This is a genomic window from Burkholderia sp. Ac-20349 (assembly GCF_017104865.1).
Lineage (GTDB): Bacteria > Pseudomonadota > Gammaproteobacteria > Burkholderiales > Burkholderiaceae > Burkholderia > Burkholderia aenigmatica.
On record NZ_JAAGPM010000049.1, the window covers coordinates 1 to 54,310 of the forward strand.

47 protein-coding genes and 3 pseudogenes are annotated in these 54,310 nt (G+C 67.0%); 22 read left to right on the plus strand and 28 right to left on the minus strand.

What is annotated here, in order from left to right:
- Positions 1 to 112: 112 nt before the first annotated feature.
- Both G3N61_RS17690 and G3N61_RS17695 read left to right on the plus strand, forming a co-directional pair.
- Positions 113 to 607: pseudogene (locus tag G3N61_RS17690) on the plus strand (sigma-70 domain-containing protein); the annotation flags it as partial.
- A 181-nt stretch (positions 608 to 788) separates the two neighbouring features.
- Positions 789 to 1,691 (plus strand): helix-hairpin-helix domain-containing protein, encoded by a 903-nt coding sequence (locus tag G3N61_RS17695; protein WP_089453204.1) that lies wholly within the window; start codon positions 789 to 791, stop codon positions 1,689 to 1,691.
- Between the two features lies 1 nt (position 1,692).
- Here G3N61_RS17695 and G3N61_RS17700 read toward each other — a convergent pair whose 3' ends face one another.
- Both G3N61_RS17700 and G3N61_RS17705 read right to left on the minus strand, forming a co-directional pair.
- Entirely contained in the window at positions 1,693 to 2,490 is a 798-nt protein-coding gene (locus tag G3N61_RS17700; protein WP_205823203.1) for a hypothetical protein, read from the minus strand.
- A gap of 109 nt (positions 2,491 to 2,599) precedes the next feature.
- Complete coding sequence (locus tag G3N61_RS17705) at positions 2,600 to 3,025, minus strand: helix-turn-helix domain-containing protein (protein ID WP_043183323.1); 426 nt, start codon at positions 3,023 to 3,025, stop codon at positions 2,600 to 2,602.
- Between the two features lie 140 nt (positions 3,026 to 3,165).
- On the opposite strand from G3N61_RS17705, the gene G3N61_RS17710 reads away from it, so the two are divergent.
- Entirely contained in the window at positions 3,166 to 3,663 is a 498-nt protein-coding gene (locus tag G3N61_RS17710) for a DUF2938 domain-containing protein (RefSeq protein ID WP_205823204.1), read from the plus strand.
- Positions 3,664 to 3,910: 247 nt separating this feature from the next.
- Here the strand turns inward: G3N61_RS17710 and G3N61_RS17715 are convergent, their stop codons facing one another.
- Positions 3,911 to 4,351: a MarR family transcriptional regulator gene (locus G3N61_RS17715; protein WP_089453207.1), complete on the minus strand. Its 441-nt coding sequence runs from the start codon at positions 4,349 to 4,351 to the stop codon at positions 3,911 to 3,913.
- Positions 4,352 to 4,486: 135 nt separating this feature from the next.
- On the opposite strand from G3N61_RS17715, the gene G3N61_RS17720 reads away from it, so the two are divergent.
- A complete protein-coding gene (locus G3N61_RS17720) occupies positions 4,487 to 6,016 on the plus strand; it encodes a DHA2 family efflux MFS transporter permease subunit (RefSeq protein ID WP_089453208.1) in 1,530 nt (509 codons plus the stop codon).
- Positions 6,017 to 6,101: 85 nt separating this feature from the next.
- Here G3N61_RS17720 and G3N61_RS17725 read toward each other — a convergent pair whose 3' ends face one another.
- Entirely contained in the window at positions 6,102 to 7,616 is a 1,515-nt protein-coding gene (locus G3N61_RS17725) for an acetyl-CoA hydrolase/transferase family protein (protein WP_205823205.1), read from the minus strand.
- A gap of 653 nt (positions 7,617 to 8,269) precedes the next feature.
- Here G3N61_RS17725 and G3N61_RS17730 point away from each other — a divergent pair.
- The 9 genes from G3N61_RS17730 (at position 8,270) to G3N61_RS17770 (ending at position 17,953) form a co-directional block, all read left to right on the plus strand.
- Entirely contained in the window at positions 8,270 to 8,950 is a 681-nt protein-coding gene (locus G3N61_RS17730) for a CDP-alcohol phosphatidyltransferase family protein (protein ID WP_089453210.1), read from the plus strand.
- On the plus strand, positions 8,947 to 9,750 hold the full coding sequence (locus G3N61_RS17735; protein WP_043183307.1) for a 2OG-Fe(II) oxygenase: 804 nt from the start codon (positions 8,947 to 8,949) through the stop codon (positions 9,748 to 9,750). Before G3N61_RS17730 ends, G3N61_RS17735 begins: the two co-directional genes overlap by 4 nt.
- Positions 9,747 to 10,748 carry an HpnL family protein gene (locus G3N61_RS17740; protein WP_205823206.1) on the plus strand — a complete coding sequence of 334 codons (1,002 nt, stop codon included), beginning with the start codon at positions 9,747 to 9,749 and terminating at the stop codon, positions 10,746 to 10,748. The genes G3N61_RS17735 and G3N61_RS17740 overlap by 4 nt, the downstream gene beginning before the upstream one ends.
- 36 nt (positions 10,749 to 10,784) lie before the next feature.
- Positions 10,785 to 11,552 carry a phosphocholine cytidylyltransferase family protein gene (locus tag G3N61_RS17745; protein WP_205823207.1) on the plus strand — a complete coding sequence of 256 codons (768 nt, stop codon included), beginning with the start codon at positions 10,785 to 10,787 and terminating at the stop codon, positions 11,550 to 11,552.
- On the plus strand, positions 11,549 to 13,237 hold the full coding sequence (gene aepX, locus G3N61_RS17750; RefSeq protein WP_043183303.1) for a phosphoenolpyruvate mutase: 1,689 nt from the start codon (positions 11,549 to 11,551) through the stop codon (positions 13,235 to 13,237). The genes G3N61_RS17745 and aepX overlap by 4 nt, the downstream gene beginning before the upstream one ends.
- Positions 13,234 to 14,415, plus strand: coding sequence for a phosphonopyruvate decarboxylase (gene aepY / locus G3N61_RS17755; RefSeq protein WP_089453212.1), 1,182 nt, complete (start codon positions 13,234 to 13,236; stop codon positions 14,413 to 14,415). The genes aepX and aepY overlap by 4 nt, the downstream gene beginning before the upstream one ends.
- Entirely contained in the window at positions 14,415 to 15,479 is a 1,065-nt protein-coding gene (locus G3N61_RS17760) for a 2-aminoethylphosphonate aminotransferase (protein ID WP_089453213.1), read from the plus strand. Before aepY ends, G3N61_RS17760 begins: the two co-directional genes overlap by 1 nt.
- A gap of 372 nt (positions 15,480 to 15,851) precedes the next feature.
- Positions 15,852 to 16,967 (plus strand): RelA/SpoT domain-containing protein, encoded by a 1,116-nt coding sequence (locus G3N61_RS17765; RefSeq protein ID WP_179258820.1) that lies wholly within the window; start codon positions 15,852 to 15,854, stop codon positions 16,965 to 16,967.
- A 167-nt stretch (positions 16,968 to 17,134) separates the two neighbouring features.
- Positions 17,135 to 17,953, plus strand: a complete 819-nt coding sequence (locus tag G3N61_RS17770) for a multidrug ABC transporter ATPase (protein WP_089453235.1) — start codon at positions 17,135 to 17,137, stop codon at positions 17,951 to 17,953.
- A gap of 28 nt (positions 17,954 to 17,981) precedes the next feature.
- Here G3N61_RS17770 and G3N61_RS17775 read toward each other — a convergent pair whose 3' ends face one another.
- A complete protein-coding gene (locus G3N61_RS17775; protein ID WP_089453215.1) occupies positions 17,982 to 19,133 on the minus strand; it encodes an acyltransferase in 1,152 nt (383 codons plus the stop codon).
- A 322-nt stretch (positions 19,134 to 19,455) separates the two neighbouring features.
- Here G3N61_RS17775 and pip point away from each other — a divergent pair, with 322 nt between their 5' ends.
- On the plus strand, positions 19,456 to 20,394 hold the full coding sequence (gene pip, locus G3N61_RS17780) for a prolyl aminopeptidase (protein WP_205823208.1): 939 nt from the start codon (positions 19,456 to 19,458) through the stop codon (positions 20,392 to 20,394).
- 139 nt (positions 20,395 to 20,533) lie between these two features.
- Positions 20,534 to 21,466: an alpha/beta hydrolase gene (locus G3N61_RS17785; protein WP_205823209.1), complete on the plus strand. Its 933-nt coding sequence runs from the start codon at positions 20,534 to 20,536 to the stop codon at positions 21,464 to 21,466.
- Between the two features lie 131 nt (positions 21,467 to 21,597).
- Here G3N61_RS17785 and G3N61_RS17790 read toward each other — a convergent pair whose 3' ends face one another.
- From G3N61_RS17790 to G3N61_RS17800, 3 genes and pseudogenes are all read right to left on the minus strand, one after another.
- Positions 21,598 to 21,870 carry a hypothetical protein gene (locus G3N61_RS17790; RefSeq protein WP_205823210.1) on the minus strand — a complete coding sequence of 91 codons (273 nt, stop codon included), beginning with the start codon at positions 21,868 to 21,870 and terminating at the stop codon, positions 21,598 to 21,600.
- Between the two features lie 185 nt (positions 21,871 to 22,055).
- Positions 22,056 to 23,105 carry a transglutaminase family protein gene (locus G3N61_RS17795; protein WP_205823211.1) on the minus strand — a complete coding sequence of 350 codons (1,050 nt, stop codon included), beginning with the start codon at positions 23,103 to 23,105 and terminating at the stop codon, positions 22,056 to 22,058.
- Positions 23,099 to 24,196: pseudogene (locus G3N61_RS17800) on the minus strand (alpha-E domain-containing protein); the annotation flags it as partial. The gene G3N61_RS17795 and the pseudogene G3N61_RS17800, both read right to left, overlap by 7 nt.
- Here G3N61_RS17800 and G3N61_RS17805 point away from each other — a divergent pair.
- From G3N61_RS17805 to G3N61_RS17825, 5 genes and pseudogenes are all read left to right on the plus strand, one after another.
- Positions 24,176 to 24,502 (plus strand): annotated as a pseudogene (locus G3N61_RS17805) (EAL domain-containing protein); the annotation flags it as partial. The pseudogenes G3N61_RS17800 and G3N61_RS17805 overlap by 21 nt on opposite strands.
- Positions 24,503 to 24,658: 156 nt before the next feature.
- On the plus strand, positions 24,659 to 25,042 hold the full coding sequence (locus G3N61_RS17810; RefSeq protein ID WP_089451364.1) for a hypothetical protein: 384 nt from the start codon (positions 24,659 to 24,661) through the stop codon (positions 25,040 to 25,042).
- Positions 25,039 to 25,443, plus strand: a complete 405-nt coding sequence (locus G3N61_RS17815; RefSeq protein ID WP_089451363.1) for a hypothetical protein — start codon at positions 25,039 to 25,041, stop codon at positions 25,441 to 25,443. Before G3N61_RS17810 ends, G3N61_RS17815 begins: the two co-directional genes overlap by 4 nt.
- Before the next feature lie 106 nt (positions 25,444 to 25,549).
- Positions 25,550 to 26,275: a copper homeostasis protein CutC gene (locus G3N61_RS17820; RefSeq protein ID WP_205823212.1), complete on the plus strand. Its 726-nt coding sequence runs from the start codon at positions 25,550 to 25,552 to the stop codon at positions 26,273 to 26,275.
- A gap of 79 nt (positions 26,276 to 26,354) precedes the next feature.
- Positions 26,355 to 27,443, plus strand: coding sequence for a suppressor of fused domain protein (locus G3N61_RS17825; protein ID WP_089451361.1), 1,089 nt, complete (start codon positions 26,355 to 26,357; stop codon positions 27,441 to 27,443).
- A gap of 52 nt (positions 27,444 to 27,495) precedes the next feature.
- Here the strand turns inward: G3N61_RS17825 and bioB are convergent, their stop codons facing one another.
- The 9 genes from bioB to aceK all read right to left on the minus strand — a co-directional run bounded on the left by bioB (position 27,496) and on the right by aceK (position 37,635).
- On the minus strand, positions 27,496 to 28,515 hold the full coding sequence (bioB, locus tag G3N61_RS17830; protein ID WP_043187080.1) for a biotin synthase BioB: 1,020 nt from the start codon (positions 28,513 to 28,515) through the stop codon (positions 27,496 to 27,498).
- Positions 28,516 to 28,570: 55 nt separating this feature from the next.
- Positions 28,571 to 29,290: a dethiobiotin synthase gene (bioD, locus tag G3N61_RS17835; RefSeq protein ID WP_205823213.1), complete on the minus strand. Its 720-nt coding sequence runs from the start codon at positions 29,288 to 29,290 to the stop codon at positions 28,571 to 28,573.
- Entirely contained in the window at positions 29,287 to 30,495 is a 1,209-nt protein-coding gene (gene bioF / locus G3N61_RS17840) for an 8-amino-7-oxononanoate synthase (RefSeq protein WP_205823214.1), read from the minus strand. Before bioF ends, bioD begins: the two co-directional genes overlap by 4 nt.
- The gene (gene bioA, locus G3N61_RS17845) at positions 30,492 to 31,838 is read right to left on the minus strand and encodes an adenosylmethionine--8-amino-7-oxononanoate transaminase (protein WP_043187085.1); all 1,347 of its coding nucleotides are present in this window, start codon (positions 31,836 to 31,838) and stop codon (positions 30,492 to 30,494) included. The genes bioF and bioA overlap by 4 nt, the downstream gene beginning before the upstream one ends.
- Before the next feature lie 513 nt (positions 31,839 to 32,351).
- Positions 32,352 to 33,626 carry a CocE/NonD family hydrolase gene (locus tag G3N61_RS17850; RefSeq protein WP_205823215.1) on the minus strand — a complete coding sequence of 425 codons (1,275 nt, stop codon included), beginning with the start codon at positions 33,624 to 33,626 and terminating at the stop codon, positions 32,352 to 32,354.
- 106 nt (positions 33,627 to 33,732) lie between these two features.
- On the minus strand, positions 33,733 to 34,170 hold the full coding sequence (locus tag G3N61_RS17855; RefSeq protein ID WP_089451357.1) for a YchJ family protein: 438 nt from the start codon (positions 34,168 to 34,170) through the stop codon (positions 33,733 to 33,735).
- Positions 34,171 to 34,207: 37 nt separating this feature from the next.
- Entirely contained in the window at positions 34,208 to 34,885 is a 678-nt protein-coding gene (locus G3N61_RS17860) for an SDR family oxidoreductase (RefSeq protein WP_043187090.1), read from the minus strand.
- Between the two features lie 109 nt (positions 34,886 to 34,994).
- Positions 34,995 to 35,762, minus strand: a complete 768-nt coding sequence (gene can, locus G3N61_RS17865; RefSeq protein WP_089451356.1) for a carbonate dehydratase — start codon at positions 35,760 to 35,762, stop codon at positions 34,995 to 34,997.
- Positions 35,763 to 35,817: 55 nt separating this feature from the next.
- The gene (aceK, locus tag G3N61_RS17870; RefSeq protein ID WP_089451355.1) at positions 35,818 to 37,635 is read right to left on the minus strand and encodes a bifunctional isocitrate dehydrogenase kinase/phosphatase; all 1,818 of its coding nucleotides are present in this window, start codon (positions 37,633 to 37,635) and stop codon (positions 35,818 to 35,820) included.
- A 304-nt stretch (positions 37,636 to 37,939) separates the two neighbouring features.
- On the opposite strand from aceK, the gene G3N61_RS17875 reads away from it, so the two are divergent.
- Positions 37,940 to 39,019: an MBL fold metallo-hydrolase gene (locus tag G3N61_RS17875; RefSeq protein ID WP_043187096.1), complete on the plus strand. Its 1,080-nt coding sequence runs from the start codon at positions 37,940 to 37,942 to the stop codon at positions 39,017 to 39,019.
- A gap of 16 nt (positions 39,020 to 39,035) precedes the next feature.
- On the opposite strand, the gene G3N61_RS17880 is transcribed toward G3N61_RS17875, so the two are convergent.
- The 6 genes from G3N61_RS17880 to argS all read right to left on the minus strand — a co-directional run bounded on the left by G3N61_RS17880 (position 39,036) and on the right by argS (position 47,263).
- The gene (locus G3N61_RS17880; protein WP_205823216.1) at positions 39,036 to 40,682 is read right to left on the minus strand and encodes an ABC-F family ATP-binding cassette domain-containing protein; all 1,647 of its coding nucleotides are present in this window, start codon (positions 40,680 to 40,682) and stop codon (positions 39,036 to 39,038) included.
- A gap of 199 nt (positions 40,683 to 40,881) precedes the next feature.
- Positions 40,882 to 42,477, minus strand: a complete 1,596-nt coding sequence (locus G3N61_RS17885) for an ABC transporter substrate-binding protein (protein WP_043187100.1) — start codon at positions 42,475 to 42,477, stop codon at positions 40,882 to 40,884.
- 512 nt (positions 42,478 to 42,989) lie between these two features.
- On the minus strand, positions 42,990 to 43,763 hold the full coding sequence (locus G3N61_RS17890) for an SDR family oxidoreductase (protein ID WP_043187101.1): 774 nt from the start codon (positions 43,761 to 43,763) through the stop codon (positions 42,990 to 42,992).
- Between the two features lie 19 nt (positions 43,764 to 43,782).
- A complete protein-coding gene (locus G3N61_RS17895; protein ID WP_011353364.1) occupies positions 43,783 to 44,421 on the minus strand; it encodes a thiol:disulfide interchange protein DsbA/DsbL in 639 nt (212 codons plus the stop codon).
- A gap of 69 nt (positions 44,422 to 44,490) precedes the next feature.
- Positions 44,491 to 45,426 (minus strand): SPOR domain-containing protein, encoded by a 936-nt coding sequence (locus G3N61_RS17900; protein WP_043187103.1) that lies wholly within the window; start codon positions 45,424 to 45,426, stop codon positions 44,491 to 44,493.
- A gap of 106 nt (positions 45,427 to 45,532) precedes the next feature.
- Positions 45,533 to 47,263 carry an arginine--tRNA ligase gene (gene argS / locus G3N61_RS17905; RefSeq protein WP_205823217.1) on the minus strand — a complete coding sequence of 577 codons (1,731 nt, stop codon included), beginning with the start codon at positions 47,261 to 47,263 and terminating at the stop codon, positions 45,533 to 45,535.
- Positions 47,264 to 47,463: 200 nt separating this feature from the next.
- On the opposite strand from argS, the gene G3N61_RS17910 reads away from it, so the two are divergent.
- Positions 47,464 to 47,787: a DUF1840 domain-containing protein gene (locus G3N61_RS17910; protein WP_043187107.1), complete on the plus strand. Its 324-nt coding sequence runs from the start codon at positions 47,464 to 47,466 to the stop codon at positions 47,785 to 47,787.
- A gap of 305 nt (positions 47,788 to 48,092) precedes the next feature.
- Here the strand turns inward: G3N61_RS17910 and G3N61_RS17915 are convergent, their stop codons facing one another.
- The 5 genes from G3N61_RS17915 to G3N61_RS17935 all read right to left on the minus strand — a co-directional run.
- Entirely contained in the window at positions 48,093 to 48,680 is a 588-nt protein-coding gene (locus tag G3N61_RS17915) for a hypothetical protein (RefSeq protein ID WP_043187109.1), read from the minus strand.
- Positions 48,681 to 48,868: 188 nt separating this feature from the next.
- Positions 48,869 to 51,586 carry a methionine synthase gene (gene metH / locus G3N61_RS17920; RefSeq protein ID WP_043187110.1) on the minus strand — a complete coding sequence of 906 codons (2,718 nt, stop codon included), beginning with the start codon at positions 51,584 to 51,586 and terminating at the stop codon, positions 48,869 to 48,871.
- 41 nt (positions 51,587 to 51,627) lie between these two features.
- Positions 51,628 to 52,695 (minus strand): homocysteine S-methyltransferase family protein, encoded by a 1,068-nt coding sequence (locus G3N61_RS17925; RefSeq protein WP_043187112.1) that lies wholly within the window; start codon positions 52,693 to 52,695, stop codon positions 51,628 to 51,630.
- A gap of 201 nt (positions 52,696 to 52,896) precedes the next feature.
- Positions 52,897 to 53,154, minus strand: a complete 258-nt coding sequence (locus G3N61_RS17930) for a DUF3567 domain-containing protein (protein ID WP_006477667.1) — start codon at positions 53,152 to 53,154, stop codon at positions 52,897 to 52,899.
- Positions 53,155 to 53,408: 254 nt separating this feature from the next.
- Positions 53,409 to 54,310 (minus strand): DUF3108 domain-containing protein (locus G3N61_RS17935; RefSeq protein WP_205823218.1); only part of this gene is annotated, 902 nt, incomplete at its 5' end.

Sequence of the window (54,310 nt, forward strand, 5' to 3'; positions counted from 1 at the left end):
TCGCGCTGGATTTCGGCCATGACGCGAGCGCGCTGGCGCGGCTGCATCTCGTCGACACGCAGGACGTCGCCGTGAAGGGCGCGGATGCGCTCGTGATCGTGACCGAATGGAAAGAATTCCGGAGCCCGTGCATGTCGGCGACCAGTACCAGCGTGTGCAGCGGCATGCGCTGCGGTTTCGACAGCGCACGGGCCGTCGCGCGACGCCGGCCGAACTCGCGGCCGAAACCGGCCTCGACGAGGACAAGCTGCGCGCGGTGCTCGCGCTGCCAGCCGAGCCCGTATCGCTCGACGCGCCGCTGCCCGACGCGGACACCGGCCTGGTGGAGCTGATCGAGGACCAGGCGTCGGCCAGCCCGTTCGAGCAACTGGCCGACACGCGCATGCGCGAGTGCGTGAGGTCGCTGCTCCGGTCGGTCACGCCGGCCGAGGCCGACGTGCTGCGCCGGCGGTTCGGCCTCGGCGGCGCCGAGCCCGATACCTACGACGCGATCGCGCAGGACGCGGGCATGTCGCGCGAACGCGTGCGGCAGATCGAGAAACGGGCGCTCGCCGCGTTGCGCACGGCCGCCGAGGCCGAGAACGCGCAGTCGTTCCTCGACGCGTGACCGCGTCACGCGACGCACGGTCGTGCCACGATCCGGCACGACCGTGCGCTTCGCACCTGTGCTACGTTTGCCATTGACGTGCGTCAAGTTTTCTTCATCGCGTATCGCGACAATGGTAAAAAGCCGACCGGCGCATCGCTAGCCGTGTCCATTCCGTTTGTGCTTCCCCGGGTCCCTCGCCATGCAGACGACCGCCAGCCAAACGTACGAGGAAAACCGCCATATCGCGACCTGCCTGCGCGAGGCGGCGCAGCGGCTGGCTGACCAGGGCGCGAATCCGTATCGGGTCGCAGCGTACCGCGCGTCGGCCGAGACGGTCGATGCGCTCGACCTCGATATCCGCGCAGTGTTCGAGTCCGGCGGCGTCGATGCGCTCGGCACGCTGCCCGAGATCGGCACGGGCGTCGCGCAGGCGATTGCCGAGCTGCTGGTGACGGGGCGCTGGCGCCAGCTCGACCGGCTGTGCGGCGACGCCGAACGCACGTCCGCATTCGAGGCGGTGCCAGGCATCGGCCACGCGCTCGCGCTGCGCATTCACGACCTGCTGCATATCGATACGCTCGAGGAGCTCGAACGCGCGGCCCGCAACGGCCAGCTCGAAACGATCACGGGCGTCGGCCCGCGACGCGCGGCCGGCATCCGCACCGCGCTCGACGACGTGCTGAGCCGCCGTCGGCGCTGGCAGGGCCGCGTGCAGGACGCCGGGCCCGGCACGGAGCCGCCTGTCGAACTGCTGCTCTACATCGACCGTCTGTATCGCAACAAGGCCGCCGCCGGCGCGTTGCCGACGCCTGGCGTTGTGCAACGCGCAACCGTGCATCGGCGCCTGAACGCGGACGGCTACGTGCCGTTGCCCGTGATGCACATGACCAAGGGCGGCTGGCATTTCACCGCGCTGTGCCTCCATGCCGCGATGCGCACGCCGGAGGCCTCCCGCCCGACCGACTGGGTCTCGCTCTATTTCTACGACGCCCTGCAATGCGAGCACCAGCGCACCGTCTTCACCGAAACGTACGGCTCGCTCGTCGGCAAGCGCATCGTGCGCGGGCGCGAGCAGGAGTGCCGCGTGTATTACGCGGGATGACTCAGTCGTCGCCAACCTCGTCGACGTCGAACGCGACGTCGAGCACCGACGCGATTTCACGACATGCATGGGTGAGCGTGCGTGAACGGTGGCCGGCACGGTCCACCCCGATATCGAACCCGGTCCGATACGCGTTGTAATCGGTAGTGCGCTCCCGCTTCGGCACGTCGAACCAGAACGTCACCATGTAGTCGCCGTTCCAGCGAACCGGCATCACATGCGTGAACCGCAATCTCGTGATTGCGCCGTGGCGGAACCGGAAGCTGTCGTCGCCGACGCGGAACCCCGACCACGCGCCGTCGTTCGACACGAACACGATCAGCGTTTCGTCCGGCGGCGCGGCGGGCAGGCCGTCTGCCGGGGCGAGGTCGGCCGTCGACACCATCGCCGCGCCCGAACCGTCGCGCCCCGTCTCGACATCCACGTACGCTTCGATCGCCCGCTTCGCCTTGTCGTAGAAACGGCGCGTAACCTCGGGCCGTGCGGCGTCGGCAATCAGGACCAGTTGCTTGAATCGGGCATGCTCGCCATATCGAAGCGGCACATCGGGCGTGTCGTCGGGCTCATCGGCCGGTTCGTCATCCAGACTATCGGCCGGTACGGGCGTCGCGCTCGTCTCAGGCTGCCCAACGGACCCACGCCGCCGGTTCAACAGGGCAGTCCCCCACGTCAGCAGCGCGGTCTGCATCGCCAGCACGGCGGCCAGTGTCGCGCACCCGGCGAGAAACCCGTAATGCGGCCCGACCTTCGATGCCGCATACGCGGCCGGAAGCACGTAAAGCACAAGTAAAAACCACACGCGGCAACCCCGTTGTTCCTGTTTGCAATGTCCGTCGGCCATGAATGGCGACGTGCCGCCGATTCGCCGCTGCCCCCGCCAATGCATGCGCATCGCGCGGGCCGGGCGCCTACGCGCCTTCCGTCTTCGTGCGGCGCGCCGGATGGCGATGCGCGGCGATCCGCAGCAGCTTCTGGAACGACGGACATTCGAGATGGTTCGATGCCGGGCACACGGCCGCATGCCGCAACGCGTCGCGCACGGCGCCGAGACGGCGGATCGTGCGGTCGAGTTCGTCGGCCTTGCCGTCGAGCTTCGCGCGATCGATCGCAGGCAGGCCGTCCGTGCCGACCATCGCGAGGATGTCGTCGAGCGAAAACCCGGCCTCGCGGCCCAGTGCGATCAGCGCCAGGCGCTCCAGCACCGACTCGTCGTATTGCCGCCGCAGCCCGTGGCGGCCGGTCGGGACGATCAGCCCCTTTTCCTCGTAGTAACGCAGCGTCGACGCGGGCAATCCCGAGCGTCGCGCCACATCTGCAATGTCCAGCCGGCTCATGCTTGACCTCAAGTGAACTTGAAGTTGCAAGATAGTCGCTCGACTCCATAAAGACAAGCCCGGACTGCCATGAAACCGCTGAAACCACGCTGTATTCCGCTGCACCGCGCAGCCTTTTCCGTTCTCCGCGGAGGGTCGCGATGAGCGCGCCCGACGTCCTGCTCAACCTGTTGCTGATCGGCGCGGGCGCGACGCTCGTGATGGATCTGTGGACGCTGTTCCGGCGGCGTGCCTTCGGCATTCCGTCGCTCGACTATGCGCTGGTCGGCCGCTGGATCGGTCACATGATGCAAGGCCGGTTCCGGCACGTGTCGATCGGCGCCGCGGCGCCCGTGCCGGGCGAACGCGCGCTCGGCTGGATCGCGCATTACGCGATCGGCATCGCGTTCGCGGCGCTGCCCGTCGCGATCGCGGGCACCGAATGGATCGGCACGCCGACCCCGCTCCCCGCGCTCGTCGCCGGCCTCGCCAGCGTGGTCGCGCCGTTCGTCGTGATGCAGCCCGCGTTCGGCTTCGGCATCGCGGCGTCGCGCACGCCGAACCCGGGCGTCGCGCGCCGGCGTAGTCTCATCACGCATCTGTCGTACGGTGTGGGGCTTTATCTGGCGGCGGTTACGCTTGCGGCGCTGGCCCGTTGAGCACACGGCCTCGCCAAAGCGATAACGGGTAGCGTCAGCGACGCCCACGCGAGCCCTCCGTCGAGCGTGACCGGCGCATCGCCCTGCGCGCGCCGGACGAAGGCCGCGCCGCGTATCGGCACCGGCGCCATGGCGATGAAGATGCCCACGCCGGAATACGGGCCGACCCGGCGTGCTCGCGCGTCGCCTTCCGGTGTTCCTGCTGTTTTCAAGCCGTTCATCCGGCCTGCCCGGATGGCGGCCCCCATCACTCCCCGCCGCAGTCGATCAGGTTGTGGCGCATGCGCCCGAGCAACCGCACCAGCGTATCGCGCTCGTCGGGCGTGAAGCCGCGCAGCCCGTCGTCGGCGACGGTGTCCCCCACTTCGAGCATCTGCGGAAAGATCTCGCGCGACTTGTCGGTCAGCCGGATCACGAATGCGCGGCGATCGTCGTCGTTCGCGACGCGCTCGATCCAGCCATAGCTTTCCATCCGGTCGAGCAGCCGCGTCAGCGTGATCGGCGCGATCTCGAGCCATTCGGCCAGCCGCGCCTGATTCATCTCGCCCTTCCACGTCAGGTACGCGAGCACGCGGCTCTGCGCGCGCGTCAGCCCGATGCGCTTCGCGCGCCGGTCGAAGAGACGCCCGTTCAGGCGCGCCACATCGGCGATCAGGTAACCGATCCGGTTCTCGTAAGTCTTGTCCATGCGGCGATTATAGGGTCGAGCCGGCAACTGCCTCCCGCTCGAGACGCAGCCATAAGCGGAGATATAATACGCATGCTTATAATTTGCGTCATACCGGATCGCCGCCCACGGCGACCGCCCCACGGAGACACCCGCTTGAACCCCGCCGCCGACGCCCCCGCCTCGCCCGCCCTGAACCGGCCGATGCTGACCCTGTCGATCATGCTCGCCACGCTGATCCAGACCCTCGACAGCACCATCGCGAACGTCGCGCTGCCGCACATGCAGGGCACGCTGTCCGCGTCGCAGGACGAGATCACGTGGGTGCTGACCTCCTATATCGTCGCCGCGGCGATCGCGACGCCGCTCACCGGCTGGCTGTCCGACCGGCTCAGCGTGAAGCGGCTGCTGATCGTGTCGATCGCCGGGTTCACCGTCGCGTCGGCACTGTGCGGGCTGGCCGAGACGCTCGTGCAGATCGTCGGCGCGCGTCTGCTGCAGGGCGTGTTCGGCGCCGCGCTGGTGCCGCTGTCGCAGTCGATCCTGCTCGACATCAACCCGCGCGAGAAACAAGGCCAGGCGATGGCGATCTGGGGGATGGGCGTGATGGTCGGCCCGATCCTCGGCCCGACGCTCGGCGGCTGGCTCACCGACAGCTACAACTGGCGCTGGGTGTTCTTCATCAACGTGCCGATCGGCGCGTTCGCGCTCGCCGGCGTGATGACCTTCCTGCCCGCGCGCGCGCCGCGCCCGCACGTGAAGTTCGACGCATTCGGCTTCGCGACGCTGGCGCTCGCGATCGGCGCATTCCAGGCGATGCTCGACCGCGGCGAACAGCTCGACTGGTTCGGCTCGTACGAGATCCGCATCGAGGCGCTCGTCGCGGCGCTCAGCTTCGCGTTCTTCCTCACGCATACCGCGACCGTCGGCAAGGCGTCGTTCTTCAAGTCGGAACTGCTGCGCGACCCCAACTTCGCGACGGGCACGCTGTTCATCTTCGTGGTCGGCGCGGTGCTGTACGCGACACGCGCGCTGCTGCCGCCGATGCTGCAGAACCTGATGGGCTACCCGGTCGCGACGACGGGCCTCGTCACCGCGCCAAGCGGCGCCGGCACGATGATCGCGATGCTGTTCGTCGGAAGACTGCTGAAATACGTGGATGCGCGGATGCTGCTGCTCGCGGGGCTGTCGATTTCCGCGCTCGCGCTATGGCAGATGATGCAGTACACGATCGTGCTGTCCGAAGCGGACATCGTGTGGCCCGGCGTGGTGCAGGGCTTCGGGCTGGGGCTCGTGTTCGTGCCGCTGAGCGCGCTGTCGTTCTCGACGCTGCCGCCCGACCTGCGCGCGGACGGCACGGCCACCTACAGCCTGATGCGCAACATCGGCAGCAGTATCGGCATCTCGATCGTCCAGACGCTGATGACGCGCAACACGCAAGTCGCGCATGCCGACCTCGCGACCCACATCACGCCGTTCAACCCGGCCGTGCAGGCGATGGCCGGCAGCCGCCTCGACATTGCGCTGCTCGACCGCACGATCAACCAGCAGGCGTCGATGATCGCGTACCTGAACGACTTCAAGCTGATGTTCGTCGCGACGCTGCTGATGATCCCGCTGTTGCTGCTGATCCGCCCGCCGCAGAAGGCGGCGAGCGTCGACGTCGCGCATGCGGCGATGGACTGACGATCCGGCCGATCGACGGACGGATACGCGCATCGCATCGCGCGCCGCCTGCCCCGCGATTCTCACGCGCGGCAGGCGTGCCGCGTCAAGCCTTCATCGTGCCCGTGCGGACGTAGCGCTCGTGCCACGACAGCGCCTCGGCGAGCAGGTGCGGCGTGTGCTTGCCGAAGCTTTCGCGCGACGCGCGCTCGAAGTAATCCTCGAGCATCGGCCGATAGTCGGGATGCGCGCAGGTCGCGATGACCTTGCGGGCACGCTGCTTCGGCGACAGGCCGCGCAGGTCCGCGAGGCCCTGCTCGGTGACGACCACCGCGACGTCGTGCTCGGTATGGTCGACATGGCTCGCCATCGGCACGATCCGCGAGATCGCGCCGCCCTTCGCGGTACTCGCCGACATGAAGCACGACAGGTAGCCGTTGCGCGCGAAGTCGCCCGAGCCGCCGATGCCGTTCTGGATCTTGGTGCCCATCACGTGGGTCGAGTTCACGTTGCCGTAGATGTCGGCCTCGATCATCCCGTTCATCGCGATGCAGCCGAGACGGCGCACGAGCTCCGGATGGTTGCTGATCTCCTGCGGGCGCAGCACGATCTTCTCGCGGAACGTCGCGATTTCATCGGCGAAGCGCTGCACGGCGGCCGGGCTCAGCGACAGCGCGGTGGCCGACGCGAAGCCCAGCGTGCCGTCCTGGAGCAGGTCGAGCATGCCGTCCTGGATCACTTCGGTGTACGCGGTCAGGTTCGAGAAGCCGGCCGAGCTGAGCTCCGCGAGCACCGCGTTCGTGATGTTGCCGACGCCCGACTGCAGCGGCAGCAGGTTTTCCGGCAGGCGGCCGCGCTTCACTTCATGGCGCAGGAAGTCGATCAGTTGCAGCGCGATCTGCTTCGACGTCGCGTCCGGTGCGGAGAACGCATTGCTGCGGTCCGGCGCATCGGTCTCGACGATCGCGACGATCTTCTCGGCCGGGCAACGCAGGTACGGCTCGCCGATCCGGTCGTCGCTCTTCGTCAGCGGAATCGGCTTGCGGTGCGGCGGCAGCGCGGTGCCGTAATAGACGTCGTGCATCCCGTCGAGGCCGAGCGGCTGGCGCGAGTTGACCTCGAGGATCACGTGCTTCGCGCGTTCGAGCCAGGTCTTGTTGTTGCCGATCGACGCGGACGGAATCAGCAGCCCGTCCTCGCGGATGCCCGCGACTTCGACGATCGCGACATCGAGATCGCCGTACAGGCCGAACCATGCGTACTGCGCGACGTGGCTCAGGTGGACGTCCTGGTAATCGACTTCACCGCCGTTGATCTTGTCGCGCAGCGTCGGGTCGGACTGGTACGGCAAGCGCATCGAGATGCCGTTGGTGCGGGCGAGCGCGCCGTCGAGTTCCGGCGCGGTCGATGCGCCCGTCAGCACGTTGATCCGGAAGTCCTCGCCGCGCGAGTGCGCCGCGTCGATATGGGCGGCAAGCGCGGCCGGCACGGCCTTCGGATAGCCCGAGCCCGTGAAGCCGCTCATGGCGACGGTCATGCCGGGACGGATCAGCGCGGCGGCTTCGTCGGCGGTGCGGACGAGCGAACGCAGGGCGGGAGCGAGGATGCGTGAAGATGACATGGCTGGTTTCTGACGCTTTGGTCTGTCGTTGACGTCGCGGGGGGTGTCTCCTGAGCGACATGAAGCCCTTGGGGCCGCGAGGGGCGGCCGGCACCACAGGCACGGTCGGAGTATCGCAGAGGCGATCGCCGCGAAATGTCCGCTGTATGAAAAAGATCCTTGTCGAATTTGCCGGGTATCGAACGACCGTTCTGTGACAGGCGCTCCGTTTGAAGCGGATGCGCGCGAAAGGTGCGCGAAAGTATCGGGCAGGAAAAACCGTCGCCGATCGCCAACTCTCGCGCGTCAATCGGCGGATTTTGACGGCCATTTACCGCCTTTCCATCGACAATGAACGACACCCGTCCGGCGCGGCCAATTGTCACCCGATGCGGCTCATTCCGACCTGACGCATATCAAGCTCGCACGCGCCGCGCGACGCGCGCGGCGAAGCGCGAAAAGTACCGCCGCATCGGCCTGAGAGGCCCGTCCGTCCTTGACAGCCGCCCGATGCGAACCACACTGGAATCTGGATCGCGCCGCCCCGTTTGGCCGCCCTTTCGGGCACGCGCTTTTCGGCCGCCCAATCGCCGCAAGACGCGGTAACACTCCCTCATGTCAGGACATTGATCGAATAAAAAGCACCAAATTACAATTCCGTATATATTTCGCCGATGGACCAAAGAAAAACCGCCACACGTTCCGAACCGCCCCTGCCACGCACCTGGGATGCGCGGCTGGCGCGCTCGCTTGTCCGACCGCTCGTCGACACGCCTGTCACCCCGAATCACCTCACCACCGTTCGTCTGCTGATCGGCCTCGCCGGCGCCTGGTGCCTCGCGCACGGCGGCTTCGGCTGGAGCAATGCCGGCGCGTTCCTGATCGTACTGTCGAACTTCGTCGACCACACCGATGGCGAGCTCGCGCGCATCAGCGGCAAAACGAGCAAGATCGGTCATTTTTACGACCTCGCGGCAGACGCGCTCGTCACGGTCGCGCTGTTCGTCAGCATGGGCCTCGGCATCGTCGCCCAGGGCGGCCAGATGGCCGCATCGCCGGTGCTGCTCGGCGCGGTGGCCGGCGCCGCCGTTGCGCTGATCTTCTTCCTGCGCATGCGCATCGAATCGTTCGCCGGCAAGGCCGGCACCAAGCAGGCATTCGCCGGCGGCTTCGAAACCGAAGACGTGCTGTACCTGCTGCCGCTCGTGACGCTGTTCGACGGCGTCGAGCCGTTCCTGCTCGCGGCGTCGATCGGCGCCCCGCTGTTCGCCGCGTGGGTCGTGATCGACTGGTGGCGCATCGTCCGGCGCGGCAATGTTCCGCAGAATTCCACTGAAATCCAGGCTTCCAAATGACTAGCACGCGCGACGACTCCGTGCTGAGCCCGGCACGCCCCGCGCCCGTGCGCGCCGCGTCCGACCCCGATCGCACCGTGGCCGACTGCGTCGGCCATCTCGACCTCGAGCAAGTGCGCAACGACTACACGCGCCAGGGCTCGTTCCTGTACCTCGACGCATTCCTGCCGGCCGACGCGCACGCGAAGCTGGCCGACGCCGCCCGCGCGATGCAGGCCGGCCTGAACCGCAATTACCTGCCCGGTCACAAGCAAGGCGGCAGCGTGAGCCGTCATACGATCGACGAGCAGGCGCCGTACATCGCCGAACTGTATCGTTCGAAGGCACTCATCTCCTTCCTCGAGAAGGTCACGGGCGACAAGCTGATGCTGTCGCCGGACGACGATCCGCACGCGTACGCGCTGTATTACTACACGAAGCCCGGCGACCACATCGGCTGGCACTACGACACGTCGTACTACGACGGCCGCCGCTACACGCTGCTGATCGGCGTGATCGACGAATCGTCGTGCCGGCTCGACTACGAGCTGCACACGCGCAATCCGGACGTCGCCGACGAGCCGGGCTCCGTGCAGATCGCCGACGGCGGCATCGTGCTGTTCGACGGCGACAAGCTGCGCCACCGCATCACGCCGCTCGGCCAGAACGAGATGCGCGTGTCGCTCACCTTCGAATACGTGACGAACCCCGGCATGCGGCCGTGGAAGCGCTTCATCTCGAACATGAAGGACGCGATCGCGTATTTCGGTTTCCGCCAGGTGTTCAAGCAACTGGCAACGCGACGCACGACCGGGTCATGACACGCGCCGGCCTCATCCTGCTGTCCCTCGGGACCGCACTCTTCGTCGCACTCCTGGCATGGCAAGGCGTCGGCGCGGTCGCGTCGACGTTCCTCGCCGCCGGCTGGGGGCTCGCGCTCGTCGCGGCGTTCCACGTCGTGCCGCTCGTGATCGACGCGACGGCGATCTCCGTGATGTTCCGCCCCGGCCAGCCGGGCGCCGAACTCGGCAACGCGCTGCGTGCGCGCTGGGTCGGCGAATCGGTGAACAGCCTGCTGCCTGCCGGGCAGATCGGCGGCCCCGTGCTGATGGTGCGCCACCTCGCGCAGCGCGGCACGCGGATGGCCGACGCGGCGGCGGCCGTCACCGTCAGCACGACGATGCAGGCGCTCGCGCAGATGGCGTTCGCGCTGATCGGCATCGCCGCGTTCAGCCTGTATGCGACGCACGAATCGGTCGCGCACCTGCGCACGCCCGCGCTGATCGCCACCGGCGTGCTCGGCGCCCTCGCCGCGCTGTTCTACGTGGCGCAGCGGCGCGGGCTGTTCGGCCGCGGCCTGCGCCTCGCGTCGAAGCTGCTCGGCCCGCGCGACTGGTCGTCGCTGGCCACCCGCGCCGACGCGATCGACGACGCGGTCGGCGCGCTGTATCGCGATCGCGCGAAGGTCGCGAAGACGTTCGCATTGAGTCTCGTCGGCTGGATCGTCGGCACCGCGGAAGTGTGGCTCGCGCTGCATTTCCTCGGGCATCCGGTGAGCTGGCTCGACGCGCTGCTGCTCGAGAGCGTCGGCCAGGCCATTCGTGGCGCGGCCTTCGCGATCCCGGGCTCGCTCGGCGCGCAGGAAGGCGGCTACCTGCTGCTCGCGCCGCTGGTCGGACTGCCGCCCGACGCGGCGCTCGCGCTGTCGCTCGCGAAGCGCGCGCGCGAACTCGCGCTCGGCCTGCCCGGCCTGCTCTATCTGCATTTCAGTGAAAGAAACTGGCAGCGGCGCCGTGCGCCGCAGCCGCTCGCCGACTGATCGTTCAGATCCGCCGGCTTTTTGGTTGGAGAACCCATGCGAGCCATCATTCTTGCGGCAGGCCTCGGCTTGCGCCTGCAACAACCGCCCGAGGCGCAGTTCCCGAAGTGCCTGCTGCGCTTCGACGACGTTTCGCTGCTCGAGCGGCATCTGCGCGTGCTCGACGCCGCGGGCGTCGACGAGATCGTGCTCGGGCTGGGCTTCCAGTACGAGAAGGTCGAGCAGGAATTGAAGCGCCTCGGCCGCCAGGCCGAGATCGTGATCAACGACCGCTACGACCTCGGCAGCGTGCTGACCGTGCATACCGTCGCCGATGCGATGACGCGCGGCGGCGACGTGCTGCTGATGGACGCCGACGTGCTGTATGACGAGAACATCCTGCATGCGCTGGTGGCCGATCCCGACAAGGCGGTCGACCGCCTGCTGATCGATCGCGACTTCGAGGCCGGCGACGAACCCGTCAAGCTGTGCCTGAAGAACGGCGTGCCGGTCGAGTTGCGCAAGCAGCTCGCGGTCGACCTCGAGTACGACACGATCGGCGAATCGGTCGGCTTCTTCCGCTTCACCGAAGGCACCGCGCGCCGCCTCGCGACGATCGTCGCGGGCTACGTCGACAGCGGCCGCGCGAACATGCCGCACGAGGAAGCCGTGCGCGACCTGCTGCTCGAAGGCGGTCATTCGTTCGACGTCGCCGACGTCACCGGCTCGCCGTGGATCGAGATCGACTTCCCGAACGACGTCGCACGCGCCACGCAAGACATTCTCCCCCTGATTCAACGTACTACCGCAGGAGCTGCACGATGAATGCACGCGAACCCAACTTCTCCGAATCGCGCAGCGCACGCCTGCGCCGCATGCTCGTCAGCAACGAACTCGAATTCCTGATGGAAGCGCACAACGGCCTGTCCGCGCGGATCGTCCGCGAAGCCGGCTTCAAGGGGATCTGGGCATCGGGCCTCGCGATCTCCGCGCAGTTCGGCGTGCGCGACAACAACGAGGCGAGCTGGACCCAGGTCGTCGACGTGCTCGAATTCATGGCCGACGCGAGCGACCTGCCGATCCTGCTCGACGGCGACACCGGCTACGGCAACTTCAACAACGTGCGCCGCCTCGTCAAGAAGCTCGAGCAGCGCGGCATCGCGGGCGTCTGTATCGAGGACAAGCAGTTCCCGAAGACCAACAGCTTCATCGGCGGCGAGCGCCAGCCGCTCGCGGAAATCGACGAGTTCTGCGGCAAGATCAAGGCCGGCAAGGATTCGCAGAGCGATCCCGACTTCTCGATCGTCGCGCGTGTCGAAGCGCTGATCGCGGGCTGGGGGATGGACGAGGCGCTGCGCCGCGCGAACGCGTATGCGGAAGCCGGCGCGGACGCGATCCTGATCCACAGCAAGCTGTCGCGCCCGGACGAGATCCTGCAATTTGCGCGCGAATGGAGCGGCAAGGCGCCGCTCGTGATCGTGCCGACCAAGTACTACAGCACGCCGACCGACGTGTTCCGCCAGGCCGGCATCAGCACCGTGATCTGGGCGAACCACCTGATCCGTGCGTCGGCATCCGCGATGCAGGCGACCGCACGCGAGATCCACGAGAGCGAAACGCTGATCAACGTCGAAGACCGCGTTGCATCGGTCAACGAGATCTTCCGCCTGCAGGACGCCGACGAATACTCGGCGGCCGAGCGCATCTACCTGTCGTCGTCGTCGCGTGCGTCGAACGCGGCGATCGTACTCGCCGCGAGCCGCGGCAAGGGCCTCGAGGCCGTGACCGAAGACAAGCCGAAGGTCATGCTGCCGGTCGCCGGCAAGCCGCTGCTGCGCTGGCTCGTCGACGGCTTCAAGACGCACGGCGTGAACGACATCACCGTGGTCGGCGGCTATCGCGCCGACGCGATCGACACGTCGGGCATCAAGCTCGTCGTCAACGAGCGCCATGCGCAGACGGGCGAACTCGCGTCGCTCGCTTGCGCGGCCGAACGCCTGACCGGCGACACCGTGATCTCGTACGGCGACCTGCTGTTCCGCAGCTACATCGTGCGCGACCTCGCGGAAAGCGAAGCCGAGTTCAGCGTGGTGGTCGATTCGTCGCTGACCGAGCCGACCAACCAGAGCGTGCGTGACTTCGCGCTCTGCTCGGCGGCCGACGACCGCGGCCTGTTCGGCCAGAAGACCTACCTGCAACGCGTGTCGAGCGACGTCGCCGCAGGCACGCCGCATGGCCGCTGGATCGGCCTGCTGAACGTGCGCGGCGCCGGTGTCGACCGCCTGAAGGCGATGCTCGCGACGCTCCAGGCGCGCGACGATTTCGACACGCTCGACATCCCGGCGCTGCTCAACGAACTGATCGCCGCCGGCGAGAAGATCGAGGTGCAGTACGTGCACGGCCACTGGCGCGGTGTGAACGATCTCGAAGACTTCCGCCGCGCGGGCGACTTCGCGCACGGCCAGACGCCGCTGTCGCAACCGGGCGCCCGTAACGGGGGCGCGCAATGATCGAAGCGGCCCAGTTCGTCGAGGCCGCGCGCGAGCGCGGTTTCGACTGGTACGCGGGCGTGCCCTGCTCGTACCTGACGCCGTTCATCAATTACGTGCTGCAGGACCCGACGCTGCATTACGTGTCGGCCGCGAACGAAGGCGACGCGGTCGCGCTGATCGCGGGCGCGACGCTCGGCGGCAAGCGCGGCATTGCGATGATGCAGAACTCGGGGCTCGGCAACGCGGTGAGCCCGCTCACGTCGCTCACGTGGACGTTCCGCCTGCCGCAACTGCTGATCGTCACGTGGCGCGGCCAGCCGGGCGTGGCCGACGAGCCGCAGCACGCGCTGATGGGCCCGATCACGCCCGCGATGCTCGACACGATGGAGATCCCGTGGGAGACGTTCCCGACCGCCCCGGAACAGGTCGGCCCGGCACTCGACCGCGCGATCGCGCACATGGACGCGACGGGCCGCCCGTACGCGCTCGTGATGCAGAAAGGCAGCGTCGCGCCGTATGAACTGAAGGCCAACCCGGCGGCGACGCCGCGCGCGCATGTCGCCGCGCAAGCGTCGTCGCGCGCCGCGTCGGCCGACACCTGGCCGACCCGCCAGGACGCGCTGCAGCGCGTGATCGCGCACACGCCGGTCGATTCGACCGTCGTGCTCGCGTCGACCGGCTTCTGCGGCCGCGAACTCTACGCCATCGACGATCGCCCGAACCAGCTGTACATGGTCGGCTCGATGGGCTGCGTGACGCCGCTCGCGCTCGGCCTCGCGCTCGCGCGCCCCGACCTGCGCGTGGTCGCGGTCGACGGCGACGGCGCCGCGCTGATGCGTATGGGCGTGTTCGCGACGCTCGGCACCTACGGCCCGGCCAACCTCACGCACGTGCTGCTCGACAACGGCGCGCACGAATCGACGGGCGGCCAGGCGACGGTGTCGCAACATGTTTCGTTCGCGGGCGTTGCTGCCGCGTGCGGGTATGCGTCGGCGGTCGAAGGCGACACGCTCGACGTGCTCGATACGGCGCTTGCTTCGTCGGCCGAGGGTGCGCAATTCGTGCGTGTCGCGATCCGCACCGGCGTGCCCGACGGCCTGCCCCGCCCGACCGTCACGCCGGTCGAGGTCAAGAATCGTCTGATGCGGCACATCGGCGCCGCGCAGACCGAAGCCCACGTTGAAGGAGCCCATTGATGCTGCTGCTGAACCCCGGCCCGGTCACGCTCACCGAACGCGTGCGCCGCAGCCTGCTGCAACCCGACCTGTGCCATCGCGAAAGCGAATTCTTCGATCTGCAGGATGAAGCGCGTCAGCGTCTCGTCGCCGCATATGAACTCGATCCGGCTGAGTGGACGGCCGTGCTGATGACCGGTTCGGGTACGGCCGCTGTCGAAAGCATGATCGCGGCGCTCGTGCCGAAGGACGGCAAGCTGCTCGTGATCGAGAATGGTGTGTATGGCGAGCGGATCACGCAGATCGCGACGCAGTACGGGATCGCGCATGACGTGCTGAAGCATGAGTGGATGCAGGCACCGGATCTCGCACAGATCGGTGCGCGACTCGATGCAGGCGGTTACTCGCACGTCGCCGTGATTCATCATGAAACGACGACGGGTCGCCTGAACGATCTCGGGGCGATTGCCGAGGTGTGCCGTTCGCGCGGCGTGAAAATGCTCGTTGATGGTGTGAGCAGCTTTGGCGCGGAAGCGATCGACTTCGCCGGCGGCGACATCGACGCGGTCGCCGCGACCGCGAACAAGTGCCTGCACGGCGTGCCGGGCGCAGCGTTCGTGATCGTGCGCCGCAGCGCGCTCGCGAAGGCGGCGAGCCGTACCTACTACCTCGATCTCGGCCGTCTCGCGAAGCTGCAGGATCAACGGAATACGCCGTTTACGCCTTCCGTGCACGCGTATTACGCGCTCGTCGAGGCGCTGCGCGAGTTTGATGAGGCTGGCGGCTGGCGTGCGCGGCATGCGCATTACAAGGCGCTGGCTGATCAGGCGCAAGCCGGGCTTGCCGCGCGCGGGATGCCGCTGGTGCTGGCGGAAGGTGAATCGTCGGTTGTGCTTCGTGCTTATCGGTTGCCGCAGGGTGTAACGTACGAAACGCTGCACGACGGGTTGAAGGCGCGCGGCTTCGTGATCTACGCGGGGCAAGGCGGGTTGTCGAAGGAGCTGTTCCGGATTTCGACGATGGGGGCGATTCAGGCGGCTGATGTTGAGCGGTTGCTGGAAGGGTTTACGGCGCTGACGCAGTAAGCGCCTGACTCCTTCGTCTATGAAAGGCCCGCAAGGGCCTTTTTTTCTTCACAATGCTCTACAAAATACGAAACACATTATCGGCATTCGGCCAACCTCAATCGTCCGACACCGCTGTCTAATTCACATCTGAATGTCGCTTCTGCGTTTATGAAGCAGGCTTTCACACGCGAGCGTAGCGACGATCACGTTGACCGAGGTTTTTTAATGTACAAATTCAAAGTGATCGCTCAAAATCCATGATATCCACACAATGGACTTTCCACCCTTGAATTAAACTCATATTTTCTACTGTCGCCGACAGTCACCGACAAGATCAACTATTCGAAAGCAATCCGGGGATATATGGCAAACGGATCACCGACTCAGGTATTGACCGAAGACTCGCACGAAGCCTTCCTGACCCGCAACCGACTTAGCAAAGAATTGTGGGACCGGTCTGGCTGCATATGGGCCGAGCTGCGCGATATCGCACATGACCACGAGAACAACCTCGATGCACTGGCGACTAGTGCTGAGTTCTTCGCGAAAACAATTCAACGGTTCGAGCGCGTCCATTCAGTGCGGTGGCGCGTGAAAGATACGGAGCATCTGCTTGAAAAGATCGTGCGCAAGCGCGCCGATGAAAAATCTGCCGAGAAGTACGCAGAAGTTGGCGTCAACAACTACTTCGAGCTAGTCACAGACTTGGTCGGAATCAGGGCTCTCCATCTATTCAAGGACGACTGTCTCACCATTCACGAGTCGCTCATGAAGACTTGGACGCCTATCGAGGAGCCAATCGCTTACACGCGAGAAGGCGATCATGAGGCGTTCAAGGAGCGCTTAGCCACAGTTGGCCTCCTGAGCAAGGATCACCCAGCAGGTTATCGGTCATTGCACTATGTCGTTGAAAGCCGCCCAACCCAGCGAATCATTCGCGCTGAAATCCAAGTGCGGACATTGTTCGAGGAAGGTTGGAGCGAAATTGATCACACCGTTCGATATCCGAACTTCTCGAACGACGAGCTTATTGGCTACCTATTGAAGATTTTCAATCGGATGGCCGGAAGTGCCGACGAAATGGGGGGCTTCGTCCGTGACCTAAATTTGGTATTGCAAGAACGTGAGCGCGAGCTTGTGGAGGCAATGACGGCCAAGGAAAACGCTCTCGCACGGGTCGAAGGAACCCTCGTCGAGCTTGAGAAACTGAAGGATACAAATGCTGAGTCCGCCTCCCTTATCAAAAAGTTGCGTGCCGAAGTGCGGAAACTCGAAGGAACTACGGCAACGACCGCCTTGTCCAGCTGGCAGGTAGCCGGCTCCACGCGGAGCTTGTCAGAACTGGTTCGCGGGCACTCAGACTCGATGCTCCAAGAGACGTTGGAACGTATAGGAAAAGTTAGCGAAACCTATGAGCGCACGCGAGCTGCACTGAACGAACGCAACAACCGCACCATCGAAGCGGCAATGGCAATCTCAAGAGATACGAATAAAAATAAAAAATAGCCTGATGCACGTGCTCCGCCAGGCAGAAACGCCGTAGATCCGACACCAGGCTGCAGCAAATTTCCAAGCTATGCAATTAGTCCAACTCAATCGCGATGCCCGATGCCTGCGTTGAGTAGGAGAACGGCATCCACAAAAATCCGTGACGAACCTAGTTCATCGTGACTATAAAAATCCACCGCTTCGTCCCGCTGCTGGCGCTCGCCGCCGCCTCCGCCGTTCAGGCTGCCGACAACCAGGCTTGCGATGACGCAACCGTCGTTGCGGTCGCCCGCTGGGCCGGCGTCGCGAGCGCACGCCTCGCCGCGCGCGACACGAACCGGCTCGTTGTGGCATCGGCGTGCAAGGTCATGCCGAATGCGCCGGAAACGACGATCGCGGCCGTCGCTCTCGATTCGCTGCCGAAGAGCAAGAACCCGGACGAAAGCAACAAGCTGCAAGTCGTCGCGCTCGTCGAAGGCGGCAAGGTCGTGGCAGCCGAAAAGTCGGTGGTCCAGGAAGATGCGGCGACCGAAATCGGTGAGAACAGCTATCGCATCGATACGGCGCGGTACCAGTTGTCGCCTGACCTGCGCGCATTCGGCGTTGTGTTCACCAGCAGCGCGCGAGGGGCGAGTTGTCCCGATGCCGACGCAGACGAGGAACTGACGCTATGGGTACGTGAAGGCAACCGCATCCGTTCGGTTTTCGGTACCAACCTCCGCGGGTGGGTCAGTGTCGAAGGCGAATCCTGTGGCCCGGGCGTCGGCGATGCGAGCAGCGAAGAGGCCCGAATGACAATCGCCGTCGATAAAACGTCGAGCCATGACTTTGCCGATCTGTCGATCACCGCCCACATTACGAAGTCGCAGCGCAAGGACGGCGAATACTCGGATACAGGCAAGCGCACCGCGCGCACGATCGTCCACTACGACGGAAAGACGTACGGAATCGATATGTTCCGAAACTTCTGGTATTCGCCTGCCGCAATGAGGCGCTTCAAGTAAGGCCGAGGCGGGGCACAGCCCCGCCCGCCTACTCCACCACCTTCGCTCCGATCGCCTCGCCAGACGTCGGCATCCGCAACGCGTCGTCCCGAACGCGTCGCGCCTCGCGCGCCGAATAGCGATCCTTCAACCGCAGGAACGGTTTCTCGACAAGGAAGTAACTGGCCGTCGCCGCCATCAGCGCCCACACGATCCCGAGCGGGAACGCATGCGGCACGGCCAGATCCGGATTCGCGAACGGCTGCTGCCACAGATAAAGACTGAACGAGATCGTGCCGACGAACACGACCGGCCGCGTACGCAACCACCGCGCACACCAGAACTCGTTACGGAAATTCAGCACGACGATCACGATCGCGATCAACGCGGCTTCAAGCGTCACGCCATACGTCGCATTCCAGAACCCGCCGAGCCGATGTTCGGCGAGCGGCATGCCGATCAGCACGACAACGATGATCGCCGTCACGATGCGCGCCTCACCACGCCACGTGCGAATCCACGCTTCGAGCCGTTCGCGGTTGAGCGACGCATAGCAGCCGATCAGGATCGGATCGACGCCCGTGTGAAGCATCATCCCGAGTTGCCCGCGCAGCGCGGGCGCAACGAAGTACGTGACCGCGCGCACGAGCGGCACGATCAGGATCAACGCGGCCAGCCAGCGCGTGCCGCGGCGGCGCATGCCATACACGAACAGCAGCGGCCAGAACCAGTAGAACTGTTCCTCGAGCGCGAGCGACCAGAAATGGCCGAGATACCACGCACCGTCCGGATGCAGCGTGTTGTCGCCGGTCAGCCCGAACCACGCCGAGTAGTTCCACAGGTGCAGCGCCGCACACAGCCACTGCCGGCGGTCGACGTCGAACCAGCCCGCGAAGGCCATGATCGCGACCGCCGCGAGATACACGTAGCAGGCCGGCCAGATCCGCAACGCGCGGCGCACGTAGAACGACGTCAGCGCGATGCCGCCCGTGCGTGCGAACTCGGCGCGCAATACGTTGGTGATCAGGAAACCGCTGAGGACGAAGAAGATCAGCACGCCGAGCCGGCCGTCGGCGATCAGCCGCAACGGCGCGTACCAGCCCGTGTAGCCGCCGGGCAGCACGTGCTCGGCGTGTCCGACTACAACCATCGCGACCGCGACGGCGCGCAACCCGGTCAACTGCGTGACGCGATGGTTCATCGGCTGGTTTCCGTTGGCACGGTGGATGGGCAGCAGACCGGCGCCCCTGCTTCGGCACGCCGATATGCCGCCGGGATTTTGTATGAAAAATATCGGAATGAAATTGCTTCAAAAATCCCGAGGCCGGCAACGGCGGCCACGCACGCTAGAGCGAGCCGACGCCGGGGACGGCGAATGGGCATAATGACAAGCCTTGTCCGGCGGCGGCCGGTCCGATGCCAACACAACGATTTTTGCGGCGGCGCAATATCCGTAGTCCCCCGCCCGCTCACCGGCCCGCGCCTCGTCCGCCCCCCTGTCGACCCTTACCCGGAGCCTGCCTGTGTACCCACCGATCGAACCCTACGCCCACGGCCACCTCGACACCGGCGACGGCCATCGCATCTACTGGGAGCGCTGCGGCAACCCGGCCGGCAAGCCCGCCGTGTTCCTGCACGGCGGCCCCGGCGCCGGCTGCAGCCCCGACCATCGCCGCCTGTTCGATCCCGAGCGCTACGACATCCTGCTGTTCGACCAGCGCGGCTGCGGGCGCTCGACGCCGCATGCCAGCCTCGAGAACAACACGACGTGGCATCTGGTCGCCGATATCGAACGCCTGCGCGAGATGGTCGGCGCGGAAAAGTGGCTCGTGTTCGGCGGCTCGTGGGGCAGCGCGCTGTCGATCGCGTACGCGGAAACGCACCCCGAGCGCGTGACCGCGCTGGTCGTGCGCGGCATCTTCACGATGCGTCGCGCGGAATTGCTGTGGTACTACCAGGAAGGCGCATCGTGGCTGTTCCCCGACCTGTGGGAAGCCTTCCTTGCACCGATTCCGGAAGCCGAGCGCGGCGACCTGATGGCCGCCTACCATCGCCGGCTGACCGGTGACGACGAAGCGGCGAAGCTCGAAGCCGCGCGCGCGTGGAGCATCTGGGAAGGCCGCACGATCACGCTGCTGCCCGACCCCGCACTGGCCGCGCATTTCGCGGACGGTCACTACGCACTCGCGTTCGCGCGAATCGAGAACCACTACTTCGTGAACAAGGGCTTTGTCGAAGAAGGCCAGCTGCTGCGCGACGCGCATCGTCTCGCCGGCATTCCGGGGGTGATCGTGCAGGGTCGCTATGACGTCGCGACACCCGCGCGGACCGCATGGGAGCTGTCGAAGACATGGCCGGACGCGACGTTCGAGATCGTGCCCGGCGCCGGGCATGCGTACAACGAGCCGGGGATCCTGGAAGCGCTGATCGCCGCGACAGACCGGTTCGCGAACCAGGATTAGGACACGCCCTCAGGCAACGCCGCCGGCGAGCAGATCGACCTGACTCGAACCCTCCAACCCTTGCGCCGGCCGGACCTGCCGTGCCCGGGAAGTTGGAGGCCGTGCGGTCATCGCGCGGCGCGGCGCGTTGTCGGATGGCATGCTCACCGAGCAATCTTTCCTTACCGAAGGCCGATTCATGGCAATGAGCTTGACGGAACCCCGTCGCGAGAATCTCGAACACCCTGCTGTCGAATCGCTTGCCGTGCGGGTGAACGGCTTGCGCATTCATACGAAAGTGGCCGGAGCCGGCCGTGCCGTCGTGCTGCTGCACGGCTGGCCGCAAACGTCGTACGCATGGCGCAAGCTCGTGCCGTTGCTTGCGCCTCACTACAAGGTCATTGCCCCGGATCTACGCGGATTCGGCCACTCCAGCAAGCCCGCGGCAGGCTATGACAAGAAAACCGTCGCAGGCGACATCGCCGCATTGCTGCATGCGCTGCAGATCGACCAGGCGTGCATCGTCGGACACGATATGGGCGGCCAGGTAGGCTACGCGTTCGCCGCACTGTATCCGCAACTCACGGAGCGGTTCGTGTTCATCGAGAGCGGCCTGCCAGGCTTCGGCCAGGAAAAGGCGATGAACGTGGCCACCGGCGGCAGCTGGCACTTCGGCTTCAATATGGCGGGCGACATTTCCGAAGAGCTGGTCCGCGGCCGTGAGGCGCTGTTTGTCCGTCACTTTGTCCGGCGCGACACGGTCGGCACCGTCGATCCCGAGTCCATCACGGAAGCCGACATCGACGTCTACGCGACGGCGCTCACGCAGCCCGGCGCCCTGCGTGCGAGCTTCAGCTACTACCGCACGCTCCTCGTGGATCTCGACGACAACAAGACGCTCGGAGAAAAGAAACTCGAGATGCCGGTCCTCGCCATCGGATGCGAATTCGGGTACGGCGAAGGGTCGAAGGCCACCATGGAAAAGGTTGCGTCCAATGTGCGCGGCGTCGTGCTGCGCGACTCCGGCCACTATCCGGCCGAAGAGCAGCCGGAACAGCTTGCGTCCGCCCTGCTCGATTTTCTCGGGCAATGATCGACCGGGTGCGAATCACGCGGGACCTCGTGCCCGCCCTCGTCCGATGATGCCCGTCCATCGCCGGATGTCGTCAGGCTGTGCCGTCAATCCACGCCACGAGTGCGCGGATTGATCTGACTCAGGCGCGTTCAAAGTGCGGTTTCGACGATCGTCCTGCCGCTGATTGCCCGCTCGACGAGCTGTTCGTCGCCGACCTTGCGGATCGCATCGTCGAGCAGTCCTTCCGGCGCCTCGGTCGCCACCTTCAGCAAGCCCGACAGGCCGCGCGCATCGAGTACCACCAGCGTCTCCATCGAATCCGCACGGCTCACGAGCACGCGACGCCACGCCGGCCCCGCGCCGAAGCTCGCGCAGAGCGCAATCGTGTCGCTGCCGAGCGTGTAGTCGAAGTTTTTGATCATGATCCGCCGCCGTTGCAAGGGAATGGCGATGCGCGACGGTGCGGTGCCGTGACGTCGACGCACCCGCGCGTGCCGCCGGGGTCCCGGATCGAGTCCGATCCGTTCGCCGGCATGACCATGCTAGGCGTGCAGTATTAACGAAGACTTAAACGGCATTCGCGCAGGCACGCGGCATGCCGCATACGTCAGGGCGCGTCGAGCGGCTCCACCGTCACGCCGACCTTCAGCTCCTGATCCGCGCCGCCACCGCGGATCACGCCGCGCAGCGGTGTCACGTCCGCATAGTCGCGGCCGATCGACAGCATCACGTAGTCGTCGCCCGGCGCGCGATCGTTGGTCGGGTCGAGCTGCAGCCAGCCGTTGTCCTCGGGCCACGCCGGGTCGTACACCTCGACCCACGCATGCGACGCGTCGGCGCCGATCAGCCGCGGCTGCCCGGGTGGCGGCTGCGTGAGCAGATAGCCGCTCACGTAACGCGCGGCGAGCCCGAGCGAGCGCAGTGCGCCGATCATCACGTGCGCGAAATCCTGGCACACGCCCTTGCGCAAGCGCAGCGCATCGAGCGCCGACGTGGTGATGTCGGTGCTGTTCGGCGTATACGCAAAATCGGCATGCACGCGCCGCATCAGCTCCCACGCGGCCTGCACGAGCGGCCGTTGCGGCGTGAAGCTCGCGGCCGCATACGCGGCGAGCTCGGGATCGCACGCGACATGTGGCGACGTGAACACGAATTCGCTCGCCGCGTCGTAAGGCTGCCCCGCGCGGAACCGCAAGCGGTCGCGCACGGCTTCCCACGCAGTCGCCTGTTTCGCGTCGGGTTTCGCGATGGCGGGCGGCGGCTCGCCGCGCGCACCGAGCGACCACACGGGCGGCGTCACGCGTACCGTGCTGCGGCTGCGCACGAGCAGCGCGTCGTGCGGCTGGTTCAACGCAAACGATGCACGCGCGTTGCCGAATGCATCGATCTCGGTCCCGACCGACTCCGGCGCGGGATCGATGTCGAGCGCGAACGACAGCACCTGCTGGCGCGGCGAGACGAGCGGTTGCAGGCGCGCCTGGTGCTGCGCCGATTCGACGCGCGCCGCGTAACGGTATTCCGTATCGTGCGTGACGCGCAGCAACCGGCCGCGCGTCACGTCGGCCATCGCGGATGGCGTCGCGGATGCCGGTGCCGATGCGTTCCGCGCATTCCCGGAACCGGGTGGCGCTTTCGCCGCGCCTTTCGTCGTCACCATAACGTCCTGCCCGCCTCGCGCACGTGGCTGAAATAGCGCTCGCCGATCCGGTTCGACAGTTCCCAGACCGCCTTCGCCGTCGTATCGAGTGCATCGAGCAGCTTGTCGTGCCGGCCGCCGTCGCCGGTCTCGCACAGCTCGTGCAGCGACCACGCGGGGACGTCGGGAATCGTCTCGGCCAGCTCGGACAGCGCATAGCCTTCGCTGCGCTCGACCTTCGTCAACCGGCCACGCAGCGCCTGCACGACCCAGCCGAGAGAACGCGGGTTGTCGGTATCGAGCACGACGAGCGACAGCAGCGGCGCGACGTCGAAGCCGCGCTGGAACCGCGAACGGAACGTGATCGTGCTGTCGAACAGCTCCAGCACGAGCTCGAAGCCATCCTGCCGGTGCACGGCGCCTTCGTCGAACGCAAACTTCAGCACGCTGCACAGGAAATCCAGCCGGTCGATCTGCCGGCCGATCGACAGCAGCCGCCAGCCGTCGTCGCGTGTCATGTTGTCGGTCTGCGCGCCGGTGATCGCGCCGAGCAGCAGGCCAAGGCGCGCCAGCAGTTGCAGCGCCTCGTTGCCGATCTGCTCCTCTGCTTCCGGCTGGCCCGCGCTGTCCGCGAACAGTTGCGTTGCGTCGTCGATCAACCGCCACTGGTCGCTCGACAGCCGTTCGCGAATCGCGGCGGCCGCGCCACGCATCCCGAACAGGCACGACGCGATGCCCGACGTGCGATCCGCGCCGCGCGTCAGCGACGTCGCGAGCGCGTGCTGGAACGCACGCGGCGCATCGACGGCGTTCGGCGCATCGGCCGCGATCAGGCCCGTGTCGCGGCACAGCGTGTCGAGCAGTTCCAGGTGCGCGGGGCTGTCGACGTCGTCCTCGCCGCGCAGCCGTTCGAGCGCCGCCCGCGCGAGCCTCATCAGGTTGGTCGCACGCTCGGTGTAACGGCCGAGCCAGAACAGGTTCTCGGCCGCCCGGCTCGCGATCGCGCGCGGCCGCTCGACGAGATCGTCGGGGCCGAGGTGCGTCTGCAGCAGCGTCGTCGAATCGACGATGCCTTCGGTCATCACCCATGTATCGACGGTGCTGCCGCCGCGCGCTGCTTCCTGCTCGACGCGCACGGCCGCCAGTCGGGCCGCAACGTCGTGCTGCGCGCCGACCGCGCGCTCGCGGAGGCGCGCTTCTCGCCGCTCGCGGATGCGCAGGGCGCGAACTGGCTGCGCCGGCCGTATTTCCGCTCGGCGATCGCCGAGCCGGGGCGCGTGCAGGTCACGCGGCCGTACCTGTCGATCAACGAGGCGCAGCCGTGCGTGACGCTGTCGGTGGCCGTGCGCGTCGGCGATACGCAGCGCGTGCTGTGCGGCGATATCGACTGGGGCGACGACGCAGCGGACGCGGGCTAGCCGCGCACGCACCGCAGGCGGCGGGCGGGGCGAGCGGCGCGGGGCGGTCGTTGCGTTCGCCGCGTGCTTCCCCGACAATGGCCCGACCGCGGCCATCGTGACCGCGAGCGCGCCGTCCCGGGGGCCACCATGGCGGCGAATAACAAGGAAAACACAATGAAAAGACCGATTTCGCTGACCATTCTCGCGTGGATCATCATCGTGACCAACGCGATCACGTGCATCTATACGCCCTTCACCATCGGCATGCCGACCACCCAGGCGCTGCTGTCGCACTACCTGCTGCCCGTCTGGGCGACGCTCGGCATCAGCGTGATCCTCGAAGTCGTGAACATCGTGGTCGGCATCGCGATCCTCAAGGGGCGCGAATGGTCGCGCAAGACCTACATCGCGACGTCCGTGTTCAGCTTCGTGTTCTCGTTCGTCAACATGCCGGCGTCGATGTACGCGGTGCTGATTCCGGGCGTCCTGCTGTTCGCGCTGTTCGTCTACCTGATGTTCCGGCGCCCCGCGACCGCGTATTTCCAGGCGAACGCATGAGCGTCGTGCGCAACGCGCTGGCGATCGTGCTGTTCACGATCGCGGGCATGTGCGTGATCACGGCGCAGACGATGGCGTTCCTGAAGCTCGGCCATACGGGGGCGATGCTCGTGTTCGTCACCGTGCTGTGCGGGTTGTCGGCGGTGCTCCTGGCCGTGGGCGCGTTTGCCGGCGCGTTCCGGCCACGCGCGCGCGGCGCGGGCATCGCGCTGCTCATCGCGACCGCGACCACCGCGTTCGGGATGATCGGCTGGGTGACGCTCCTGATGGCGCCGGGGATCGTCGACGTGATGCAGCAGCAGGGCGTGGACGTGAACGCGCGGATGTTCCGGTTCGCGCCCGGCGCCGTGGTGACCGGCCTGTCCGCGCTCGTCGGCGTGTGGCTCGCGCGGCGCGGCTGACGGCGCGACTCATGGCGCGACTCATGGCGCGGCGGCCGGCACGCTGGCGCCCGTCACGCGGCTCGGCTAGGATGCGCGAATTGTCCTGACGATTCGCGGGCCGCCCATGAACCGAAACGCCGCCTCTTCCGTCCTCCTCGAAGTGATCGCCACGACCGTCGGCGACGCGAAGGCCGCCGCCCGCGCGGGCGCCGACCGCCTCGAACTCGTGACCGCGATCACCGAAGGCGGGCTGACGCCGAGCGTCGGCCTGATCGAAGCCGTCGTGGCCGCCGTGCCGATTCCCGTCAACGTGATCGTGCGACCGCACAGCCGGTCGTTCGTGTACGACGCCGACGACCTGCGCGTGATCGAGCGCGACGTACGTGCGGCCGTCGCGGCCGGTGCGAATGGCGTCGTGTTCGGCGCGCTCGACGCGCGCGGCGACGTCGATCTCGGCGCGCTGGCCCGCATCGCGGCCGCGGCGGACGGCCGCGCGCTGACCTTCCACCGTGCGTTCGACGTGTCGCGCGACCTCAACGCCGCATTCGACGCGCTGCTGCGCGTGCCGGCCGTCACATCGGTGCTGACGTCCGGCGGCCATCCGTCGGTGCTCGACGCGTCCGCGACGATCACGCGGCTGGTGCGGCAGGCCGCCGGCTCGACCTGTACGGTGCTGGCCGGCTCGGGGCTCACGGTCGACGCGGTCGGCGATTTCGTCCGCGCCACCGGCGTGCGCGCGGTGCACTTCGGTTCGGGCGTGCGGCCGCGCGGCGAGGTGCTGGCACCGGTCGATCAGGCACTCGTCGAGCGCGTGCGCGCGGCGATCGACGGCGCGGCGGCGCACGTGTAACGCACACGTCGTACGGTGGCCACAGCCGGCGTGCGCGCCGGTATGGCACTCCAGAACGTCATTCGGAACGGAGGAGCACATGACGGACGCATCACACGACACGCAGGACGGCGGCGCCGACGACAGCGCGCCGGGCTGGGACGCGATCGACGGCGCGCTCGCGCGCCTCTATCCGGGCCAGGAACCGAAGCACTACGGCACGCTGATCAAGTGGCGGCTCGGCGGCCCCGATCCGCTCGACGGCATCAGCGTGTGGAAGCGCGCGGAACCCGTACCGCACTGGCACTTCGTCACGTACGGGCTGACCGAGCTGTACGCGAAGGAGTCGGATGATCCGGCCGTCAGCGGCTTCGGCTTCGAATTGACGATGCGCGTCGCCTGCGCGCCGGACGACGACGAGCCGCCGCGCTGGGCGTTCAGCTTCCTGCAGAATCTCGCGCGCTACGTGTTCGAGAGCGGCAATGCGTTCGGCGACGGCCACTGGATGTCGGCCAACGGCCCGATCGCGCTCGAGTCCGACACGCAACTCTGCTCGATGGGCTTCGCGTTCGATCCCGAACTGCCGGCGATCGACACGCCGCACGGCCACCTGGCGTTCCTGCAGGTGGTCGGGCTGACGCTCGACGAGGAGCGCGCCGCGAAACGCTGGCGCACCCGCTCGCTGCTCGACGTGCTGCTGCCGTACCTGCCGCTGTGGGTGACCGATCTCGGCCGCGCGTCGCTGCTCGAGCGTGCGGACGTGCGTGCGCAGGTTGACGAGGGCACCCGGCGCGACGGCTCGTCGAGCGGCTCGCTGTTTACCGATGTGCTCGCGTGGGAGACCCGCAAGCGGCTGTTGCGCGCGCCGCTCGTCGAGATCACGGTGGGTGCGCGGCAGGTCGACGAACTCGTCGCGCTGCTGCCGCTGCGACTGCCGTTCGACCGGCCGTTGCGGCTGGTCGGCCGCGACACCGCGGTGCGTTTCGAGCGCGGCGACGCGAACACCATCGCCGACGAAGACGGCAGGCTGACGCTGCGGCTCACCGATGCGACGGTGCAGGCGCTGGCGCGCACGTTGCAGCCGCGTGCCGGCGAGTATGCGGTCGACGGGCTCGACGGCGTGCGCTGGCGGGTCGAGAAGACCGTGATCCGCGATGCGCAGGGCAACGCGGTGCAGACGATCGGGTGAAAAAAAGCCGGGGCATGCCCCGGCTTTTTCGTCGTTACGCGGTGCGTGCCGCTTACGCGTTCGCCGACATCGCGTCCGCGTCGCTCGCACGGATCCCGAGGCGCTCGAACAGCGCACGGTCCTTCTGCGACTGCGGGTTGCTCGTCGTCAGCAGCTGGTCGCCGTAGAACATCGAGTTCGCGCCGGCGAGGAAACACATCGCCTGCAACCCGTCGTCGAGCTGCTCACGGCCGGCCGACAGGCGCACGACGGCCTTCGGCATCGTGATGCGGGCAACCGCGATCGTGCGCACGAATTCGAACGGGTCGAGCGCCGCGGTGCCTTCGAGCGGCGTGCCTTCGATCGCGACGAGGTTGTTGATCGGCACCGAATCCGGATACGGGTTCAGGTTCGCGAGCTGCGAGATCAGGCCCGCGCGTTCGCGGCGCGATTCGCCCATCCCGATGATGCCGCCGCAGCACACGTTGATGCCCGCGTCACGCACGCGGTCGAGCGTGTCGAGGCGATCCTGGTAGGTGCGCGTCGAGATCACCTGGCCGTAGAACTCCGGCGACGTGTCGAGGTTGTGGTTGTAGTAGTCGAGGCCCGCGTTCGCGAGTTCCTGCGCCTGTTCGTCTTCCAGCATGCCGAGCGTCATGCAGGTCTCGAGGCCGAGTTCCTTCACGCCGCGCACCATCTCGGTCAGCGCCGGCATGTGGCGCTCCTTCGGGTTGCGCCACGCGGCGCCCATGCAGAAGCGGCTTGCGCCGTTCGCCTTCGCGGCGCGCGCGGCGTCGAGCACCGCGTCGACATCCATCAGCTTTTCGGCTTTCAGGCCCGTGTCGTGGTGCGACGATTGCGAGCAGTAGCCGCAATCTTCCTCGCAACCGCCCGTCTTGATCGACAGCAGCGTCGACAGCTGCACCGCGTTCGCGTCGAAGTGTTCGCGGTGCACCTGCTGCGCGCGGAAGATCAGGTCGTTGAACGGCAGCTCGAACAGCGCGACGACGTCGGCGACGCGCCAGCGCTGCGAGGCCGGAGCGGCCACGGGAATCGCGTCGGGTTGCACGGTGGCGGTCTGGGCTTGGGTCATATCGTTTTCCTGTCCTGGACGGGGATGAGGGATCGGGGGATCTGTTTCTGTTGGGTCAATGCTGCGCGGCGCGCAGCGTATCGACGAGCGCGGCGATGTCGAGCATCGCCGCGGCGGCTTCGGGGGCGGCCGGGCTCATGTGCGGAATGCGGCCGAGCAGCGGTGCGCCGTGTTCGCGGGCGAGCCAGTCGCGCATCGTCGCGACGTTCTCGTCGGGGAACGACATGGCCGGATCGACGTGGTTCGCGACCCAGCCGGCGAGCTTGAGGCCACGCGCGGCGATCGCGTCGGCGGTGAGCAGCGCATGGCTGATGCAGCCGAGCCGCACGCCGACCACGAGCACGACCGGCACGCCGAGCGCGACCGCGAGATCGGCCATGTCCTGCGTGTCGTTCATCGGCACGCGAAAGCCGCCGGCGCCTTCGACGACGACGATCTCCGCGCGCGTCAGCGCTTCGCGATGGCATGCGACGATCGTGTCGATGTCGAGCGTCACGCCTTCCTGCGCGGCGACGATATGCGGCGCGGCCGGTGCTTTCAACAGGAACGGCGTGCGCAGCTCGGGCGGCAGCACGACGTTCGCGGCCGCGTCGAGCTGGTCGGCGTCTTCGTTGCGCCACACGCCGTCGCGTTCATACGCGCCGGCCGCGACGGGCTTCAGCGCGGCGGCGCGCAGGCCGTGACGTGCGAAGCCGTGCAGCAGCGCGGCCGACACGAAGGTCTTGCCGATTTCGGTGTCGGTGCCGGTGACGAACAGCGAGAGCGGGGCGGTCATGCCGCGGCCTCCTGCACGGCCTGCGCGTCGCTGGCTTCGATCAGCGCGGCTTCGAGCCGCGCGAGATCGTCGAACGAATGCGCGGCCGACAGCGACACGCGCAGCCGCGATGTGCCGACGGGTACCGTCGGCGGCCGGATCGCGGGCACCCACAGGCCGTGCGCATCGAGCGCGCGCATCGCCGCGAGCGTCGCGTCGTTGCTGCCGATCACGAGCGGCTGCACGGCCGTGTGCGAATCGACCGGCTCCCAGCGCGTCTTGTGCAGCAGCGCGCGCGTGCGTTCGATCAGCGCGGCGAGATGCGCGCGTCGCGCGTCGCCTTCGTCGCCCGCGATCACCTTCAGGCTGGCCGATACCGCGTGCGCGACGGCCGGCGGCGCGGCCGTCGTGAAGATGTAGCTGCGTGCGCGCTGGATCATCCATTCGATCACGGTCTCGTGCGCGATCACGAATGCGCCCGCGACGCCGGCCGCCTTGCCGAGCGTGCCGACGTACACGAGATGCGGCGAACGCAGCGCGGCGGCTGCGAGCGTACCGCGGCCCTGCGGACCGAGCACGCCGAAGCCGTGCGCATCGTCGACGACGAGCCACGCGCCGTGGCGTTCGGCCAGCGCGACGAGTTCGGCGAGCGGCGCGAGGTCGCCATCCATGCTGAACACGGTGTCGCTGACGATCAGCTTCGTTTCGGCATCCGATGCGTCGAGCAACGCGGCGAGCGCGGCGGTGTCCGCATGCGGATAGACCTGGACATTCGCGCGCGACAGTCGCATGCCGTCGATCAGCGACGCATGGTTCAGCGCGTCGGAGAAGATCGTCGCGCCCTTGCCGGTCAGTGCCGTCATCGCGGCGAGGTTCGCCATGTAGCCGGTGCTGAAGTACAGCGCGCGCGGTGCGTCGGAGAAGCCGCCCGAGAAGGCCGCGAGTTCGTCCTCGAGCGTCGCGTGCGCACGCGAATGGCCGCCGAGCAGGTGCGAGCCGCCGCTGCCGGAGCCGTAGCGCTGCGCGCCTTCGGCGAACGCGGCGACGAGCGCCGGATGCGCGGCGAGGCCGAGATAGTCGTTGCTCGCGAAGCCGACGATCTCGCGGCCGTCGACGGTCATGCGCGCATCGCACGCGGTGTCGGCGGTGCGGCGCACGCGGCGCAGCCCTTGCGCGTCGAGATCGGCGAGGCCGCGTTGCAGGGTGTCGAGCAGGGGGTTCGTCATCGTGCGATCTCCGCGAGCGTCGCATCGAGCGTGTCGCGCGTGCTTTGCGCGAGCCATGCGATGTCGTCGTCGCTCATCACGTACGGCGGCATCAGGTACACGGTCGTGCCGATCGGGCGCAGCAGCAGCTCGCGTTCCAGCGCGCGTTCGAAGAAGCGACGCGAGAAGCCGCGCGCCGCGTCGCCGTCGAGTGCGACGTCGAACGCGAACAGCGTGCCGCGCTCGCGCAGGTGGCGTACCTGCGGGTGTGCATCGAGCGGCGCGAGCGCCGTGCGCAGCGTCGCCGATTTGCGGGCGTTGCTCGCGAGCACGTCGTCGCGCGCGAACAGGTCGAGCGTCGCGACCGCCGCGCGGCATGCGAGCGGGTTGCCGGTGTACGAATGCGAGTGCAGGAAGCCGCGCGTCGTGTCGTCGTCGTAGAACGCGGCGAACACGTCGTCGCGCGTGAGCACGAGCGACAGCGGCAGGTAGCCGCCGCTGATGCCTTTCGACAGGCACAGGAAATCGGGCCAGACACCGGCCTGTTCGCACGCGAAGAAGGTGCCGGTGCGGCCGCAGCCGACCGCGATCTCGTCGGCGATCAGGTGCACGCCGAATTCGTCGCACAGCGCGCGCAGCCCGCGCACGTACGACGGATCGTGCATCGCCATGCCGGCCGCGCACTGCACGAGCGGCTCGACGATCAGCGCGGCGATCCGGTCGCCGCGTTCGACGAACAGGCGCCGCACGTCCGCGAGCGCGCGGCCCGCGACGTCGGCGGCCGTTTCGCCCGCCAGCGCGCCGCGCGCGTCGGGGGAGGCGACGACATGCGCGTGGCGGATCAGCGGGTCGTACGCGTCCTTGAACAGCGCGACGTCGGTCACGCCGAGCGCGCCGATCGTCTCGCCGTGATAGCTGTTCGCGACACAGACGAATTCCTGCTTGTTCGCGCGGCCGCGGTTGCGCCACGCGTGGAAGCTCATCTTCAGCGCGATCTCGACCGCCGACGCACCGTCCGATGCGAAGAACGCATGGCCGAGCGTGCGCGCGGTGAGCGCGTGCAGCCGCTCCGCGAGCTCGATCGCGGGCTCGTGCGTGCAGCCGGCGAGCATCGCGTGCTCGAGCGTGTCGAGCTGGTCTTTCAGCGCCGCGTTGATGTCCGGGTTCGCATGGCCGAACAGGTTGACCCACCACGAGCTGATCGCGTCGAAGTAGCGGCGGCCGTCACGGTCGTACAGCCACAGGCCCGCGCCGCGCGCGACGGGGATGAGCGGCAGGCGCTCGTGGTGCTTCATCTGGGTGCAGGGATGCCAGACCGCGCGCAGGCTGCGCGCGACCCAGTCGTCGGTGGCTGGCGTACTCAAGGCGGCTCCGGGGGATAAAACGGCAGCGCGGCATCGACGGGATGCCGCGCGGCGGGACACGAAACGCGCTGAGATTAGCGTGTTCCGCGACCCGTTGCACTACCGGTTACAAACGCTGCAGAGCCTTGTCGGACGGGAGTTCGGCGCAGATCGGGGCGGCTCGGGACGGTACGGTTCAGATGTCCCGAAATGACCGCAGATGACGACGTTCGAGTGAGACCCCCCAACTGAAAAAAATCGTGCGTCGGGCAGGGCAGCGGGGTGAAAAATCGGGGCGCGAAGGAGGAAAGGGCGATGCGGGACGATGTGGCCCCCATGCGATCGGAAAGAAAGACTGCATGCGGGTGACGAAGGGCACCCGGAGCGAGGCGCAGCCAGACGGCGTGTTCACGCCGGCATGCGGTGCGTGCCGCGTGCGCGACGTCGGCCGCGAACGCTACGTGCAGCGCGTCTGCGAAGAAGCGAAAAAAGGGGGAGGAGAAAACGAAAAACGGCGGCGCAGGCCGCCGCCCGTCAACGCGAAGCCAGTGCCGGCGTACCGGTGTCGCTTGCGTTGCTGTCGTCGTTGTCGGCCGTCTGCGTCGCGTTGTTCCACACGACCCGGTCGTTGACCGCATACAGCCGGCACGAACCCGCGCCCTGCTTCGAGCAGTTGTCGAGCGCGAGCGCCATCGGATCGTCGCCGCCTTCGGCCCACGACCATGCGCCTTCCGACGACACCGCGAACGCGCGGCTCGGATGCTGGTTCAGGAAGCGGCGATAGCCTTCACGGCCGGCTTCGTCGACATACGGCACCGCGTTGACCGAGTCGATCGACGCATAGCCGCTCGCCTTCGGCTCGTGCGGGTTCGCGACCGCGTAGCGCACCGAGGTCGGCAGGTTCAGCTGCGCGAGGAACGCATTGACGGCCGGCCACCACACGGGCACGCCGTCGCGGTCGACGATCAGCCGGTGCGCGTCGTCCTTGTAGCGGCCGAAATCGATGAACCGGGCCTGCGTGCCGTGCGAGACGTACGCGTCGTGCATCTGCGCGACGAGCCCGGGCGTCCACACCGAGTCGTTGTCGCCGTACAGCCACAGCGACCGCACGGCCGTGTGCGCGCCGTACTGGTCGAACGCGTCGACGAGGTTCTTCTGCCAGCCGTCGCAGAGGTCCTGGCGCAGCCCGCCGGAGAAGTTGATGATGCCGCGCACGCCCGGTGCGGCTTCGGTGCCGTACGCGACCGATACGAGGCCGCCGTGCGACGTGCCGGCGACGACGATGCGCGACGCATCGACATACGACTGGCGCGACATGTAGCGCACCGTCGCGTCGACGTCAGCCGCCTGCGCGAGGCCGTTCTTGCCGACGTTGCAGCCTTCCTGCTGGTACGTGCCGCCCGAACCTGCGAAGCCCTGGCGGTTCGGCGCGATCACCGCATAGCCGCGGCGCACGAATTCGCGCGCGAACGCGAGCGGCCGGCTGCGCGGCTGCTGATGAAGATCGCCGGTGTTCTTGCCGTGGTTGAAGACGACGAGCGGGAACGGGCCGGGGCCGTTCGGCTTGAAGAGCGTTGCCTCGAGCGTGACGTTGCCCGATGCGTCGGCCGGAATGCGGAGGATCTGTTCGTTCAGGTCGGCGGCGACCTGCGGCAGGTTCGAATTGCCGTAGTCGAAGCGTTCGGCGTGGGCGAGCGACCCGCTGGCGCCGGCACCCGACCCCGTATTGGCGCTCGGCAGCGTACCGGCCTGAGCGGCCGACAGCGCACAGGCCGCCATCCATCCCACCAATACCTTGCTGAACGCCATTCGTAAGCCCTGCCATGCAACTTGACCAATTCGAGGTCATCGTAGCCGGACAAAATGGGGTTGTGCAATGCGGGAATTACCCGGCGTCTGACACAGCAACTATTTGTCAACGTTCACTTACTTCGCCGTCGACGTAGCGCCAGAAACCATGCTCGTCGCGCTCGAAACGGCTCGTCTCGTGGAGCCGGTAAGCGCGTCCGCCGACCTTGTAGCGGGCCACGAATTCGACCTCCGCGTGCCGTTCGTCGAGCGGCGCATGGCGTTTGACCGCGAGGCCGAGCCAGCGCGGCGCGTCGGGTGCTTCGGGGTCGGTGTCGAGATCGGGCGGACAGGTGCGCGCGGCCCAGGTCGCGCGCAGGTAGTCGGTCGCGCCGAGCACGTACGCGCTGTACCGCGAACGCATCAACTCGAGCGCGGTCGGCGCGGCTTCGCCGCCGTCGATGAAGCGGCCGCAGCAGGCCGCATAGCGGGGCGCCGGGGCTTTGCCGGCGGGAGCGGGGGACGCGCCGCCGCACGGGCACGCATCAGGTCGGTTCAGAGTCATGCGAAACGGGAATTAACGACGCACGGTTGTCGGCTGCCTACCAGCTCAGCTCGATACCGTCGTACTGGAAGAAACGGCCGTTTGCCTGCGACACGTCCGCGCCGGATTCGGCGATCACGCGGCGCATGCCGGTCACGCTGGCTTCCGGATCGATCGCGGCCTGCGCGCCGCCCATGTCGGTGCGCACCCAGCCGGGATGGAGCGAGATACATGCGGCGTGGCGCGTCTGCAGCGACGCGATGCGCAGCGCGTCGTTCAGCGCGGCCTTGCTCGCGCGGTACAGCCAGCCGGTCGTGCCGGTCGCCTCGGCGATGCTGCCCATCCGGCTCGACACGACGGCCAGCACGCCGCGCGCGTCCTCGACGAGCGGCAGCACGATCGGCAGCAACTGCATCGGCCCGCGCACGTTCGTATGCATCACCGCGTCGAAATCCTCGGCGGTGATCGTCTCGACGCCCTCGGTGCGCGGCCCGTAGACACCCGACACCAGCACGGCCGCATCGAGCCGCTCGCCGTCGAGCTTCCAGCCGAGCGCCGCGATCTGCTCGGGCTGCGTGATGTCGAGCGCATGCGCGTGCGCGCCAAGCGCGCGCAGCGCGTCGAGCGATGCGTCGTCGCGCGCGGTGGCGATCACGTTCCAGCCGTCGCGCCGATATTGCCGGACGAATTCGCGGCCAAGGCCGCGCGATGCGCCGACGATCAATGCGGTTTTCATGCCCGTCGCTCCTGTGCTTGGCGCCGCCGGGGCGGCCGCGCCGGTATCCGATCCGTTCGATGGGCCGCGCGGCTGCGCCGGCGCGGTTGCCGCCGCGGAGGCCGCGGCGTTACTTCGCGTCCCCGCACGGCTTCAGCGTGTCGGCGACGGCTTGCGCGACGTCGTCGAGCTGCGCGGCGTCCGCGGCGACCATGTCGTTGTAGGGTGCATGTTCGCCGCGTGCGGTGAGCGCGGCCACGCAGCGCTTGTAGGTCTCGTGGAGCGCATCGAAGTTCGACACGGCCATCCCGAGGTTGCGCATCCTGCCGTCGTGCACGCCGTACACGAGCCCGTGCACGGTGAGCGCCTGGCCGCGCGCCCAGGCGTCGTTGACGATCGTCGTGCGGCACACGTTGACGACCTGCTCGATCGCGTTCAGCTCGATCAGGCGGCGGTAGCGTGCTTCGCCCACCGGCCATTCATCGAGCAGCTCGGCATGGCGTTCGCGCACGTCCTGCACGTGATGCAGCCAGTTGTCGGCGAGGCCGACGCGCCGGTTGTGCAGCGCCGCGTTCACGCCCGAGCAGCCGTAGTGGCCGACGACCATGATGTGCTTCACGCGCAGGATGTCGACCGCGAACTGGATCACCGACAGGCAGTTCAGGTCGCTGTGCACGACGACGTTCGCGATATTGCGGTGGACGAACACTTCGCCCGGCGGCAGGCCGATGATCTGGTTCGCGGGCACGCGCGAATCCGAGCAGCCGATCCACAGATATTCCGGCGCCTGCTGGTCGGCGAGACGCGTGAAGAACTCCGGATCGTCCGCGAGCTTGCGTTTGACCCAGGCGTCGTTGTTGTCGAACAGGTGTGAAAGCGGATTGTCTTGGGTGTTCATCGGTGTGGATTCCGTTGGCGGAAATCGGGTCGCGATCGGTTCGGTGTAGTCGACGTCAGGCGGCGCGCTGCGCGTCGCCTGCGCCGTCGTTCTGGTCCGCTGCGCCGAAGCGCGCGGGGTAGCGCATGCAAAAGCGCAGCGCGGTGTCGTACGGATAAAAGTCGGGCAATTCGCCCTGGATCAGCTTGTCCTTGCTGGCCTGCCACAGCGCGGGATCGAAAAAGTCCGCGTGATGCTTCATGAAGACGTCGCGCACGCGCGGGTCGCCGAGCAGGAACGGCCCGTAGGTCTCCGGAAAGATGTCGTGCGGGCCGACGGTATACCACGGTTCGCCGGACAGTTCGTCTTCCTCGTTGCGCGGCGCCGGCACGCGGCGCACGTTGCAGTCGGTCAGGTATTCGATCTCGTCGTAGTCGTAGAACACGACGCGGCCGTGGCGCGTGACGCCGAAGTTCTTGTACAGCATGTCGCCGGGGAAGATGTTCGCCTTCATCAGCTCCTTCACCGCGTTGCCGTACTCCTTCACGCCATGCTCGATGTCGGTATCGGTGCCGTTCTGCAGGTACAGGTTGAGCGGTGTCATCCGGCGCTCGATGTACAGGTGCTCGATCACGAGATTGCCGTCCTCGTATTCGAGCAGCGACGGCACTTCCTTTTCCAGCTCGCGCACGAGCGCGTGGTCGAGCCGCGCGAGCGGCAGCGCGACGCTCGAATACTCGAGCGTGTCGGCCATCCGCCCGAGGCGGTCGTGGCGCTTCACGAGCTGGTACTTCTCCATGATCTGCGCGCGCGTCGTTTCCTTCGGCGGCGGGAAGTGATCCTTGATGATCTTGAACACGTACGGGAACGACGGCAGCGTGAACACGAGCATCACGAGGCCCTTGATCCCGGGCGCGATGATGAAGCGGTCGCTCGAATGCGACAGATGGTGCAGCAGGTCGCGGTAGAACAGGTTCTTGCCCTGCTTCTGCAGGCCGACCGACGTGTAGATCTCGGCCTTCGGCTTGCCGGGCATGATCGTGCACAGGAAGTCGACGTACGCGGACGGCACGCCCATGTCGACCAGGAAATACGAGTGCGAGAAGCCGAAGATGATCATCAGCTGGTCGCGGCGCAACAGCACGGTGTCGAGCGAGAGCACGCCCGGGCGCACGTGGCGGATCGGCACCGCGAACGGCAGCACGCGGTCGGCGTTGATGATGCGGCCGACGATGTACGCGCTCTTGTTGCGGAAGAACAGCGACGACAGCACGTGGATCTGGAAATTCGGCGCTTCGTCGAAGTGGCCGAATTCGTCGTGGATCGCCTGCATCACGCACGCGATGTCGCGCGTGAGATCGTCGAACGGCGGCTCGAGCTGGAAGTTCGTGACGATGCGCTCGAGCGTGGCCGCGAGCCCGTCGGTGCCCGGATAGTACGCGCGGTAGGTCGGTTTCGCGGCCGGCTCGTCGTTCTCGAGATACTCGGTCGAGATCGCCGGGCGCACGAAGATGAAATCGTTGCTGAAGTACGAGCGGTGCAGGATCTTGCAGCACACCGAATTGAAGAAGGTCTCCGCGCACTCGGGCTGGCGGTGCGACGTGAGCAGGCCGATGTAGTGCAGCTTGATCTGCTGCCACACTTCGTCGTCGATGTTCTCCGCGTCGTATTCGTCTTCCAGCACCTCGACGCATTCCTTCACGCGATCGTCGTACGACGTGATCCGCTCGCGTGCGAGCCGCTGCAGCCCGTGCCAGTCGCCGTGCTCATACAGCGTCTTCGCTTCGTCGGCCGCCTCGCGGAAGATCCGGTAGTGACGGTCGAAGTTTTCGAGCATCGTCTGCGCGACGTCGAAACCGATCTGCGAAGACAGCAGTTTGGGGAAGTGATTCATCGCGTGCAGGCTCGTTCGGGAGGGGCTGTAAGCACTCGCCATTTTAGCGCCCAAGCGGGCGCTTCAAGGGCTTTGCGGCGATCCGCAGCCGGCGGGCAGGCGGCGGGTTATCCGCCGTTGGATGCCGTTCGGTGCATCTTCGCGTAAAGATACGGGTACGGAACCGATTCTGGCACGAACTTTTTTTGACGGGCCAGCCGCCGCCGGGCACGCGTTTCGCGCGACGGCGATAGAATCGACGCACCGCCCGCCGCGGCCTGCCGCCGGCGCGCATCCGCACCGATAACGACGAGACGCCCCACCGATGAACGCACTGGAACACCAACTCGACTATCCCTTCGCCGACACGCTGCCCGCCGCGGGCGACACGTTCGAGGTCGCGCCCGGCGTGCGCTGGCTGCGCATGCCGCTGCCGTTCTCGCTCGATCACATCAACCTCTGGTTGCTGCGCGACGAGATCGACGGGCAGGCCGGCTGGACGATCGTCGACAGCGGGATCGCGTCGGATGCGATCCGTACGCACTGGGAGCAGATCTTCGACACGCATCTCGATGGCCTGCCCGTGCTGCGCGTGCTCGTCACGCACTGCCACCCCGATCACTTCGGCCTCGCTAACTGGCTGTGCGAGGGCGGCGACAAGGGCCGCTGGAACGTGCGGCTGTGGATGACGCTCGGCGAGTACATGTTCGGCTGCCTGATGGCGGCCGGCAACGGCTCGAACGCGGGCGGCGCGGCGGCGGCCGATCATTTCGCCCGCCACGGGCTGACCGATCCGGCTGCGCTCGACAAGCTGCGCAACCGCCGCAACTACTACTCGGATCTCGTGCCGGCCGTGCCGCCGCGCTACCGGCGCCTGCGTGAAGGCGATGCGGTGACGATCGGCGCGCGCACGTGGCGCGTCGTGACCGGCTTCGGTCATTCGCCTGAACATTGCGCGCTGCACAGCGAAGCGGACGGCGTGCTGATCTCCGGCGACATGGTGCTGCCGCGCATCTCGACGAACGTGTCCGTGTTCGACCTCGAGCCGGAAGCGAACCCGCTCGCGCTGTACCTGCAGTCGCTCGGCCGCTACGAGACGATGGCGCCCGATACGCTGGTGCTGCCGTCGCACGGCAAGCCGTTCCGCGGCGTGCGCACGCGCATCACGCAACTGCGCGAGCACCACGACGCGCGCCTGGCCGAAGTGCGCGTCGCGTGCGCGGAAAAGCCAATGAGCGCGGCCGACATCGTGCCGATCATGTTCCGCCGCCGCGAACTCGACATCCACCAGATGACGTTCGCGCTCGGCGAGGCGCTCGCGCACCTGAACCTGCTGTGGCTCGCCGGCGAGCTCGTGCGCGAGCAGGGCGACGACGGCGTGCTGCGGTTCCGCACCGCCGGCTGATACCGCGTCGTTCTCCTCATGCGACGGGTTCGTAGCGCCACCCGTCGCGATGCCATTGCATCGTGTGCGTCGGGTCGAGCGCCGCGAGAAACGCGGTGTCGTGCGACGCGACCACGATCGCACCGGGGAAGCCGGCCAGTGCGGCTTCGATCGCACGCACCGATTCGAGATCCAGATGGTTGGTCGGCTCGTCGAGCAGCAGCAGTTGCGCGGGCGTGCCGCGCCACAACGCGCACGCGAGCGCGGCCTTCAGTCGCTCGCCGCCGCTCAGTTGCCGCGCCGGCTGCGTGGCGCGTGCCGCGTCGAGCTGCAGCAGCGCGAGCCGGCTGCGCAGGTCGCCTTCGGCGAGCGGCGTATCGAGCAGCCCCAGTTGCTCGACGATCGAACGCTCGGGATCGAGCAGCGCGAGCCGCTGGTCGAGATACGCGGCGCTCACGTGTGTCGTGCATGCGCCTGAACGCGGCGCAAGCTCGCCCGCGAGCATTCGCAGCAACGTCGATTTGCCGCAGCCGTTCGGGCCGGTCAATGCGACGCGTACCGGGCCGCTGGCCGACCACGTGATCGCGTCGGCATCGTTGGCGATGCGCCACGGCAGTTGCGCACCTTCGAGCGTGAACAGCTGGCGGCGTGCGCTGACCTCGGTGCCCGGCAGCGACACGAGCACGGGCGCATCGGCTTCGACGCGCGCGGCCGCTTCCTGCACGCGTTCGTCGAGCGTCGCCTTGAATTCATTCTGGTGGCGCCGCACCGTGCCCATGATGCTGCGTGCCGCACCCTTGCGGCTCTGTTTTGCCATCGATGACAGGTTGGCCGTCTTCGCGTCGCGCAGCGACGCAGCCGCGTGACGCTGGATCGTGTCGTGTTCCTGTTCGAGCCTGCGCCTGACGCGCCCGCGTTCGGCACGCGCGTTGTCGAGCGCAGACTGCGCGGCATCCTGTTCCGCGTCGCGCTGCGCGCGGTAGAGCGCGTAGTTGCCGCCGAACGAGCGCACGCCTTGCGGCGTCAGCTCGACGATGCGCTGCACGTCGGCGAGCAGCGCACGATCATGGCTCACGATGACGAGGCCGCCGCGCCAGCCGTCGAGCGCCGCGCGCAGCCACGCGCGGCCCGGTGTGTCGAGATGGTTGGTCGGTTCGTCGAGCACGAGCAGGCCCGCGCCGGACAGCAGCGCGCCGATCAGCGCGACGCGCGCAAGCTGCCCGCCGCTCAGTGCGTGCGCGGGCGTATCGGGTTGTACGTCGTGCAGGCCGGCCGCGTCGAGCGCGGTGCGCAGCCGCTCCGCGAGATCCCAGCGATCACCGATCAGGTCGAAGTCGTGCGGTTCCGCGCGGCCGTCGGCGAGACGCGCGAGTGCGCCGAGCGGCGCGTCGAGCGCGGCGATCTGCGCGACGGTTCGCGGGCCGGCCGACGCAGCGTCGTCGTCATGCTGCTGCGCGACGTAGACGACTGGCGTGTGCCGGTCGATCGTTCCCGAACTCGGTGCGCAGCGCCCCGCGATCAGTTGCGCGAGCTGGCTCTTGCCGATGCCGTTGCGGCCGACGATGCCGGTCGGCGTGCGGTCGATGGAGAGGTCGAGCGAATCGAACAGCGTGACGCCGTCGTCGAAGCGGAAGGAAACGTGATGAAGCGCGACGAGCGCGCCGGTGGGCGTGGCAGCAGCCATAAGCACCTCCAAAAATGCGTGAAGACCTTCGCGCGCGGCGTGCGTGGCACGGCGGCGAAAACATTTTGGGAAGGCTTAGTTGTTCACTTTGGCTGGCGTCCGGTATGAGGAATGAGCGCGCAGTGTAGCGCGCGTGGCGCGCGGGCCGCAAGCGACGGCCCGACGCACCGTCGCTTGCGCGCCACGCGCGAGGGTCGCGTTACTGCACGGCGACGGTCGTGAAGTTCTGCCGCCCGAACGGGCTCACGTGATAGCCGCTCACGTTCGTGCGCGTGAGCGCGGCCGCGGTCGGATAGCCGAGCGGAATCCACAGCGCCTGGTCGTGGATGATCTTCTGCGCCGCTTCGTACAGCTTCGCGCGTTTGGCCTGGTCGGCGGTCGACTTGCCGTCGGCGATCAGCTTGTCGAGCTGCGCGTCGCAGAAGCGCGCGAAGTTGATGCCCGATTTCACCGCGTTGCAGCTGAACAGCGGCGACAGGTAGTTGTCCGGATCGCCGTTGTCGCCGGCCCAGCCCATGAACAGCATGTCATGCTGGCCGAGCTTCGCCTGCTTGATCAGCTCGCCCCATTCGATCACCTTGACCTCGGCCTTCACGCCGATCTTCGCGAGGTCGGCCTGCAGCAGCTCCGCGCCGACCTTCGGATTCGGGTTCAGCACGCTGCCGGTCGGGCGCGTCCAGATCGTCGTCGAGAAGCCGTTCGGGAAGCCGGCCTGCGCGAGCAGCTGCTTCGCCTTCGCGGGATCGTACGCGTACGGCGCGACGTCCTTCGCGTAGCTCCACGTGTTCGGCGGATACGGGTTGTTCGCGGCCGTCGCGGTGTTGTCGAACACGACCTTCAGGTAGGTCGCGCGGTCGAACGCGAGGTTCAGCGCTTCGCGCACCTTGTCGCTGTCGAGCGGCTTCTTCTGCGTGTTCAGCGCGACGAACGCGGTCATGAACGCGGGCGTCTGCACGACCTTCAGCGCGCTTTCGCCCTTCGCCGCGAGCACGTCCTGCGGTTTCGGCGACAGCGCGATCTGGCATTCGCCGGCCTTCACTTTCTGCAGGCGCACCGACGGGTCGGGCGTGATCGCATAGATCAGCCGGTCGACCTTCGGCTTCGTGCCCCAGTAGGTCGGGTTCACGTCGTAGCGGATCAGCGCGTCCTTCGTGTAGCTCTTCAGCACGAACGGGCCCGTGCCGACCGGCTTCGCATTCAGGTCGGCCTGCTTGCCGGCCTTCAGCAGCTGGTCTGCGTATTCGGCCGAGTAGATCGACGCGAAGCCCATCGTCAGGATCGGCACGAAGGTCGCGTTCGGCTCGTTCAGCACGAACTTCACGGTGCTGTCGTCGACCTTCGTGACCGACTTCACGAGCTTCACGAGGCCCATCGACTGCGCGTGCGGGAAACCGCTCGCACCGGCCACCTTGTGCCACGGGTTCGCATCGTCGAGCATCCGGCTGAACGTGAACACGACGTCGTCCGCGTTGAGCGTGCGGGTCGGCTTGAAGTACTCGGTGGTCTGGAACGCGACGTTCGGGCGCAGGTGGAACGTGTAGGTGAGGCCGTCGGCGCTCGCGTCCCATTTGTCGGCGAGCGCGGGCGCGACTTTCTTCGCGGCTTCGTCGTACGACACGAGCGTGTTGAAGATCACGTCGGCCGATGCGTTGGTCGTGACGAGCGAGTTGTACTGCACGACGTCGAAGCCGTCCGGGCTCGATTCCGTGCAGACGGTGAGCGGCTTGGCGGCGACGAGGCCGGGGACGGCGAGGGCGGCGGCGAGCGCGGCCGTGGCGAACAGCTTGACCTGCATAGGATCTCCCACGTGGCTTGTGTTTTTTGCTGGGTGACGGGATGCGGGCGCGGCCCGGAAGCGGACAGGGCCGGCGCGGCTGGCGAATAGCATACCGTCAAAGCGCGCGACGCGTGAAAAAAGGCGCCTGAACGCGGCGAATTGACCGAAAAACGGCTGCGTTCGCGACGGAACGGGTGTTGGGGCGGCGGGCGGGGCGGAGCAGGCTGCGGACGGCGGAGAGCTGGCACTGGGTAAGCAGGACGCCGGCGCGTCGAGGACGGCGCGGGAGCGGTGCGGGTGTGTCGTGAATCGAAGCGTCGAAGCGGCCGGCGTCGGTGCGGTGAAGCGGTGAAGCGGTGATGCGGAGAGACGGAGAGACGGAGAGACGGAGAGACGGAGAGACGGAGAGACGGAGAGACGGAGAGACGGAGAGACGGAGAGACGGAGAGACGGAGAGACGGAGAGACGGAGAGACGGAGAGACGGAGAGGCGGCCCGCGAAGCTTCGCGGGCCGGCGGCTCGCTGGCGCGTCAGTGTGCGCCGGCCTTCGGCTTTCGCGGCGCCTTTTCGAACAGGCGGTCGTACAGCCAGCGCGGCAGCACGTGCAGCACCTTCGCGACGACACCCATCTGCCACGGAATCACGCGGAACGCGCGCTGTCGCGCGATCGCCTGGGCCGCACGCGCGGCGAAGCGGTCGGCGTCCATCAGGAACGGCATCCGGTACGGGTTGTGCGCGGTCATCGGCGTGCGGATGTAGCCGGGCGCGATCGTCACGACGCCGACGCCGGCCGGCCGCAGCTCGACGCGCAGCGCTTCGAGATACTTGATCGCGGCCGATTTCGACGCGCTGTACGCGCCGGAGCCGGGCAGGCCGCGCACGCCGGCGACGCTCGCGACACCGACCAGCGTGCCGTGGCGCGTAGCCGTCATCGGGCCGACGAACGGCTCGAACGTCGCGACCATCCCGTAGTAGTTGATGTCCATCACGTCGCGGAACGTCGCGAGATCGCCCTGGCCCGTGACGGCGCCCTGGCTGATGCCCGCGTTCGCGATCACGACGTCGGGGCAGCCGTGCGTCGCGATGAACGACGCGGCGGCCGTCGCGAGCGCGTCGGCATCGCGCACGTCGGCGGAATAGACGGAGATGGACAGCTTCGGGAAGCGCCGCGCGAACGCATCGAGCGCATCGGTGCGTCGCGCGACGAGTGCGAGCGTGGCGCCCTGGCGGGCGTATTCCTCGGCCATCGCGAGGCCGAGGCCGCTCGATGCGCCGGTGATGAAGACCTTCAGCGGAGTAGTCATGCCGGCGCGCGGGCGGGGATCAGAGCTTCTTGTCCTGAACCTGCTTCACGAGGAAGTCCAGCACCTGGGCGGTGCCCGGGATGCTGTTCGCGTAAGCGGGGCCCGTCTTGTACTTGCCCTGGACGACGACCGTCGGCACGCCGTCGATCGCGTAGTCCTTCAGCAGCTTGGCCGACTGGTTCACTTCGCCCTGCACGCTGAACGAGTTGTACGCGTCCATGAACTGCTTCTTGTCGACGCCCTGCGTGGCCAGGAAGTCGGCCTGCGCCTGCGGCGTCAGCAGGTAGTTCTTCTGCTTGTGGATCGCGTTGAAGATCGCCGGCGTGACCTTCTCGGAGATGCCGAGCGCGGACACCGCGTAGAACAGCTTCGAGTGCGGGACGAAATCGTCACGGAATGCGACCGGGACGCGCTTGAAGTCGATGTTGTTGCCTTGCTTCTTCACCCAGGCCTCGATCGTCGGCTCGAATTCGTAGCAGTGCGGGCAGCCGTACCAGAAGAACTCGATCACCTCGACCTTGCCGGCCGGCGCGGACACCGGCTGCGGCGACTTCATCACCTCGAAGTCCTTGCCGGCGACCGGCGCGGCAGGCGAAGCCTGCGCGAGACCGGCGGCCAGGCCCAGGGACAGAAGGAGCGTGCTAAGCAGTTTTTTCATGTTGTGAACGTCGAATCAGTTGCTCGGGTTACGGAACGTAACGGGTTCTGAGTGGGCTCGGCCGGTTGCTTACTGCTTCGTGAAACGGATCACCGCCGTGTCGACACCTGCATCGGACAGGCGCTGGCGGGCCGAGTTCATCTCCTCGAACTTCGAGAACGGGCCGACGCGTACGCGGAAATAGGTCACGCCGCTGACATCCCGCTTCGACACCTTCGACTCGAAGCCCTGGAAACCGAGGCGCGCGCGCTGCTGCTCGGCGTCGCCTTCCGTCTTGTACGCGCCCACCTGCAGGAAGTAGCCGGTATTCGCGTCGTTCGCGGTCGGCGGCTTCGCTGCCGCGGCGGCCGTGGCCGACGAGGTCGGCTTCGGCGTGTTCGCGGCCAGTTGCTGCTGTTGCTGCTTTTGCGCGGCGGCTTGCTGGGCCTGCTTCTGCGCGGCGAAGCGCGCGAGGTCGTCCTCGCCGCCGGACTGCTGCTGCGGGCGCTGTTGTTGCTGCTGTTGCTGTTGTTGCTGCGCTTGCTGCGTCTTCTTCGGCGGCGGCGTGGTGTCGGCCGGCTTCGGCGCGACGGCGACGCCGTTGCCCGACGACGGATTGTTCGACGCGGTCGTGCCGTTCGAGCTGCCGGTATTGTTCGAGCCGCTCGACCCGTTGGCCGACGGCGGCACTTCGACGATCTGCGGTTCGGGCAGCAGGCCGCCCTGGGTCTGGTTCGCGGCCTGGCCGGGCGCGGTGTTCGGCGGCGCGGGCTGCGCGGCCTGCGGCACCGGCTGGCCGGGCGTCTTGCCCTGCAGCGCGCGGTTCGGATCGAACTGCTGCGGCTGGCTCGCGCCGTTGTCGGCCGGCGGCGGCGCGACCTTCGACACGAACGGCGACGGGGAGCGCGTGATGTAGAGCGCCACCACCACGGCGATCGCGAGGCCGACGATCAGGCCCAGCACGATTCCAAGAAATGTCCCTCCGGCTTGTTTCGATTGCTTCGAAGTTCGGCGTGGTTGTGCCATTGCTTGAGTCACCTGCAAAAAGAATCGTGAAAAGGCCACGGCGGGTATCCGACGGCGGGCGCTCCTGCCGCGGCCATTCGCTGCCCGATTCGGGCCGCTTGCTGCGTTACATCTTGGCGGGCGCGGACACGCCGAGCACCGCCAGACCGTTCTCGAGCACCTGCCGGGTCGCGGCGAGGAGCGCGGCGCGCGCATTACGCGGTGCTTCGTCGTCGACCAGCACGCGCTCCGCATTGTAGAACGAGTGGAATTCGCCAGCGAGGTCGCGCAGGTAGAACGCGACCGCGTGCGGCGCCAGTTCGTTGGCCGCGTGCGTGAGCATGTCCGGGTACTCGGCCAGCTTCTGCATCAGCGACGCCGCTTGCGCGCTCGTCAGCTGCGCCAGGTCGGCGCCCGGCAGCTGCGCGACGTCGACGTTGTAGCGCGACTTCAGCTCGTTGAGCACCGAGCAGATCCGCGCATGCGCGTACTGGACGTAATAGACCGGGTTTTCGTCGTTCTGTTTCAGCGCGAGGTCGATGTCGAACACGAACTCGGTATCGGCCTTGCGCGAGATCAGGAAGAAGCGCACCGCGTCACGGCCGCGCGTGATGGTCGCTTCGTCGATCAGGTCGCGTACCGTCACGTAGCTGCCCGCGCGCTTCGAGATCTTCACTTCCTGGCCGTCGCGCATCACGGTGACCATCTTGTGCAGCACGTAGTCGGGGTAGCCCTTCGGGATCCCGATGTGCAGCCCCTGCAGGCCCGCGCGTACGCGCGCGATCGTGCCGTGGTGGTCCGAACCCTGGATGTTGATCACCTTGGTGAAGCCGCGCTCCCACTTCGTCACGTGGTACGCGACGTCCGGCACGAAGTACGTGTACGTGCCGTCCGACTTGCGCATCACGCGATCCTTGTCGTCGCCTTCGTCGGTCGTGCGCAGCCACAGCGCGCCGTCCTGCTCGTAGGTCATGCCGGCCTTGATCAGCGCATCGACCGTCTTCTCGACGCGGCCTTCGCTGTACAGCGACGACTCGAGGTAGTACTGGTCGAACTTCACGCCGAACGCCTGCAGGTCCATGTCCTGCTCGCGACGCAGGTACGTGACCGCGAACTTGCGGATCGCGTCGAGATCCTCGACGTCGCCCGTGCCCTTGACCGGCTCGCCGTCCGACGCGGCGACCGTTTCGCCGTTCAGGAAGTCGCGCGCGATGTCGGCGATGTATTCGCCGTTGTACGCGGCTTCCGGCCAGCCCGCGTCGCCCGGCTTCAGGCCGCGTGCGCGCGCCTGCGTCGAGATCGCGAGGTTGCCGATCTGCACGCCCGCGTCGTTGTAGTAGAACTCGCGGTGCACCGCGTAGCCCTGGCTCGCGATCACGTTCGCGAGCACGTCGCCGAGCGCGGCCTGGCGGCCGTGGCCGACGTGCAGCGGGCCGGTCGGGTTGGCCGACACGAATTCGAGCAACACTTGCTTGCCTTTCTCGCGATCCGACGTGCCGAACGCGCGGCCCTGGTCGAACACGGCGGCGATCACCGCCTGCTTCGCGGCGGCCGACAGGCGCAGGTTGATGAAGCCGGGGCCGGCGATCTCGGCAGCTTCGACGAGGCCTTGCGCGCCCGGCTGGGCGGTGAGGGCGGCGACGATCTGCTCGGCGAGCTGGCGCGGGTTCGTGCCGAGCGGCTTCGCGAGCTGCATCGCGACGTTGCACGCGACGTCGCCGTGCGCGGCGACCTTCGGGCGCTCCAGCGTGATGACGGGGGCGACGAACGCCGTGTCGGCGCCTTTCAGCGCGTGTGCGACCTGCTTGACGCTATCCGCGAGCAGGGCTTCGAGGGTCTGTTTGTGTGCTGGCAGCATGCTGGTAGAAGGCTTCGTTGGTGGCGGCCGGAAACGCCGGCCCGCCGGCACGCTTTTTAAGCGCGCGTTTCAGGGATCGCAGAATTTTAACAGGTGCTAATATGCCGCTCAGGCGGCCCGTGTCCGCGAGGCCGGACGCCGGTCTGCCGGCGTTCCCCAACCGCGCTGCGCAGGCACAACAAGATGAAAAGGGAATTGTCATGATTACGTTCAAGAGCAAGGCGGCACAGGATCTCGACGTGCTGAAGGATTTCGCCGTGTATGTGCTGGGTCTCGTCGGCAAGCAGCTGGGCGAGCGCGGTGTGATTACGCACGACGAGCTGGACCACGCGATCGCCAAGCTGGAAGGCGCGGTCGCGCAGGCGAAGCAGGAACGCGCCGAGCACGCCGGCCATTTCCACGAGGACGAAGCCGACCACTCGCACCATGAAGTGCCGCCGAGCCTGGCACAGCGCGTCGCGCCGTTCCTCACGATGCTGCGCGAAGCGAAGGCCGGCCAGGCCGACGTGCACTGGGGTTTCTGAGCTTCCTTGCCCGGCAGTAGGAAAGGTTAGTAAGACAAGAAAAAGCCCGCTTCCGAGCGGGCTTTTTATTTTGTCTGATGAAAGCGGCGTCGGGCGGCGGCTCGCTCGAAACGGGTGGGAGCGGCCGGCGCCTGCCTTGACCGAAGGGTGAAATTCCTTATAATTCAACGCAAGACTATGTGAAAGCGGGTGCGAAAACATAGCGCCGCCCGAGCAATCGGGCCCCACCTGGAGTGGGTACTTCGTCGAGAGACGGAAAGAGAATCCCGCATGCGACGGCTGCCGAAAGGCGGCCGTTGGTTTTTCTACGCCCGGATCCTGCGGCCCTCCAGGCTTGCGCGCAGCAACGTGCGCAACGCCACCTTCCGGGCTTCCCGCTGGCGTCTGTTCAGGCCGCCATCCAGCATATAGGCCGACTGGACGCGCAGGATGAGCCGGCGTTTTCTGATCCGGTCCCTCGAAACCTCGAAGAACACCGCGTACACCCGTTGCGCGCCATCCGACGAGACCGCCTCCACCGTCACGAAATTGGGTTGTCGTTCATCGGCGACGACGATCCGGCGCGTCGCCAGCCCGACGATCACGTCGCGCAACAGATGTCGCGACGCGTGGTACCGGTCCGCGCAGAGCACGCGTGTCTCGCGGCCGTCGTCGTAGATCTCGTCGTCCGGAATGGCGTCGCGGGTGCGCGGATCCCATTTGAAACTGCGGGTGAAACAGTGACAGGAGAACAGGACCAGAACCGTCACGTCGAAGCCGGTTTCCAGATCGCACGAGAACGTCAACGGACGCAAATGACTCAGGTCCCAGCTTTCGCCGCGGTAGCGCGTCGGCGGGAACGGACTGGCTGCATCGATCGGCGTGTCGTTGATCCGGATTTCGAAGGTCGACATGGCGGGGCGAATTTCGGGCTGAAAGGGATGGGCTATCCATGCGCCTTTGCCTGCAGGCTCGGGCTGCTGCGGCCTTGATCGGGCAATATTGAGATTAGGTATCCTGATTGAATGGCGCGTTGTACGACGCGCCCCGTGACCGGGGCGCGTGGCGGCAAGACGCGGCAGGCGCGCCGCGGCTCGATCGATTACAGCTGCGGCGCGAGCGCGCGGCGCGCGTCGTCGAGCGACAGCGCCATGCGCTGCGCGTAGTCCTCGAGCTGATCCTGCCCGATTTTGCCGACCGAGAAATACGTGCTGTCCGGATGCGCGAGATAGAAGCCCGACACACTCGCGGCCGGCAGCATCGCCAGCGAGTCGGTCACGCTCATGCCGATCTCGTCTGCGCGCAGCACGTCGAACATGTCGCGCTTCACGAGGTGGTCGGGGCAGGCCGGGTAGCCGGGTGCCGGGCGGATCCCCGCGTACTTTTCCGCGATCAGCGCTTCGTTGTCGAGCGTTTCACCGCTCGCGTAGCCCCACAGCTCGCGCCGTACGCGGGCGTGCATCGCTTCCGCGAAGGCTTCCGCGAAGCGGTCGGCGAGCGCCTTCAGCATGATCGCGCTGTAGTCGTCGTGGTCGGCTTCGAACTGCTTTTCCTTCACGTCGACGCCGAGGCCGGCCGTCACCGCGAACATCCCGATGTAGTCGGCGACGCCCGATTCCTTCGGCGCGATGAAGTCGGCGAGCGAGCGGTTCGGCCGCATCACGCCGTCGACCACCGGGCGCACGCTCTGCTGGCGCAGGTTGCGCCACGTGAGCAGCACTTCCGAGCGCGACTCGTCGCTGTAGATCTCGATGTCGTCGTCGTTGACGGTATTCGCCGGCAGCAGCGAGAGCACGCCGCTCGCGGTCAGCCAGCGGCCCTGGATCAGGCGCGCGAGCATCGATTTCGCGTCGGAGAACACACGCCGCGCCGATTCGCCGACGATCTCGTCGTTCAGGATCGCCGGGTACGGGCCCGCGAGATCCCAGGTCTGGAAGAACGGGCCCCAGTCGATGTACTGCGCGAGCTCGTTCAGGTCGTAGTTCTTGAACACGCGGCGGCCGATGAACTTCGGCTTCACCGGCTGGTAGCCCGCCCAGTCGACCTTGGTCTTGTTCGCGCGCGCTTCGGCGAGCGTGACCATCGGCTGCGCCTTGCGGTTCGCGTGCTGGTCGCGGATCCGTTCGTAGTCGGACTTCAGCTCGTCGAGGTACTTCGTCGCGCCTTCGTCGGACAGCAGGCTCGACGCGACCGACACCGAGCGCGACGCGTCCGGCACGTAGACCACCGGGCCTTCGTAGTGCGGCGCGATCTTCACGGCCGTGTGCACGCGCGACGTCGTGGCGCCGCCGATCAAGAGCGGGATCTTCTTCACGCGGAAGTAGTCGTCGCGCTGCATTTCCGACGCGACGTAGGCCATTTCCTCGAGGCTCGGCGTGATGAGGCCCGACAGCCCGATGATGTCCGCGCCCTCGACCTTCGCCTTCGCGAGGATCTCGTTGCACGGGACCATCACGCCCATGTTGACCACTTCGAAGTTGTTGCACTGGAGCACGACCGACACGATGTTCTTGCCGATGTCGTGCACGTCGCCCTTCACGGTCGCGATGACGATCTTGCCCTTCGCGCGCACGTCGCCGCCCGCTTCCGCGAGCAGGCGTTTTTCTTCCTCGATGAACGGGATCAGGTGCGCGACCGCCTGCTTCATCACGCGCGCCGACTTCACCACCTGCGGCAGGAACATCTTGCCCTGGCCGAACAGGTCGCCGACGATGTTCATCCCGTCCATCAGCGGCCCTTCGATCACGTTGATCGGGCGGCCGCCGGCCGCGGCGATCTTCGCGCGCACTTCTTCGGTATCTTCGACGATGAAGTTCGTGATGCCGTGCACCAGCGCATGCGAGAGCCGCTTCTCGACCGGCTGGTTGCGCCACTCGAGGTTCTCTTCCTTTTTCGCGCCCCCTGCCTTGAACTTGTCGGCGATCTCGAGCAGGCGGTCGGTCGAATCGTCGCGGCGGTTCAGGATCACGTCCTCGACGCGCTCGCGCAGCTCCGGGTCGAGGTCTGCATACACGCCGAGCTGGCCCGCGTTGACGATGCCCATGTCCATCCCCGCCTGGATCGCGTGGTACAGGAACACGGTGTGGATCGCCTCGCGCACCGGGTCGTTGCCGCGGAACGAGAACGACACGTTCGACACGCCGCCGCTGATCTTCGCGTGCGGCAGGTTCTGCTTGATCCAGCGGGTCGCCTCGATGAAGTCGACCGCGTAGTTGTTGTGCTCCTCGATGCCGGTCGCGACCGCGAAGATGTTCGGGTCGAAGATGATGTCTTCCGGCGGGAAGCCGACTTCGTTCACGAGGAAGTTGTACGAGCGCGTGCAGATCTCGATCTTGCGCTCGTAGGTGTCGGCCTGGCCGGTTTCGTCGAACGCCATCACGACGGCTGCCGCGCCGTAGCGGCGGATCAGGTGCGCGTGGTGGCGGAACGCGTCCTCGCCTTCCTTCAGCGAGATCGAGTTGACGATCGCCTTGCCCTGCACGCACTTCAGGCCCGCCTCGATCACTTCCCACTTCGACGAGTCGATCATGATCGGCACGCGCGCGATGTCCGGCTCGGATGCGATGAGATTCAGGAAGCGCACCATCGCCGCCTTCGAATCGAGCATCGCCTCGTCCATGTTGATGTCGATCACCTGCGCGCCGTTTTCGACCTGCTGGCGCGCGACCGCGAGCGCCTCGTCGAACTGGCCGTTGAGGATCATGCGCGCGAACGCCTTCGAGCCGGTGACGTTGGTGCGTTCGCCGACGTTGATGAAGAGCGTCCCGGGCGTGACGTTGAACGGCTCGAGGCCGGCAAGGCGCATCATGTGATCGGTCATGGCGGTGCGAATTCTGGTGATGAAGGGCGTGGGCGGTCGGGTCAGGCGTTGTCGCTGTACTGGTTCGGCCAGCGGCGCGGCTTCACGTCGGCGAGCGCCTTCGCGATCTCGGCGATGTGTTCGGGCGTCGTGCCGCAGCAGCCGCCCGCGAGGTTCACGAGCCCGGCTTGCGCGAATTCCTTCAGCAGGCCCGACGTGACGTCCGGCGTCTCGTCGAAGCCCGTCTCGGCCATCGGGTTCGGCAGGCCCGCGTTCGGGTAGCACGACACGTAGGTGTCGCACAGCTTCGCGAGCTCGGCGATGTACGGGCGCATCAGCGCCGCGCCGAGCGCGCAGTTCAGGCCGAACGTGAGCGGCTTCGCGTGGCGCAGCGAATTCCAGAACGCCTCGACCGTCTGGCCCGACAGGATCCGGCCGGACGCATCGGTGACGGTGCCCGAGATCATGATCGGCAGGCGCTCGCCGGTGTCCTCGAACAGCTCGTCGAGCGCGAACAGCGCAGCCTTCGCATTCAGCGTGTCGAAGATGGTCTCGACGAGGAACAGGTCGACGCCGCCATCGAGCAGCGCCTTCGCCTGCTGGTAGTACGACGTGCGCAGCTCGTCGAACGTGACGTTGCGTGCGCCCGGATCGTTGACGTCCGGCGAGATGCTCGCTGTCTTCGGCGTTGGCCCGATCGCGCCCGCGACGAAGCGCGGCTTGTCCGGCGTCGCGTATTTCTCGGCCGCTTCGCGTGCGAGCTTTGCCGATTCGATGTTCATTTCGACGACGAGATCTTCCATCTCGTAGTCGGACTGCGCGACGGTCGTCGCGCCGAACGTGTTGGTCTCGACGATGTCGGCGCCGGCCGCGAAGTACTGGTCGTGGATCTCGCGGATGATCTGCGGCTGCGTGATCGACAGCAGTTCGTTGTTGCCCTTGATGTCGCGCGCGAAATCCTTGAAGCGCTCGCCGCGATACGCGGCTTCGTCGAGCTTGTAGCGCTGGATCATCGTGCCCATCGCGCCGTCGAGGATCAGGATGCGCGATTTCAGCAGCGCGGGCAGAGCGGCGCCGCGCGTGTAGGGCGCGTCGAGCGGGACGGAAGCGGCGAGAGGAGTCGCAGACATGGGCGAAGGACCGGCGAAGACGGGAAAACCGTCATTGTAGCCGGTGCGCCTGGGGCCCGCCCGGCCTGGCGCCGCGCCGGCGGGCCGCCAAATGAAAACCCCCGCACGGCGAACCGGGCGGGGGCATGATCGGAGTGCTCGCGGCGCCGCGTCGTTGCGCGGCGAATGGCCCGGCCGCGCGAGGCGCCGGGCCGCGGGTCGTCAGTGCAGCACGACGGGCATCATCATCAGGCTGTCGAATTGTCCGAGGAATTCGTCGACTTCATCGAGCGACGGTTCATCCTCGATCAACTGCTTCACGTGCGCGCGGAATCGTTCGGCAAGTTCGCCGTCGATGAAGATTTCGCGCTGCGCGTTCTTGTCGACGATTTCATATCCGCCGGCATTCATCAGGTGGTGGCCGGCCTGCGGCGCGAATTCGACGACGCAGTAGTTGGGGCTGTTGTAGATCATTTGCATGGCGGCACTCCTCTTCGCAGTGGCATCTGGCCTTGTTGTCCCCTAGGTGGGGCGAGCCTTGCCGGTTTCAAGGGGCTTGCGCTGCACACCCCGTTCCCGTCTGCATGGGGTGTATCGGTTAGAAGCCGATGTCTATGAAACGTTTCCTATTGTCGGCCGGTGGACTGAAATAGTTGTTAAAGAGTGTCATCGGCGATTTCAAGGAAATCTGTAATCGGTCGAAATTGCCGAATCGCGCGCGTTCGCGCGTGAGTTCACTGTGTGACAGGTGTTGTGACAGGCGATGACGCGGGCGGTGCAGCCGGTTGTGCCGGCGGTTGCACGGTGGCCGGCGGCGCGGGTTGTGCCGGTGCCGCGGCCGGTGCGGCCGATGCATCGGGCGTTGGTGCACCGCCGGGCGCATGCGTGGCGCCGTCTGCGGATGCCGCGTCGGACGGCGCGCCCGGCGCCGCGAGCCGGCCATGCCACAACAGCTCGATCTGCGCGCCGTTCGGTTCGGTCTGCACGAGCCGCGCGGGCAGCCAGCCGAGCGACGGCGCGAGCCACATGTCGATCCGGCGCGTGTCGCCGTCGCGTCGAGGCAGGCGCATGAAGTGCCGCGCGTTGATGATGCCGGTCTGCGTCTGCACCTGCTCGTCGCCGATCACGGTGATCGGCCAGGTCTCGCCGCTGTTGTTGTCGATCACGAAGAACTGCTGCGTGACGCCCGGCTTGTATGCGGCGGGATTGCCGCGCACGAGCCCCGACAGTTGCATCAGCATGCTGAAGCGGTCCTGCACGCCGTCGGGCAGCGGCGCGTTGTTCGGCGTGCGCGTGAACACGACCTGCCGGATCTCGCGGTTGAAGATCGCGATGTCTTCCGGCCGCTTGCCGCGCTTCTCGACGTAGCGGTCGGGCGCGACGCCGAACGCGTCGATGCGGCCTTCGCTGCGATAGGTGAACGGGCCGACGAACGGCACGGGCATCGACACCGACAGGTCGTAGGTACGCCCGTCGGTGCGCCAGCGGATCGTGCCGATCATGTTCTGCATGCCGTTGTAGAACGTGTCGTACTGCAGGTCGCCGGAGGGCGGTGCGGTGAACTTCACGCCTTGTGTCGCGGGGCCCGGCGTCGCGGCGCTGGCGGCGCCGGCGGCCGACGCGGCATGCGCGCCCG

Coding starts and splice junctions, on each gene's coding strand:
- G3N61_RS17695 (WP_089453204.1), top strand. CDS start 789: ATGCAGACGACCGCCAGCCAAACGTACGAGGAAAACCGCCATATCGCG.
- G3N61_RS17705 (WP_043183323.1), bottom strand. CDS start 3,025: ATGAGCCGGCTGGACATTGCAGATGTGGCGCGACGCTCGGGATTGCCC.
- G3N61_RS17710 (WP_205823204.1), top strand. CDS start 3,166: ATGAGCGCGCCCGACGTCCTGCTCAACCTGTTGCTGATCGGCGCGGGC.
- G3N61_RS17715 (WP_089453207.1), bottom strand. CDS start 4,351: ATGGACAAGACTTACGAGAACCGGATCGGTTACCTGATCGCCGATGTG.
- G3N61_RS17725 (WP_205823205.1), bottom strand. CDS start 7,616: ATGTCATCTTCACGCATCCTCGCTCCCGCCCTGCGTTCGCTCGTCCGC.
- G3N61_RS17730 (WP_089453210.1), top strand. CDS start 8,270: ATGGACCAAAGAAAAACCGCCACACGTTCCGAACCGCCCCTGCCACGC.
- G3N61_RS17735 (WP_043183307.1), top strand. CDS start 8,947: ATGACTAGCACGCGCGACGACTCCGTGCTGAGCCCGGCACGCCCCGCG.
- G3N61_RS17740 (WP_205823206.1), top strand. CDS start 9,747: ATGACACGCGCCGGCCTCATCCTGCTGTCCCTCGGGACCGCACTCTTC.
- G3N61_RS17745 (WP_205823207.1), top strand. CDS start 10,785: ATGCGAGCCATCATTCTTGCGGCAGGCCTCGGCTTGCGCCTGCAACAA.
- aepX (WP_043183303.1), top strand. CDS start 11,549: ATGAATGCACGCGAACCCAACTTCTCCGAATCGCGCAGCGCACGCCTG.
- aepY (WP_089453212.1), top strand. CDS start 13,234: ATGATCGAAGCGGCCCAGTTCGTCGAGGCCGCGCGCGAGCGCGGTTTC.
- G3N61_RS17760 (WP_089453213.1), top strand. CDS start 14,415: ATGCTGCTGCTGAACCCCGGCCCGGTCACGCTCACCGAACGCGTGCGC.
- G3N61_RS17775 (WP_089453215.1), bottom strand. CDS start 19,133: ATGAACCATCGCGTCACGCAGTTGACCGGGTTGCGCGCCGTCGCGGTC.
- G3N61_RS17785 (WP_205823209.1), top strand. CDS start 20,534: ATGCTCACCGAGCAATCTTTCCTTACCGAAGGCCGATTCATGGCAATG.
- G3N61_RS17790 (WP_205823210.1), bottom strand. CDS start 21,870: ATGATCAAAAACTTCGACTACACGCTCGGCAGCGACACGATTGCGCTC.
- G3N61_RS17795 (WP_205823211.1), bottom strand. CDS start 23,105: ATGGTGACGACGAAAGGCGCGGCGAAAGCGCCACCCGGTTCCGGGAAT.
- G3N61_RS17810 (WP_089451364.1), top strand. CDS start 24,659: ATGAAAAGACCGATTTCGCTGACCATTCTCGCGTGGATCATCATCGTG.
- G3N61_RS17815 (WP_089451363.1), top strand. CDS start 25,039: ATGAGCGTCGTGCGCAACGCGCTGGCGATCGTGCTGTTCACGATCGCG.
- G3N61_RS17820 (WP_205823212.1), top strand. CDS start 25,550: ATGAACCGAAACGCCGCCTCTTCCGTCCTCCTCGAAGTGATCGCCACG.
- G3N61_RS17825 (WP_089451361.1), top strand. CDS start 26,355: ATGACGGACGCATCACACGACACGCAGGACGGCGGCGCCGACGACAGC.
- bioB (WP_043187080.1), bottom strand. CDS start 28,515: ATGACCCAAGCCCAGACCGCCACCGTGCAACCCGACGCGATTCCCGTG.
- bioD (WP_205823213.1), bottom strand. CDS start 29,290: ATGACCGCCCCGCTCTCGCTGTTCGTCACCGGCACCGACACCGAAATC.
- bioF (WP_205823214.1), bottom strand. CDS start 30,495: ATGACGAACCCCCTGCTCGACACCCTGCAACGCGGCCTCGCCGATCTC.
- G3N61_RS17850 (WP_205823215.1), bottom strand. CDS start 33,626: ATGGCGTTCAGCAAGGTATTGGTGGGATGGATGGCGGCCTGTGCGCTG.
- G3N61_RS17855 (WP_089451357.1), bottom strand. CDS start 34,170: ATGACTCTGAACCGACCTGATGCGTGCCCGTGCGGCGGCGCGTCCCCC.
- G3N61_RS17860 (WP_043187090.1), bottom strand. CDS start 34,885: ATGAAAACCGCATTGATCGTCGGCGCATCGCGCGGCCTTGGCCGCGAA.
- can (WP_089451356.1), bottom strand. CDS start 35,762: ATGAACACCCAAGACAATCCGCTTTCACACCTGTTCGACAACAACGAC.
- aceK (WP_089451355.1), bottom strand. CDS start 37,635: ATGAATCACTTCCCCAAACTGCTGTCTTCGCAGATCGGTTTCGACGTC.
- G3N61_RS17875 (WP_043187096.1), top strand. CDS start 37,940: ATGAACGCACTGGAACACCAACTCGACTATCCCTTCGCCGACACGCTG.
- G3N61_RS17880 (WP_205823216.1), bottom strand. CDS start 40,682: ATGGCTGCTGCCACGCCCACCGGCGCGCTCGTCGCGCTTCATCACGTT.
- G3N61_RS17885 (WP_043187100.1), bottom strand. CDS start 42,477: ATGCAGGTCAAGCTGTTCGCCACGGCCGCGCTCGCCGCCGCCCTCGCC.
- G3N61_RS17890 (WP_043187101.1), bottom strand. CDS start 43,763: ATGACTACTCCGCTGAAGGTCTTCATCACCGGCGCATCGAGCGGCCTC.
- G3N61_RS17895 (WP_011353364.1), bottom strand. CDS start 44,421: ATGAAAAAACTGCTTAGCACGCTCCTTCTGTCCCTGGGCCTGGCCGCC.
- G3N61_RS17900 (WP_043187103.1), bottom strand. CDS start 45,426: ATGGCACAACCACGCCGAACTTCGAAGCAATCGAAACAAGCCGGAGGG.
- argS (WP_205823217.1), bottom strand. CDS start 47,263: ATGCTGCCAGCACACAAACAGACCCTCGAAGCCCTGCTCGCGGATAGC.
- G3N61_RS17910 (WP_043187107.1), top strand. CDS start 47,464: ATGATTACGTTCAAGAGCAAGGCGGCACAGGATCTCGACGTGCTGAAG.
- G3N61_RS17915 (WP_043187109.1), bottom strand. CDS start 48,680: ATGTCGACCTTCGAAATCCGGATCAACGACACGCCGATCGATGCAGCC.
- metH (WP_043187110.1), bottom strand. CDS start 51,586: ATGACCGATCACATGATGCGCCTTGCCGGCCTCGAGCCGTTCAACGTC.
- G3N61_RS17925 (WP_043187112.1), bottom strand. CDS start 52,695: ATGTCTGCGACTCCTCTCGCCGCTTCCGTCCCGCTCGACGCGCCCTAC.
- G3N61_RS17930 (WP_006477667.1), bottom strand. CDS start 53,154: ATGCAAATGATCTACAACAGCCCCAACTACTGCGTCGTCGAATTCGCG.